Genomic DNA, 57,671 nt, shown 5'->3' with positions numbered 1-57,671 from the left:
ACCGGGAGAAAGCCTATTTATTTGGGATCGCCAGATATTTATGGATCAAACGGTACCAGGAAAACGATAAGCAGGTTGCTCTTGATTCCCTGGGCCTTGTTTTTAATGAAGAAATCGATTGGGCAGATACCGGATATGAGGAAGTTTCTTCCGGGAAACTATTGCGTTTACTGGAGCAGGCCGGACAGAAATGCATGCAATTGCTCAGTGCTTTTTATTATGAAAAACTCGATATGGAAACACTGGCCGGGCGTTTTGGCTTTTCGGGTGCACGCTCTGCAACCGCCCAGAAATTTAAATGCCTCGAAAAAGTTAAAAATACCGTTAAAGCTAAATCCTTAACATATGAAGACATTGTTGAATGAGCTCCGTTTAATTGAGCATTACCTGCTGTCGGATGCGAAGGATGGCGAAAGTTTCCTGTTCGAAGCCAAAATGATCTTACAGCCTGAACTCAAAGAGCAGGTGTACTGGCAGCAAAAAACCTACCAGGCAGTGCGCGATTATGGCCGGAAACAGCTGAAAAATGAAATCAATAACATCCACGAAACACTGTTCAATACCGAAGCGCATCAAAGTTTCAGGCAAAAGGTAATGCGTTTGTTCCGCAAATAAACAATCAATTTAATTTATAAACCAGGCCTCATTATTGGGGCGGGGCATCGCCATGTCTAAAATTTAAAATCAATACGATGAATATTAACCATGAATTCCGCCTTTATGCGGTAAAACACCAGCGCTTAAACAGCCTCTATGTAGATCAGTATATGAACAGAACTGCTGCTTATACCTTGCCGGTTGCCATGACGCCTTATATTACAGAAGAACGCCAGCTGAATGTGGCACAAATGGATGTTTTCTCCCGCCTGATGATGGACAGGATTATTTTTTTAGGCGAAGCCGTTGAAGAGCGGAATGCCAATGTAATACAGGCACAATTGCTTTTTTTGCAGTCGGTTGATGCCAAAAGCGACATCCAGTTGTACATCAATTCGCCAGGCGGATCGGTATATGCAGGTTTAGGTATTTACGATACCATGCAGTTTATCGAGCCTGATGTAGCGACCATTTGTACGGGCATTGCGCTTTCTATGGGTTCGGTATTGTTATGTGCTGGGGCTGCTGGTAAACGTTCGGCATTGCAGCATTCGAGGGTCATGATCCATCAAACCTCAAGCGGGGCAGAAGGGACGGCCATTGATATGGATATCAGGATCAAAGAGGTGCTCAAAGTACAATCAGACCTTTACCATATTCTGGCAAAGCATAGCAAACAAAGTTATGAACGGATCAACGAATTAGCCAGTCGCGATTACTGGATGAGCGCCACCGAAGCAAAAGAATTTGGAATGATAGATGAAGTGTTAATGCGCGAGGGTTAAGGGAATTGATTTAAATATATTATCACGTCAGCTCACTCTTTTTTGCCACTTCACCATAATTTTAGTACATTAGGTTGACCAAAAAAGAGTGATAACCCAAATCACCCATCTGATTAAAAATCCACCCCAAAAAACTATTCAAAAGTCCACCTTCATGCCACCTTTACCCCACGTTTAGGCCACCTTCCGGCCAGGCCTGCTAGGTACTTGCCTGCACACTGCTTTGCACTTGCTTTGGTTGGGGTAGGGCATCGTTCTAGATCAGGTAAGTTAAAGATTTGCGCCGCTTCAGCTTGGCAGGTTAACAATGGCTAAATAAAAGGTAAAGGGAAAGTTATCTTGAGGTTTTGTTGGTCTCTGGCTTTGTCGGAGAAGCTTAGGTGAAGTACTAAGACTTGCGCCAGAAGGAACTAGTAATTGGATTTGTGTTATTCTAAATCCTCCAGCTTATAATCACATTCTGTTTGCATACCTAAATCATAAAGTCTCTTAAGAATCACTTTGTCTTTACCGCCATATCTAATACCAGAAATACAAGAGACTTCCATTGCACTAATTGCTCTATCTAATTCGTCCGCAGTTGCGGGTTGTTTCTTAAAATAGCAGTGCCCATATTCGATTTTAGAATGATCTATTAGGTCTGGTGCTTCTGCTTCAGGTGCCCCACAAGCAATACAAACCTGGTTCTCTACATAAAAATCTCCAATAGAATTTTCAGGATACCTTTCTGGTAGCTGTATATCTTTATCTTTTGCCTTGGTTGAAAATATCTTTTTTAGGAATTCCATTAATATTATGATTTTGATTTTGTTACTTGATGTGTCTTGTTAAAATTACGACCAATTTAATGCGCTGGCGCATGCTTGCCACGTGTAAATAAATAATTAAGACGCACCAGTACCAAATGTACACGCGGCACGCGTGGGCCAGCGAAGGGTTTTGAGTTTGAAATAGCAACGGTTATTCCTTAATGATATAAGCTTGTGATTTAAACTTTAATACAAATTCTTTAGCTTCTTCCATAGTTGTTGGGTATTGAACATACAGGTAGTTTTCTAAGATATGTTGATAACGGAACCCGTTGGTAATTAAAAATTCTGTTAAATCCCATTTTTTAGAATCCTCTCGCTTTGGCGGTCTAAATCTGTGTGAAACGAGTACCATTTTAGATTTACATTCCGGACAAGTTAGATTAATCTCTTTCGATTCGTTAGTGTATATGCTAAATGCCTTTTTACAGTTTAGGCAGACTTTTTTGTGTCCCATTTTATTTGAGGCGGAATAATAGTTTATTATGATTTAACTAACGTGTTTAAACAAGATAAATAATTTTAATATAAGCGTCAACTTCAGCTGATCAATTTTATATTCCCGCTATTCTTTCCCATTTTAGCGTGAGTCTTAGTGCCAATTGCCTTAAGCATTGGCCTGACCTGTGAGAATTAGCAGTTGCAAAGCAACGGGATTTCGATCTGTTTTTCACTTATTATACAATCATTTAAGCTTCCTATGGATCAGTTTGAGTCTTGATGTTGGAGTATGTATCAACTTGTAAATAGCTTTTAATTTATAAGATTCCGTATTTCGACCCCATGAAGTTTCCTCCAACTCTATTTGATTTTCCTTGGTGATTGTTAATTCTCGCGATATATTACCGTTAGGATTACCACTATTTAAGCTGCCATCTGAAAACAGCCACTCTATTATTTTGCCATTCTTATCCAAGACTAATAGAATTCCTTTTGGGGTCTGATCATCTTTAAGAGTAATCTGAAGATGTACCAAGGTACTGTTGGTCGCATTAAAAGCTCCTATAAGCCGTAAACTTTCAACTTCAAAATCACTTGAATCTATTTCAGAATTATCAAGATCGCCAAATGCTGTTCCTCCTTTAGGATTAACTAATATATGTTTCGCTTTCCTTAAACCACTTAAAACAAGCTTGACATCAGTAAACGATAGCAATTTACTTTTCAAAATGTAATTACGATTGCTAGCTTGAACGGTCGAATAAGGTGTTTTTGTGATTAACCTTTGCCTAATGAGTTCATTTAGATTGGATTGTCCAAATGAAGATATTGATATGAATAGAAGTATTATAATCGTTTGTATTTTCATTGGAACTAATATACTCCTTCTCTGGTATATTTAACAAAAGTATACTCACCAATACGTGAACTGAGAAAATGAGTCAGAATTGGTGGTCAAAGCAGCAAGATCTGACCTATGTTTTAACACGAATGCAATGCAGCATTTTCGATTACGCAGGTGAGCTGAAAAGTTGGGCCTGACTAGCTTTATCCAAGATGAAGCGCAGCGCTCAATCTCCATCATTCTTCCCAACCTATTTCCTAATCCATTCCCTTTTCTTAGTTTTGAGGATAAAATAATCGAAACAAATACGAAGCAGCATGAATCATTGGTTAGTCAAGTCAGAGCCTTTTAAATACAGTTGGGAAAAATTTAATGCAGATGGCCGTACCTTTTGGGATGGTGTGCGTAATTACCAGGCCCGTAACAACCTGAAAGCCATGAAAGAAGGCGATCTGGTGCTTTTTTATCATAGTAACGAAGGTAAAAACGTGGTGGGTATTGCCAAAGTAGTTAAAGAGTTTTACCAGGATCCTACCACTGATGATGCGAATTGGGTGGTGGTTGATTTGGCTCCGGTAGAAACGTTAAAGAACCCGGTTTCGTTAGAGCAGATCAAGGCCGAGCCAAGCTTGGCCGATATTTCGCTGGTGCGCCAGGGGCGTTTATCGGTAATGCCATTAAAAGCGGCAGAATTTGATAAGATATTGGAAATGGGGGCGTAGGGTTAGTCCGGAGTCCCAAGTCTTTAGTCCGGAGTCCAAAGTCTCAAGTCATTAGTCGGAAGTCTTGAGTCTATTTAAGGGGGTAATAAAGTTGGGAGTTTGGAGCAGGGAGTTTGGAGTCTTCCCGCTAAGCGCCTAGTGCTACGCATTAAAGCTTTTCAGTTGGGAGTTTTCAGTTGACAGTTTCCAGGCTGAACGCCTAATGCTTTGCGCTAAGATATGGCGTTGGCTATCCGTTAACCGGTTTAAACAATTGACCAAGATAGCTCCGCAATCTATCGTCATTTCTAAGGGAGTGCAAAGCAATCGGGAACCACGATATAAATCTGTCTGGGTAGATCTCTCCATTTCACTGCGCTACAGTCGAGATGACGATCATTCTATTGAATCTATACGATTAACGCAATGAACCAATGAACCAATGACCGAGTCTATTGAACGAGAGGATGGCTTGTAATGAAGTTTGGAGTTGGCAGTTTTCAGTTGACAGTTTCCAGGCTAAACGCCTAACGCTTTGTGCTAAAATATGGCGTTGGCTATCCGTCACCGGTTTAAATAATTGACCAAGATAGCTCCTCAATCTATCGTCATTTCTAAGGGAGTGCAAAGCAATCGTGAACCACGACATAAATCTGCCTGGGTAGATCTCTCCATTTCACTGCGCTACAGTCGAGATGACGATCATTCTAATTGAATCTACGATTAACGCAATGAACCAATGACCAATGAACTAATGACCAATAAACCATTGAACTAATGCCTAATGAACCATTGAACTAATGAACCAATGCCTAACGAACTGCTGTATTTCTCTTACTCAAGGTGATACCCAGCGTCATTACAATACTCGATCCCAGAACAACCAGGAATAAAAATGGTGTACCCACCTCGGGCATTTTTAAGGAAGCCGGCAGATTGAAATAAAGCAAAATGCTGATCAGTCCGCGGGGGGCAATGTATAAAATCGGGCTCAGGTTTTCTTTTTTGAATATTTTAAGAAACAGCACCCTGATGATATAAATGGATATCAGGATAAAAAAGCCGTTAGCCAGTATAATTTTATCATTCAGGCTGTTGATATTCATCGTAAAGCCAAAAATAACGAAGAAAAAAGTACGTAAAATAAAAGCGCTTTCTGCCGACAATTGATAGAGCTGGGATAAATCGGCTGTTAAATTTTTATATAAAAAGATCCCCCTGAACCAGGCATTTTCGATGGCATCGGCATTGTTCAGGAAGAGTCCGGTGCTTAAAATTAAAACCAGCGAAGAGAGGTGGTATGACTGGCCAATGGCATAAACCAGGATCAGTATGGCGATAATCAGGAAGAATTTAATGTGGTGCACCAACCTGCCCATTACATACAGTAACACTACGCAGGCAATGGCCGATAGTAAAAGGATCAGGAAGGTACTCAGCGCTAAACCAATAAAAGCGGATGTATTGATCGAATGGTTGGTAATGGCAAAATTGAAAATAATGATCCCTAAAATATCGGAGAAAGAAGATTCGTAGATGACGAATTCCTTATCGTTAGTGTTTAACGCCGCTGCTGAAGGGATGGCAATAGCCGAGCTGATGACGCTAAAAGGAATGGCATTTGCGATACAGGTATATAAATCGTGGTGGGTGATCTGGTAAATAATACTGGTGATGATGACAATGGTACCCACTAAAATACTCAGGGCAGAGAAAAAAGCACTGCGTATCACCTTGTTTTTATGCCGGTCGTATTTAAGCTCGAGCGAACCTTCAAAAACAATTAAAATTAAACCCACAGTACCCAATGTGGGTAGGATAGACAGGAAATTAAAGGTTTGTATCTTGAGGTTGTCGACCAGTAAACGTAAACCAATACCTAAAAGGAGTAGCAGTAAAACCGATGGTACTTTCGTTTTACTGGCCACTAAATCAAACAGATAAGAGAAAATCACTAATCCGCTTAAAATAATAAGAATGGTATAAGTTGTCATATTTTTCAGCGTAGGGTAAACGCTAAAATAAAACAATCATGCTAAGCTGAAAGCAATTTAATGTAAAAATTATGCTTTAGAGAAAAGTGCCTTAAGTTCGCTGGCTTCATCAGGGTTCATTTTTCCGCCTAAAACCAACCGCAATTGCCTGCGGCGCAGGGCACCATCAAACAGGTCGATTTCTTCAGGTGTTTCCGGAACAAGTTCGGGTACGGGTATGGTACGCGCACTTTGGTCAACCGCAACAAAGGTATAATAAGCCTCATTACTTTTTTGGCGTGCACCGCTGGGAATATTTTCGGACCATACATCCAAACGAACTTCAACCGAGGTATTAAAAGCCCTGGTCACTTTGGCTTCGATGGTAATCACATCACCTAACTTAATGGGCTGTTTAAACGAAACATTATCAACCGAAGCGGTAACCACAATGCGGTTGCAGTGTTTTTGAGCCGAAATTGCCGCTGCAATATCCATCCAATGAAGCAGGCGTCCGCCCATTAGGTTGTTTAAGGTATTGGTATCATTTGGTAATACCAATTCGTTCATGATGGTAAAACTTTCTCTGGCAAATTTCTTTTTTAAACTCATTTGAGTGCAAAAGTAAATAAAATGTGTTAAAAAGGTATCACAAATGGATGCTAACGAATTGAAAGGATGTTTTATGCGGTGGTCGGCGACATCAGCTGGGAAGCATGTTACGGTTGTTCCTTCGTCAATTCGTCATGCTGAATTCATTTCAGCATCTTAATAGCAGGAAAGACCCTGAAATAAATTCAAGGTGACGACCGCTCAAACTACTTCATAGATCACACAGATTTTCGCAGATTGATTATTGTTTTTGCGGTGATTTGCGAAATCAGCGGGAGAAAGCATGCTAAGGTTGTTCCTTCGTCAATTCGTCATGCTGAATTCATTTCAGCATCTTAATAGCAGGAAAGACCCTGAAATAAATTCAGGGTGACGACCGCTCAAACTACTTCATAGATCACACAGATTTTCGCAGATTGATGATTTGCTTTTCTGCGTTGATCAGCGACATTAGCGGGGGGAAAGGATGTTACGGTTGTTCCCGCAGATCGCACAGATTTTCGCAGATTGAAATAGTGTTTTCCTTCCTAATATGTGCAATTATTCTACCTTTTTGATTCGTATTTTGGACATTAGTTTTGGGCACTATGCTAGGCTTGCCTTGAAAAACCACAGTCTGGAGCGAAGAACGCCGTCAATCCCAAGTGGTGGGGAAGTCAAAAAACAGGTGCACAAAAGAGAATACAGCACTGCCAAGCCTTAAACGCAGTGGTTTTGTGTTCATAAGCGACAATTAAAATTATTCTGGAAATTTGAACACAAAACGAAGCGCCGCTGTTTTTTGATGTGAGTGGGGCCCTGTGAGCCGCATTGCTGGATTGACAAAGCGCTTTGGGTACTTTGGCGCGACAAAATGCGCAGCATTCTTGAGCACAGCTAAAAACAACACGAACTGCGAAAAACTACCATGCTACCGCGGCATAGAGCGGGGAAATATATTTTGGATTCGACGTATTTTTAATAGCAGAGAAGATGCTGAAATAAATTCAGCATGACGATCGCTCGCAGATTGATTATTGTTTCTGCGGCGATTTGCGAAATCAGAGGGGAAAAGCATGCTAAGGTTGTTCCTTCGTCAATTCGTCATGCTGAATTCATTTTACAAGTAGAAATAGTGTTTTCAATTGCCTTGTAGCTACTACGTGGTCAGCATCTTAATAGCAGGAAAGACCCTGAAATAAATTCAGGGTGACGACGGCTCAAACTACTTCATAGATCACACAGATTTTCGCAGATTGATGATTTGCTTTTCTGCGGTGATCAGCAGGAAATAGATTTGGGAGCGTGTTATTTAAAAACAATTCATCTTTTATCATGTTATCCTAACAAAAATCCGATTAATGCAGAACCAGACCCTGATCCAATTTTTCCATTGGTATTATAACGAAGAACAAAATTTGTGGACCAAAGTAGCTGCCGAAGCCAGTCATTTAAAAGAAATTGGGATAACCGCTGTTTGGTTGCCGCCAGCCTATAAATCTAACAACGCGGCCTATGATGTGGGCTATGCCGTTTACGACCTTTTTGATCTGGGCGAATTTGACCAGAAAGGGAGCGTAAATACGAAACATGGCTCTAAAGAGGAGTACATCAGGGCCATTGAAGCCTTACATGAGAATGGAATCGGCGCATTGGCTGATGCCGTTTTTAACCACAAGGCAGGTGGCGATGAACTGGAAAAAATAGCCGTAAGAACCGTAAATCCTGATGACAGAACTGAATTTACCAGCGATGTTTTCGAAATACAGGCCTGGACCAAGTTTACCTTTCCGGGGCGGAAGGGCAAATATTCTGAATTTATATGGAACCATGAGTGCTTTAGCGGGGTAGACTGGGCCGAAGACCTGAAGAAAACAGCCATTTATTCGATCCAGAACTACCTGGGTGAAGGTTTTGAAGAGGTTCCATCAACCGAATTTGGCAATTATGACTACCTGATGTTCAACGATATCGATTACCGCAACAGGGCTGTAATTGAAGAGTTAAAATACTGGGGCGAATGGATAGTGGAGACCACCAAAGTAGACGGTTTTCGGTTAGATGCCGTTAAACACATTAATCCGGATTTTATTGTCGAGTGGATTGATCACCTGAACCAGAAATTTAACCGCGAATTTTTTATAGTAGCTGAAGATTGGGATGTGGTAGATAGGGAAGGCCAATTGCACTATATTGAAATTACCGGCGGCAGGACACAAATATTCGATTCGCTTTTGCACCATAATTTTTTCCTGGCGAGTAAAAACGAGGATTTTGACATGCGGACGATCTTCGACGGAACATTGGTACAGGTAAAGCCCGATCTGGCGGTAACATTTGTGGATAATCATGATTCGCAACCTTTGCAGGCGCTGGAATCATACGTCGATTTTTGGTTCAGGCCTTTGGCGTATGCCATGATCCTGCTGCGTATACAGGGGATTCCCTGTTTATTCTTTCCTGACCTGTATGGCGGGATTTATGACGATAAAGACAAAGAAGGGGATGAGGTGCATGTTGAGCTGGTGGCTATTCCGGCAGTAGAAACGATGAGTAAAATCCGTACAGCCTTAGCCTACGGTGAGCAGCGTGATTATTTTGACCATGGCATTTGTGTCGGATGGACACGCGCTGGTGATGAGGAACATGAAAATAGTGGCTTAGCGGTATTGTTGAGTACAGGAGAAGAAGGTTATAAAGAAATGGAAGTCGGTAAACACTTTGCCGGAAAAACCTTTATTGATGCCTTAGGCTATCGCCAGCAGGAAGTAATTATTGATGAAAATGGCTGGGCGGAGTTTCACTGCAATGCCGGAAGTGTATCGGTGTGGGTGTTGAAGGTGGGGTAGGTGAAGAGATGATGCATATGGTCTGTGGGGACACAGACCACGGCGGGGGATTCCCAATCGAGTTGGGAATGACGCTTACATTTCATCCATACGTCATTCCCGTGCAGACGGGGATCTTAATGCGGCTTGTAAACCCAGCTTAGTGCTTTAAGATCCCCAATCAAGTTGGGGATGACGCTCGCATGTAATCCACGCGTCATTCCCGTACAGACGGGAATCTTAATGCAGTTTACCAGTCCCGCTTAAAGCTTTAAGATTCCCAATCGAGTTGGGAATGACGCTTGCATCTCATCCATACGTCATTCCCGTGCAGACGGGGATCTTAATGCGGCTTGTAAACCCCGCTTAATGCTTTAAAGATCCCCCAATCAAGTTGGGGATGACGCTCGCATGTAATCCACGCGTCATTCCCGTGCAGACGGGAATCTTAATGCAGTTTGAGAACTCTGCAAGCGCTTTAAGATCCCGAAGAAATTCGGGATGATGATCACATGAGACGATGGCAAGCAGAAAATTCGCAATACTTTCCTTATGTAGAACATAAATCTTATGAGAAATAGCGTAATTTTAAGACATGGAACGTGGTGGTTGTGTTTACATTATGACCAATGCCTTTAACACGGTATATTACATCGGCGTTACTTCTGACTTGCACTCAAGAGTAATTGATCATAAATGCAAAAGATATCCAACTTCCTTTACAGCTAAATATAATTGTATAAAGCTCGTATATTTTATGTTCTATCCTGGCATTGAAGAGGCAATTGCTCAGGAGAAGAAATTGAAGAAATGGAATAGGGATTGGAAAATTAAGTTGATTAGCGATAACAATCCTCAATGGCTAGATTTGTTTAATGAGGATTTGTGATTTTAAAGATGGGAATCTTAATGCGGCTTGCAAACCCGGCTTAATGCTTTAAGATCCCCAATCAAGTTGGGGATGACGATCGCATCTCATCCAGACGTCGTTCCCGTGCAGACGGGAATCTTAATTCGGCTTGCAAACCCGGCTTAATGCTTTAAGATCCCCAATCAAGTTGGGGATGACGCTCGCATGTAATCCACGCGTCATTCCCGTGCAGACGGGAATCTTAATTCGGCTTGCAAACCCGGCTCGATACTTTAGGATCCCCAATCAAGTTGGGGATGACGATCGCAACTCATCCAGGCGTCATTCCCGTGCAGATGGGAATCTTAATGCGGCTTGCAAACCCCGCTTAATGCTTTAAGATCCCCAATCAAGTTGGGGATGACGATCGCATCTAAACCATGCATCATTCCCGTGCAGACGGGAATCTTAATACGGCTTGTAAACCCAGCTTAATGCTTTAAGATCCCCAATCGAGTTGGGGATGACGACCCATCTAGTATATATCTACAAAAAATTATCCTCTGCCCGATAAGCCGCAATTACAGCCAGTTCGCCTTCTTTGCCACCTTTCGAATTGCCGTGCTCCATACCCATAACACCTTTATAGCCTTTAGTATACAAGTGTTTAAACAGGGTTTTATAATTGATTTCGCCGGTTGTAGGTTCTTTGCGGCCCGGGTTATCACCTATCTGGATGTAGGCAATTTCATCCCAGCAGCGGTCGATGGTTTTAATCAGGTCGCCTTCTGTACGTTGCATGTGATAAATATCATAAAGAATTTTACACGAAGGACTTTTAACCGCTTTACAAACCGCGTAGGTTTGATTGGTTTTTTGGAGAAAAAGTTCGGGTGTATCGCTCAGGGTTTCCAAAACCATAATCAGGCCATGGGGTTCAAAAATCTCGGCACCTGCACGCATGGCATCAATTACGTTGGCAAACTGGTTGCCGTAAGGCAGGTTGCGCTCATAAAATCCGGGCACTACGGTAAGCCATTTGGCGTTACAGCGCTTTGCAGCTTCGACTGATTTTTTGCAGGTTTCGATAAATTTGTCTTTAAACTCTTTTTTACCGGTGGTTAAAGATGTTTTCCAGTTGTCGCCTCCATCTACCACAAAAACGCCCATGCGCATACCCAATTTGGCCAACAGGTTTCCGATTTTTTCCTGTTCTTCAACCGGGCGGCCCAGGTAGCCGTTATCTTCTATAGAACGGAAACCTTTATCGTACATAAACTGGATCTGATCTAAAAAACTTTTGCCTGCATGATTTTGAAACATGCCCTGGTGCGGGGCATAATCGAGGTTAAAAGTTTTGTCGCTTAATGCGGTATCGGTTTTTTCGGCAGCAAGAATATGGGTAATACCGCCACCGGTGGTAACTGCACCAGCCGTAAGGAGACTATTTCTTATAAATTCACTTCTTTTCATCGGTGAGGTTTTTAGGTTATTGGTGTGTAATTAATTTTTTAAATCCGGTGGTTAAGGTGTCGGCTACTTTGCCATCTTTTTGGTGGTACACAAAATAAGCTTCGAGGTTTTTTCTGTTTTCTACAAAGGCAATAGCGTCTTTAAGGTGCATGGCCATTAAGGCATTATCGTAACCATCGGCGGTAATGGCATCGTTCGCATAAACCGTAACACTGATCATCTCATTATCTAAAGGATAACCTGTTCTAGGATCAATCAGGTGGGAGATTTTTTTCTTCCCGCTCTGGTGAAACTTCCGGTAGTTGCCTGAGGTGGTAATGGCGCCCGAATTTATGGCAGCGATATGCCTGATTACCGGGATCCCATCTTTATCGGGCCCTTCAATGCCGATTTTCATGGCTTCCCCATTGGGTTTTGGTCCGGCGATCCGGATTTCGCCTCCCAGTTCGGCCACGTATTGTTTAATTCCTTTTTGTTCGAGATAGGCGGCAATTAAATCAACACTGTAGCCCTGGGCTATTCCATTTAAATCGATCTGTACACAGGGCTTTAGTTTACTTAATAAACCATTTTTGAGTTTTAGATTTTTCATGCCTACACAGGCCAATATCGATTTAATGGCTGCCGGATCGGGTTCTTTTTTAGCCTCTTTCGGTCCAAAACCCCAGGCTTGTACCAAAGGGGCAACAGTGATATCGAAAATGCCTTTGGTATCCTGATTAATCTCGAAGCTCCTTTTAAGCACGTCGTTTATGAAACGGTCGGTTTTAATTTCTTTTTCGGCAGCGTTAAATTGATTTATCAATGATCCCTTCTTGTAAAGTGACATCGATAAATCAATTTCGTTTAATAGACTGTCTATGCCTGCCTTAGTTGCCAAACTATCGGTAGCATAGTACATAATAGCATAATCAGTTCCCTGTGCAAAACCATTGATTTTATATTGCTTCAGTTCTTTTTTTAAGGAAAAAGCAAAAATAAGGGGCAAAATGAAAAGCAAAAACCTATTACGCATCCATTTACTTTCTAGATCACCTTGGTTTGCCCTGGTCTGGCCACAGGGTATAATCCATTTTCATCAGGCATCAACTTTGGATTGGCATCCCATGCAAAACGCTCTGGCATTAAGCTGATATCTGAAGCCAGGGCTTCATCCCATTTAATGGTTTGACCAGAATAAGTAGCAAAACGGCCTATAATTGACGAAAATGTACTTGTTGCAGCATAATCTACATTACTAAATTTATATTCCCCCTTAGAAACAGCATCGAAGAGTTCGTCATGCTCGGTTTGGTACGGATTTGCATTTCCTTTGGTATTGTGGTTATATAATTCTTTACCGCTGTAATCTTTCATGATGGCCTGATTGCCGGCTGAAAGATAGATTTTGCCTTTTGTGCCTTGAAAAGATTCATCCACACGGTTACTGATGCCTTCAAAATGCCTGCACTGGCTATGGATTACCGCACCATCGGCATAAGTTAGTTCGATAGAGTGGTTATCATAAATCTCGCCATAATCTTTTCCGGTTCTCCAGGCGCGGCTACCCGTTCCCTGTACCGAAACCGGATGTCCGTTTTTGATCCAGTTGGCAATATCGATATTGTGTACATGCTGCTCTACAATATGATCGCCGCATAACCAGTTGAAATAATACCAGTTTCTCATTTGGTACTCCATTTCGGTCTGGTTTGGTTTACGCGGACGTACCCAAACGCCACCGCTGTTCCAGTATACCTGGCCCGCCATGATATCGCCAATGGCACCATCGTTAATGCGTTTCATTGCTTCGCGATAGTTGGACTGGTAGCGGCGCTGTAAACCAACTACGACGTTTAATTTTTTCTTTTTAGCTTCTTCGGCTGCGGCCAATACCTTTCTAATGCCTGGTGCATCTACCGCAACAGGTTTTTCCATGAAAATTTGTTTATTCTGTTTAACTGCTTCTTCAAAATGGATAGGACGGAAGCCCGGAGGCGTGGTTAACAGCACGACATCGGCTAACGGAATGGCTTTTAAATACGCATCGAAACCCACAAACTGGCGTTCTTTGGGAACATCCATTTTTGCGGCAAATTTAGCGCTTAACGATTGGTAACTGCCATCTAAACGGTCTTGAAAGGCATCGGCCATGGCTACCAGCTTAATGTTGAATTTAGTGCTGAGTGCCTGGAAAGCTGCTCCTGTACCACGATCGCCACAGCCTATTAAGGCAATTTTAATGGTGTCTGATCCCGATGCATAGGCTCCTGCCAGTGGAATGCTGCTTAACATGGCCCCGCCGGCCAGCATGGCTGTTGCTTTTAAAAAATCGCGACGATCTTGTTGGTTAATTGGTTTTCTCATGTGTTTAATTTTATTTTGGTTAGGGTTGTGTTTTTTAAAAGTCTTTTATAGGCTGCTTATCATAATACGCATCTATTTCTGCTTTTGAAGGTGTTTTTACAGGACGCACCAGGCGCATACCTACAAAAGGAGCTTCAGGAAACCACCAGTTGCTTTTCGGAATCTGTGGATCCAATTGTTTCCATGATGGATCAGACGCTAATCTGGCTGTTGAAGTTAAATTATCCGCGGTTTCATCATAAGAACCCCCACGAACGGCATTTGGATAAAGCTTTTCGGGTTTGGCAACAGGATTTTCGGTGATCTTATCCTTTCCCTGATCGTAAAAATCGGCAATATACTGGTCGTAAGTCCATTCGCTAACATTTCCATGCATATCAAACAAACCCCAGGCATTTGGTTTTTTTAATCCTACCTGGTGGGTTTTGTTATCGCTGTTATCTTTATACCAGGCATAATCGCCTAATTTAGCGGCATCATCACCGAAAGAATATTTGCTTTCGGTACCTGCTTTACAGGCGTATTCCCATTCTGCCTCTGTTGGTAAGCGGTAAAAAACACCTGTACGCATGTAAAGCCATTTACAAAACTGGATGGCGTTATATTGGGTCATGGCTATGGCAGGCTGGTGCTCTTTACCCATGCCAAAAGTCATATCGAGATAAGGCTTGGTGGGCCTGGTAACCGCATCTACTTCAGCCGGAATGGCACCTGTACTGGCTTGTTTTTCATAATCACGATAGAGGAAGGGTTCAAAAATATCCCAGGTTACCTCGTGTTTTCCCATCCAGAAAGCATCGAGTTTAACCTCATGAACGGGTTGCTCATCCGGTTTTCCGGTTTTACTTCCCATTTTAAATTTGCCTGCCGGTATAGCCTGCATATCGAATTTTAATTTGGTTCCGTTAATGGATTGTGTGTATGAATCACTGGGTTTTTGTGCTAAAATCTGCGCACCTGGATAGGCTATTAATGCTGCGGCAATTAACTTTTTAAACATAATTTTTGGTTAGATACACTTAATTCTCTAGTGTGTTTATTTGGTTGCTTTCTGAAATGCTAAAGTAAATAACCACAATTAAAACAAAGAAAATTTATGTAACAATAAAGGTAAGTATTGTAATATTAAAAGTCGAATTGACAATTAATATTGTGCTTCGGTTCAGCGGGTTACCTTCTGTCTGAAACTTTATTGCTTAAATTGGTGTAACCAATGAGGGTATCCCAGCGAGCGCCCGGACGCCGGTAATAAACGAAAACCTGGTAACTGTTTTCGGTCTGGAAGAACGCACCTTCGAAAGGTTTGGTTTCCATTAGTTTGGTATCTTTGTTAAACCAGGCAAACTCATAGTCGTAGAGGCCTTGTTTAAGGATCACATTGCCGTAAAATTGTTTCCTGCTGGCGTCGTAAATCAGCTTGTTTTCATTGCCCATGGTGTAATTGTTAAACCGGCCTACTACATAAGCATCGCCATTCGGGCCGGGTGTAGGGGCATTTAAGGTAAATAAAACACTCATGTACTCTGCTTCTGTTTTATCGTCGCGCCCGTCGGTATTGCGGATAAAAAAGTTTCCGTTTTCATCGAACTGGTTGGCAAAGGCACCTGCCGTTCTGGGTACATCCTGAAAAAGGATTACGTTTACCGATTCGTTATCGCGGTATATGCCTTTAACGTTATCGGCTTTGTACCTTAAACTACGGGTATCAAACTTTCTAAACTCATTGTCTCCCCAAAAATCATTCGTATTCAGGTCGTTATAAACCAGTTGGTTGGGTCTTACAAACGCCGGTTTGGTATTCACCTGGATCGTATTGGCATTAAAATTTTGCATCACCACCGCTTTTATATCCTGGTAGGGGTTCTGGATCGGAAAGCTATGGTTAATGGTGAAGTTGATTTTTTGTTTGTAATTCCTGTTTTCTACCTGCATGGAATTGGTTATTTCTGCAGCAATGGCCACCTGGTTGTCGAGTACGTAAAAACGCTGTGAAATAACCGGTTTGTTTTTATCACCATCCAGATACACTTTTAGTACATAATTGCCTCCTATTTTAGGTTGGATCTGTGTATTGGGCAACGTGATTTCGTAATGCGTATATTTCCGGGTGGTATTGGATGAATAACGGTAGTTGAGGATGCGGTCGTCGTTAAAACTGCCTAAATAATCAATGCTCGAAATCTGCGAAGGCTGCCATTCGGTATTGCAATGCTCAATGGTATACCAGTAATTTTGGGTTCCGGAAAGCAGGTCGTCAAAAGAAAAGGTAATGGTTTCAGGCGAATTGAGCATGATTACCGGTATACTTTGCTCTTTATTGCTGTTATAGCACAATACTGTTTTAATATTTGGCAGATAGGTTTTGTTCTCGTTTGTGAAGGTTTGACCATTTTGGGCAAAAGCCAGGCTGGAGATCAATAATAAGACCGCAATTAATATTTTCTGCATGGTTAAAAGTAAAGTTTTATTGGGAAGGGACAAAATTGGATCAGTAGATTGACAGATACTTTTTGCTTGCAGCAGCGCTGAATATGCTGTCATGCTGAGGCACGAAGCATCTGCAACTTAGAAGATAGATGCTTCGTGCCTCAGCATGACATTATTTGTGGTCTCAGATATTTTTATTTGACACGGAGCTCATTTCAATTTGCATGTAATTTCTATTTTTTTGGAATTGCTAAGAATTTACTTAGTATTAGATGGGAACAGCTGACTACAGATTAAAACAACAAAAAAGCCGTCCCGATTTTTCATCGAAACGGCTATATATCTGTACTTGCTGATGTTTAAAACTAAGCTTCCAATTCCATAATCTCGGCAGCCAGACTTTCCCATTTTTCCTGGCTTTTGTCTAAATCGGCTTTGGTTGTTACGTAGCGTTTGTTGGCTTCGGTAAGTTTTTCTGTATTGCTGTAAACATTTTCTTCGGCAAGTTCTGCTTCAATGTTTTTAACTTTTTGCTCCAGCTCTGTGATTAATTTTTCTGTTTTCTGCAGTTCATCGTTCAGTTTTTTTAACTGACTGGCTGTATTTGGGGTATTGGGTTTAGGATCTGCTTTTGGTTTCTCGGGCATTTTAACCGGAATCGGTTTTGAAACCGGAATTACCCTTTTGCTGTTCCATTCTTCGTATTCGGCGTACGTACCTGGATATTGTTTAATTTTCTCGCCTTCAATAAACCAGATCTTATTGGCCACATTATCAAGAAAATACCGGTCGTGTGATACCGCAATAAAAGTACCTTCAAACTGTTGTAAGGCCTGGATTAGGATGTTAACCGATTGAATATCAAGGTGGTTGGTGGGCTCATCCAGGATCAGGAAATTCGAATCTGTTGTTAATGATTTTGCCAGTGCCACACGCGATTTTTCACCTCCGGATAATACCCTGATTTTTTTGAACACATCATCGCCGGTAAACAGGAAACATCCTAAAATACTGCGTAATTCAGTATCGGTATGTTTTGGCGCGAATGCCTGTAGCTCTTCTAAAATAGCATTATCAAGGTGCAGTGATTCCAGCTGGTGCTGTGCGAAGAAAGTTGTGGTTACGTTATGGCCGGTTTCGCAGAGACCTTCGAATTTTTCGGTGCCCGCAATCATCCTCAATAAGGTCGATTTTCCCTTACCGTTTGCACCGATGAGGGCAATTTTATCTCCTTTTTCGATCACCGCTTCTGCATCTTCCAGGATATGTACATTTGGATAATGTTTAGTGGCGTGTTCGATGCGGACAACATGACGGCCAGATGGTTTGGTAAATTTAAAGCTGAAGTTTACCGTTGGATTTTCGTCGTCAACATCTTCAACACGTTCCATTTTATCCAACGCTTTCATCCGCGACTGGGCCATTTTGGCTTTGGAAGCCTTGGCTTTAAAACGCTCGATTAAACGTTCTTCCTGTTTAATTTTGGCCTGCTGGTTTTTAAATTCACCTTTCTGGATTTCTGCCCGCAATGCTTTTTCTTCTAAATAGTAACTGTAATTACCGGCGTAAACGGTTAATTTTCCCTTACGCGACTCAACTGTACGGTTTACAATCTTATCCAGAAAATACCTGTCGTGCGATACAATTACGATAGCGCCCTCAAAGCCCGTCAGGTAATTTTCCAGCCACTTAATAGAGGGTAAATCCATGTGGTTGGTAGGCTCATCCAGTAAGAGGATATCAGGGTCCTGCAAAAGGATTTTGGCCAGCATGACACGCATACGCCAGCCTCCGGAGAAGGTATTGAGCGGGCGCAACTGATCTGCCGTGCTGAAACCTAATCCAGCCAGTATTTCGTTTGCCCTGTATTCAATGTTATAACCGTCTAAAGCTTCAAATTCCTGCTGCTTATCGCTCAGTTTAAATAAAACCTCTTCACTATAATCTGTTTCGATTTTTTTAAGCAGTTCTTCAATTTCATCGTGCAGCTGGTTTTGGCGCTCAAAAGCTTCCATGGCCACGTGCAAAATGCTATGGTGCGAATCGTAAGAGAGTAAATCCTGGTTCAGATAACCGATTTTAAGGTCTTTCGACATCGAAACGGTACCCGAAGTTGGCGCGTACTCACCTACAATTATTTTTAAAAGTGTTGATTTTCCTGTTCCGTTGGCACCGATCAAACCTGCCCTGTCGCCTGGTTTAATGTGCCAGTTGGCGTCGTCATAAAGGGCCCTCGAGCCGATCAGGAATGTTAAATTATTTATTGAAATCATTTCGGCTGCAAAAATACGAAATTTAAAGGCTTTTTTCAGATCGAAACTTAAATAGGAGAGACCGTTCCTTTTTTCTGCCATTCTGAATATAATGAAGAATCTTTGATGAGGTAATTGCAAAATAAATTTTGATTTTAATAAAACCTTCTTACCTTTGTACTGTAATAAAAATAATTACAGAATGAGCAATAGTAGGTTTCCTGTTTCCTTACACATCTTAACCTTGTTAAACGCGGCGAAAGGTGCTGTTGTGAGTTCTGAATACCTGGCGGGAAGTATCAATATCAATCCTGTTTTAGTGCGCAAGGAGATTATGAATTTGCGTAAACATGGTTTTGTTGAAAGTAAAGAAGGCAAGGGGGGAGGTTCGTTCCTGGCCAAAAGCGCCGAAGACATTAATCTGGGCGAAGTATATAAATCAGTAAGAAGCAGTAATGTGTTAGGGCAGAGTAAAAACGAACCGAATCCTAAATGTCCGATTGGCAGGCAGATCAATCAACATTTGGATGCCTTATACCATAATGCAGAGAATGCCCTGATCGAAAATTTATCGAAACAGACATTAGCAGATTTTGCCTCAGGCTTTGAATAAATTTTTTTTGGATTTAACTGTAATAAAAAACATTACAATATTAAAAATAGATTAATAAATTAAAAATTAATAACATGAAAGTAGCATTAATTGGAGCATCGGGCTTTGTAGGTAAAGCCCTTCTGACTGAACTGGTAAGCCGTGGAAATGAAGTAATTGCCATTGCGCGCGATACCAATAAAATTGATAGCAGCAGCGATAAAGTAAGCAAACTGGCTGTCGACGTTTTGGATACAGAAAAATTAGCTGAAGCTTTAAAAGGAGCTGATGTCGTAGTAAGCGCATTTAATGCTGGTTGGACCAACCCCAATTTATACCATGATACCGTGCAGGGTGCAGAAGCCATCCAAAAAGCGGTAAAAGCAGCTGGCGTTAAACGTTATATTTTTATTGGCGGTGCAGGTACTTTACAGATCGATGGGCATCAGCTTGTTGACGGGCCTCATTTTCCTGCCGAATATAAAGCTGGCGCAACTGCAGTAAGGGATTATTTTAACATCTTAAAACAGGAAAAAGAATTGGATTGGTTGTTTTTTAGTCCGGCAATTGAAATGCATCAGGGTATTACCACCGGCCGTACAGGTAAATACCGTTTAGGAAAAACAAGCCCGGTTTTTAACGAAGAAGGACGTTCTATTTTATCGGTTGAGGATTTAGCGATTGTAATTGCCGATGAGCTGGAAAATAATGCACACCACAGGGAGCAGTTTACAGCAGCGTACTAAAAATTGGTTCATTAGTCATTAGTTCATTGGTCATTGGTTTATTGGTCATTTGTGGATGTACAGGTTGCCTAAGGTTGATGGCTGGTTGGTTCATGGTTTGATAGTTCATGGACAAGTGTTCTTGCTTTTATGGTTTGTAGTTTATAGCATGCCAGGTTATACCACATCGCTATCAGACCATCAGCTATGAACTATCGCCTTGACTAATGAACGAATGACCAGTGAACTAATGAACCTGTCAAACCATGAGCTATGAACTATCGCCCAGACTAATGAACCAATGACCCGTGAACTAATTGAACCAGTAACGATTGAACTAATTAACCTTTTTTCGATAATTACCTATAAGTTCTTATCTTCGTGGCATGTATCGCCTGATTAAACCAATATTCTTCAAATTTGACCCTGAAAACGTACATTATTTTGTCGTAAAGCGGTTAAAGTGGTTTAATGACAAGTTTCCTTTGGGTAAAACCATTATCCGTAGCAGCTTTGATGTTCATATTAAAGGTTTGGAGCGCGAGGTTTTTGGAATAAAATTCAGAAACCCTGTTGGGTTAGCAGCCGGATTTGATAAAAACGGCGAGTATGTAGAGCCTTTAAGCAATCTGGGTTTCGGATTTATCGAAGTGGGTACGGTAACGCCAATGCCCCAGCCTGGAAACGACAAACCCCGTATGTTCCGTTTGCCCAATGATGAAGCCCTGATCAACAGAATGGGTTTTAACAACAAAGGGGTAGATGTAATGGCAGAGCGTTTACGTTTGCTGAAAGATAAACATCCCGATATTGTTGTAGGCGGGAACATCGGTAAAAACAAAGCTACACCAAATGAACAGGCAGCAAGCGATTATATTAAATGTTTCGATAGGCTGTTTGATGTGGTAGATTATTTTGTGGTGAATGTAAGTTCGCCCAATACCCCGGGTTTACGCGAGCTGCAGGAAAAAGAACCGCTTAAAAAGATCCTCAATACCTTACAGCAACGCAATGGTAAAAACGGTATTTCGCGTCCGATTTTATTAAAAATTGCACCTGATTTAACTGATGCACAACTGGATGATATTATCGAAATTGTAGCAGAGACGAATATTGCAGGTATTATTGCCACCAATACCACCATCAGCCGGGAAAACCTGGCGACAGCGCAGGACTTAAAAGCTGAAACCGGTGGGTTGAGCGGAAAACCTGTTAAAGAACGTTCGACCGAGGTAATCCGTTATCTTTCAGAGAAATCGAACAAAGCCTTTCCGATTATCGGGGTAGGAGGTATTCACTCGGCTAAAGATGCACAGGAGAAACTGGATGCAGGTGCCAGCCTGGTACAATTGTATACCGGTTTTATTTACGAAGGCCCTGGGTTGATCAAAAGTATCTGCAAAGCACTGGTAAACGTTAAAGAATTAAGCTAAGGCTTTTGTAAGTCTTTATTTTTGCCTGCTCACCATTGCATTAATCCATATCGGTGCAAATGGAGAAGTACATCCTTTCGAAACCGGATAATCACGGTAAATCCCCAGTTTTTCGCCTATGGCTAAAGCGCGTTCGCGGTAAGCAGGGTGGTTTATGCCAATCTGGGCTAAGGCAGTGTTCATTGTCCACTGTGTTTCTGGTGCTTCCCCAGGCATTTCACTTTCAATACGGTTTAGCAGGGCAGGGATGTCCAAACCTTCCGGCTGTCTGGTAATTCGCCCGCTGGTTAAACTCCAGCCTGCACGGGCAAGCATCTTATCGCCTGAGTTCATCCATTTTTCGCGGAATTGCTCCTTTTCAGGGTATTCCTTAACTACATAGTTGTAAAACCAGTCGGCTGCCCAGGCAAATTCTTCTGATGCAACCATTTTTTCTATTTCGACAGCTGAAAGTTCCTTAGGGTTAAGGATTAAAATAGCCAGCATTCTGGCATCGATGTTCCCGGTTTCCCATAACTGTAAAGCTAACTGATGGTCTGTTCTGAGCTTTTTTGCCAGGATTCTGATATCGCCCATTTTCACTCCGAACAGATTTTCGCGGGCTCCGTTTTTAAGGTGTTGCTTACGGACTTTATCATCTGCAAGCGATTGAAGGGTTGAAAGGGTTTCGGTAAGGTTCATAAGCTCTCCGTAAAAATCTGATAGGTTAAAGTTAAGGTTTTAGGTTGTTAGCATACGTCGTCACCTTGAATTTATTTTACAAGTAGAAATTATATTTTCATTTGCCATGTAGCTACTTCGTGGTCATGGTCTATCTTGCAGGAAAGATGCTGAAACAATTTCAGCATGACGATTGAATTAGAAAGGAGGTTTAGCACTACAATAATTACTATGAGTATCAAAAATACTAATACACAAAAAAGCATGCTTTGATCAGAATAAGATAAAGTTAAGGTTTTAGGTTGTTAGCATACGTCGTCACCCTGAATTTATTTCAGGGTCTATCTTGCAGGAAAGATGCTGAAACAAGTTCAGCATGACGATTGAATTAGAAAAGAGGCTTAGCACTACAATAATTGCTATGAGTAGCAAAAATACTAATGCATAAAAAAAGCATCCTTTGATCAGAAGGATGCTTTAAATTTTTTCGTTTCTAAAAACTATTTTGCCAAAGCAGCTAAAACAGCATTGTTTTTAGCTAATTGATCGTTTTTAGGCTGTGCAGAACGGCTTCCTAACTCAATGTTAGTTGCTCTCTTTAAAAATGCTACCTCTTGGTGAGCTGTATTTTTATTTCTTCTGTCTTTTCTTTTTAATCTGGTAACTGCCATGGTATTAACCTTTTATTATTTTATTTGTACAAATGGAGGTCGAGAGCGGATTCGAACCGCTGTAGAAGGTTTTGCAGACCTCTGCCTAGCCACTCGGCCACTCGACCCTTAAATTCAAGGCTGCAAAAATAGCAATTATTAGTTAGCCCGCAAATAATATCTCAATTTAATTTCGAACCCTCACTAATTCAGCGCAAAAGATTGCAGCACTCACGGCAACATTTAAGGATTCGGCCTCGCCGATTCTCGGAATGGTTACCGGTTTATTAATTTTTTTGATCACTTCGGGCGAAATTCCCTTTCCTTCATTGCCTAAAATTACCAGTCCCTCATTGCCCCATTGTGTTTCATAAATCGATTCGCCATCCAATAAAGCACCGAATACCGGGATTTTATTGCTGGCTAAAAATGCGGGTAAGTCTGTTTCGAAAATAGTTACCCTTGCCAGCGATCCCATGGTGGCCTGTACGGTTTTGGGATTGAATACTTCCACACTATCGGGCGAGCAGATAATCTTTTTAAAACCGAACCAATCTGCCGTACGGATAATGGTACCCATATTGCCGGGATCCTGCACACCATCCAAAACCAGGGTGAACTGATTTTTCAGCTCTTTTTCATTCAACGGTTTGTTTTTGGGGATATGAACCAAGGCTAAAAAGCCCTGTGGCGTTTGCAGTGTACTAATCTTGTCTAATTCAGCGTTCTTTACTTCAAATAAGTTTATATTTGCAGGCAATTTGGGTAACAAATTGTATTGTTCGCTGTTATAAAATATGGTATGGATGTGGTAATTTGACCGGATAAACTCTTTTATTGATTTTATGCCTTCAACAATAAATAAACCATGCTCTTTACGGTATTTTTTTTGATGTAACGACTTTATAAAACTAATCTGTGATTTTGAAAGCATACCAATACTTGATAAATATTAAACTGAAAAGCACTGCAATATTACTATTTATTATTGTTTTAATTCAGGCCTGTTCATCAACAAAATACATTGCCGATTACCAATCAATCGTTAAAAAGGTAACGATTGATAGTGTTGACAAGAAATTTGAGGAGCAGGCTTATAATTACGTGCAGAAAGATCTCCGGCCTGCTTCCAAGTTCAGTATCCAGGTGCCTTTATATAACCTGTTCAATACCAAAAATGGCCGGTACAAAACGAACGATATCAAGCCCTTCGGTACGCCGCCCGCTATTTTGGATAGTACGCTGGTAGAAATTTCGAGAACCCAGATACAGAAGTTCCTGAAAAGTAAAGGCTACCGGCAGGCAGAGGTAACATCTGCCATCAAGGTGGCGAACAAGAAAGCTGAGGTAACTTTTAGTGCAAAACCAGGACCGGCTTATTTTATTGATAAACTGACTGATTCGATCCCGAATGTGAATATCAGAAACCTTTACCTGGCGAATAAAGCCGGGGTGAGCCATTTGCACAAAGGCATGCAGTACGATGAAGATTCGCTAACCTACGAGCGGGAGCAGATTTACCGTATAATGAAAGAAAACGGTTATTTCTATTTTTTAAGGCCCTATGTAAATTTCGATGTTTATGGTGCTGAGCCAACCTCAAAAACCAATAAAATTGATTTAAATTTAAATGTAACTGAGCCTGCCGAAGGGCACAAACAGTTTAATATTGGGTATACGCATATGATTATTGCGCCAAATCCGGATGGTTTTCCAGATTCTGTACGCTATAAATTGAGCAAGGATACAGTAAACGGGATCATATTTACCGATTTTTCCAAACGGTACAGGCGTAACCCGATTGTGAGGTACGACTTTTTAAAGCAAGGTGAACTTTACGATATCCGGAATGAGAACCTGACGTATGACCGCTTGTACGAACTGAATATTTTCAAAAACGTTAAAATCGATTATTTTAGGAGAGACAGCACTTCGAACAAGATCAATGCAGTAATACAACTCATTCCGCAAAAGGTAATGAGCAACCGTATTGAAGGTGAGGTGCCGTTTAATGGCGGTACGGTTGGTTTTAACTTAAGTAATACCTATACCAATAACAATATTTTCAGAGGGGCCGAACGGTTCGAGCTTCAGGTAAAAGGCGGTTTGCAATCCAGGATAGGCAATGGCGCCAAACCTTTTAGTGACATCTATCAACGCGATTTTTCGATCAGTAGCAGTATTACGGTACCAAGGTTGATTATTCCTTTCTACAATCCGGTTTTAGGAGGCAATGGAATGCCACATACTACTTTCTCTAGCAGTTATATTTTTGCCCTGCAAAAAGATGTATCGGTAAGAAGGATCTTCATTAATTCGATTACTTATGACTGGGTAGAAACGAAATCGAAACTGCATTCTTTTACGCCCTTAAACTTTGAATACCGTTTTGGCTACCTGGACCCTAATGTAGATGCACAGACAGTACTAAATAACCTCTATTACTCTACCTTATTGGGCCGGAAAGACCTGACCCTGGGAATGAAGTATACTTATACCTTAAATGCCAATAAACTGAATGAATACCGTTCTTTTGTTTATTTAAGGGCCGGAATGGATATTGCAGGTAATATGTTGCAGGGTATATCTAAATTGGGCGGTAAAAAAAGCGACCCTGCAAACAACGATCCTGCAAAAATATTGGGTTTGCCTTTTAACCAGTATATGCGCCCGGAAGTAGACCTGAGGTGGTACAAACACTTAGGCGGGGAGCGGCAGTTTGTTGCACGTTTAAATGCAGGTGTAGCCTATGCTTATGGAAATTCGGTGTTAACAGGCATACCTTTCGAGAAACAGTTTTTTGCAGGCGGATCAAGTGGCGTTAGGGCCTGGCAGGCAAGAACCATTGGGCCCGGCAATTACGATAGGGGCCTTTTAAGGAGCGATACCCTGAGGAAAGCATTTTTTGGACTTGACCAGCTTGGAACCATGCGTATCGAAACCAACCTCGAATACCGTTTTACAGTAGCCAAAAAGTTTTTTGGGGCAACATTGAAAGGAGCTGCCTTTGTTGATGCGGGTAACGTATGGAATCTCCGTAAAGGCGAATCAATTTTGCTCGCTACCCCTACACTTGATGAGCAAACCGTGTTTAAATTAAACAGATTTGTTCAACAGCTGGCTATTGGTACAGGGGTAGGGCTCAGGTATGATGTACAATACTTTGTATTTAGGTTTGATGTTGGGCTGAAGCTCAAAGATCCGCAGTTTACGGGCTCAGATCAATGGGTAATTGGTAAATTTTTATCAGGGGCAAGAGAATTTAAAAACAATTATAACGCCACACACGGCCCTGATACTTACCGTTTCTTACAGTATAATTTTGGTATTGGTATGCCGTTCTAATTAACCGAAAAGATTTAGTGCTTTGGCCTTGGTACCGGGGTTTTTAAATGTAAACTCCTTAAAGGGTTGCCACCTTTTATTCTGGTGTTTGTAAACAGAAAAAGAGGAGACCGGAAATTCACGCTTAAATTTACGATCTTTAAACGCAGCGGTAATCTGTTTAAAAACCGGTTTTATATCCCTGAATGCCAGGGTAAGGTGCGGATTGAATTTCTCCTTTTTGTCGATTAGCTTTAATGGCTGTAATGCCTTTGACAGCTGTTTTTCCAGGTTCATGATATCCTCATTCCGCTCTACATCAATGAAAAAAGTATGTTCAGGGAATGAACCGAAATTTTTTAATATCTGTGTAAACGGGGTATTGAAAGAGGCCTCTTCCAATGCGTTGAAAAACCTGTTTTCTGCCGCTAACGACGATAATTTAACCGGTGGGTATAAGGTAATATGTGCCGGCCTTTTTAAGGATTCGTGCACGTTAAACTGCTCTGAAATGTAGTTTCTGATTTCATCGATATCTTCAGCTATTGAAACGGGCGGAACCAGACAGACCAAAAAAAGATTTTCCATAAAGCAAATTTACTAATTTTTTTAGCAAATTAGCGATGATTTAATAAATTATTAATCCACAGCTATTGGCAACCACATTTTCTTTTATAGGAAGGCAGTTGCAGAAGCTAATGGTTTTTTGCAGTCCCGCTCCCGCTTCTGCCGGTTGAAAAAATCGGCATCCCGCTTCGATCGGGCTTAAGGGGCTATAGCAGTGCTGCTATCTGAGATGAAATAAACCCATTGCCCCCGAGTTGGTGTGCCCAGGAGCCTATTTTCATTTGAGCTTAGACGGACCTGCGTTAACTAAACCCGACCGGCAGCGTTACCCCGGTTTAAGTGTAATTTAACTTATTGAACATTTATCGGGGTTAAGCAAAGGGGGGGACGGGTAGAACCGAAGCACCACAGGAATTGCTTTTCTAAAAAGAAAAAATATTGCATGAGATTGCTTCGGCTCGCGCTTTTCCAGCCCCAAAATTGACGATTCGTGATGAAAAATTAATTCAAAAACGTCAGATGAGGTTCTTCAAACCATCAAAAATACTTTCGAAAAAAGTAGAGAGATTTAGACCGTTGCTATGGTTAAAGTAAACAAATACCAAAAATACGATCACTACAAATATGATGAGCTTGCGGAAAGCAAATGCGATAATAATCAGCACGATCGGGATAATAAAAAGCCACAGGCTATTTATTGCATATGGGCTTAAATCGGTATCTTTTTTATAAACATACACCAGTTTACTATGGGTACCTGAGTCGTTTTGGTGTTTAATATAAACGAATGTAGATTTATCGATGGGTAAAGGCAGCACAGCAATGCCATCGTTAAACTTTAAAATCTGCGTAAAACCACTTACACTAAAAGTATAGGTTCCGTTTATATTTTCGTTAGGGTTGTTCAGCGAATCGGCTGCTATGATCGCCAGCTTATTGTTTTTAAGCAAATTTTCCTTTACCAGAAAATTATTAATGTTTGCGGTTTGGGCCAAGCCTGAAAAACCTATTAAACATAACGATAACAAGATTAAGATTCGTTTCATTCGATAGAACGTTTATTGTAAATTAAATAACCGATATGCAATAATACACCATTTCTTTTAACTGCATCATTATATAAATTATAACTTAAACTTACGGGGCCGAGCGGTGAATGATAAACCAGACCTGCAGTACCTGCATAACGTAATTTTGTAATGGCTTTGGCATAATCCACATCCTGGAAATTATTCAGCTCAAACTCTTTATGTGGTAAAAATAAATAACCTTCCAGTCTAAAATCAAGATTTTTTTTAACATTATAAATGTTTTTCACCCCACCGGCGGCATAAGTGGTTGCCCTAAACTTATCAAGAAACAGCGAGCGGCTATCTTGCAACGGATAGAAGGCCGGAGCGGTTAAAAGTGTTGAATAGTAGTTGCTGAACAAAGGCTGATTCGAGATTACACCTTCAACAATATAACCCAAAGTATATTTTTTCAGGTGTAGGAAATAGTTTTCCTGGGTGAGCTTAATGCTGCCCCATTGGTGTAGCCGGCTACTGCCGGGAATCTTCACAAAACCAGGGGTGTTCCTGAAAATGTTACCGGGATTATAATTTTCGCGGCCGGTAGTATAATTAAAGCTTAACGAAAAGCTTTGACCATTTGTGGCATATTGTTTTCTGTTGAGCGAGTTTTTTTCGAGGTTTAAAGATGCCCTATAGCCATTAAAAATAGTTTGATCGAGCAGATCGCCTACTGTGAATGTATTGTTGGGACTGTAACGGTCGTTATTGTTGATAAATGTTGAATGCAGAACTATTTTGGTGTTGTAATTTAAAGGCATTCCCATCATGAGATCAATCTTCCTGTCTGATTGTTCGATGTAAATGGGGCGGGGATTTTCGATAAATATCTGGCTGGTATTATAGAAATTCCAGTGATTATACGTTAACTCGGCAGACAGAAACAAAGGCAGCCTGGTTGGGTAATCTACCCGGCCATTTACCTGTACCGATTCGTAAAAACGGCCTGAATAAAAGCTTGTTCCGAAAGTGTACGATTTCCTGTTGAGGTAATTGTATTGGGCAGCCAAAAAAACATTGCTGATGGGCCTCGTAGAGATATTGCCCCCCAAATCGAGTTTGAAACTTTTTTTCGGCTGGGCCACCACTTCAAAGGTATAGCTATCTGTTGCTGCCTGATAAGAAATTTTAGGATATACGGTTTCAAAAGTCTGGTCGGCAACCAGTTTGTAATATCCGCGTTTAATATCTTCCAGGTTGAAAGTAACTTTATCGCTCTTGAAAAGACGCTCCACATATTTTTTCTGCTGGCTGTTTACGCCGGTTACAATGATACTGCTGAATTTTAGGTCGGGTTTTTTAGTGTTAAATTTTTCTCTTCTTTTAGCCAGTTCATCATCGCTCACCCTTTTGCCGATCAGGGCTTTGATTCTGGGCATATCGGCCATAGTCGCATCATACCCTTTTTTGATCAGTTCTGCTACAGGTGCGAAATTGGTAACACTGTAGCCAGCCAGATCGGGCTGTATGTATACACCGTTTTTACCGATCATGGTAGAATCTGATTTGGATAAAAACATGTATACCAAAAAACGGTTCATTAAGCGATCGTCGATATTTTTAGGGTATTCGTTATAAGTTTTTGAAGATACATTGGCGCCGATCACCACATCCGGTTTAAATTCCCTCTCCATAATATCGGCAGGGAAATTGTTGTATAGTCCCCCATCAAAAACATATTTCCCGTCCAGTTTAATTGGCCGGTAGATAATCGGAACCGTCATGGTTGCCCTTACTGCTTCAGCTAAACTTCCCTTGTTTACTGCGATACTTTTTTGTGAAAGAACATCCGCAACCATACAACGATAGGGGACGAAAAGATTGTCAAAATTATCTTTAGAAACGGCTGATGCCTGAGCAAAAAGTTCTAAAAAAGCAAAATTTAACGGGATATCGTTAATGAGATTGGAGCGGAAACTAAAATGGAAGCCCGTATCAATGGCCACTTTGGCTGTAAGCATAGAGGCATTTGGTGCATTTTTTTGAAAATAATAGGTGTAATCGCTGGTATACCGACCATTTACCCAATTTTGAAAATCGTTACTGAGTGCTATTTCTTCAATTTGCTTCGGACTATAACCGGCAGCGTACATGGCCCCAACAATGCCGCCCATAGATGTACCTGTAATGTAATCAATCGGGATATGGTTTTCTTCTAAAGCCTTTAAGGTGCCGATATGGGCCAGGCCTTTGGCGCCCCCGCCACTAAAAACAAGGCCAACTTTTTGCGCTTGCAACTGGTTACAGCACAGAACGAGGAGGATCAGCAAAAATCTTTTAAAAGTTACCACCCCTAAAAATAAGGGTTTTTCTTCTAAAATCAGTTCAATATGAAAATGTTGTAATTCAAAAATATTGCAAAACTTACCCACATGATGTATGGAATAAACAGGAGGCCTGCCCATTTATTGATTTTATAAAATGTAAATGCATTAATGGCGATCACTACCAGCAATAAAATAATTTCGGCCAGGGCGAAGCCAATCTCATTCAGATAAAAGAAAATGAATGACCAGGCGAGATTTAAAATTAACTGGATCAGGTAAATGGCAACGGTGCGCGGAAAATGGACAATTTTATCGCGCCTGATCCAAACCAGATAAGCAGCAATGCCAATCAATATATAAAGAGTAGTCCAAACAGGTGCAAAAAGCCAATTTGGTGGATTAAAGGATGGTTTATTTAATGTTGGATACCAGGTTTTAACAGATTGAGCGGTTGCCCATCCGCCCAGGGCACCGATACCCAGCGTAATGGCTATATTAATGATAAAAGCAAGTGGTTTAAATTTCATGTTTTAAATTTGAGTTTAAACATCGAGAAACCTAAAATGTTTTTACCTGCCTATGCCGGGAACAACGGGTAAACTTTCATTGTCTTCATTTCCTACACTTTGTACGGCAAACAAATAATTGTCTTTACTGTAAGGTAACCTGAGTTCGGTGGCAGAGGTGAAAAATTTCTTTTCCCAAACCGGGCTGCTGGTTTCACGCATCAGCACATAATAGCCTTTTACTGTACCATTTACCGGGGCTTTCCAATATAAATAAGTAGAATTGCTCAGGTTTTTAACATCTATTTTTACTTCGGTAGGAGCAGATGGGGCTTTTGCAAGATTGGCCAGAACCGCAATGTTTAAACCTGTGTTTTTGCGAAGGTACTCGAAATCCATAAATTCCTGCAGATCGCCATATTTAACGCCTTTTTCGGTTCTGAGGTCCTGGTGCTGGTGATCGAAGTTCTCGTTCATTTCGGTAATGCGCACCGCTGTAAAACCGTTTTCTACAAATGGCGTGTGGTCGCCGCCACGAAGAAACCTGTCGTTTCTGTAAATCAGTTTAACTTCTAACTGATCTACATAGCGTTCCCCTGTTTCTTTAACATAGCGAGCCAACTGACGGCTTTTACCATCGTTCTCTAAACCAAACTGACGGATGCTTTTTGCGCTTTTATCCAGGTCGAAGGACGGTAACCCCTCGCTGAATACGCGTATCCTGGTATTGTCGATAATTTGTGTTTCACTACTGTTATTGCTGCCGATCATGTCATTGTTTAACATGGCATCTACATTCCAGTTTTCTTTTTTTGCTTTTGCGGCCATAAAACTAGAGCCCAGTAAAGACTGTTCTTCACCGCTCACGGCTACGAAAATTATAGTTGCAGGAAATTTATATTGACTCATAATCCTTGCAGCCTCAATAACACCTGCAACACCACTGCCATCGTCGTTAGCACCTGGTGCGTCGCTTGTTCTGTTCATTACATCGGTAACACGGCTATCAAGGTGCCCGCTCACTACATAAACACGCTTGTCGTTTACATCGGTGCCTTTTAATATGCCTACAGCATTGCCCAGAAGTGTTGGTTGGTCTACTCTTTTGCCATCGGGTTTAAAGGTAACGGTATCCAGGTAGGCACTAAGCCTGCCACCGCTTTGCCTAGCAAACTGATTAAATTTACCCAGCACCCAATTTCTGGCAGCTCCGATTCCTTTTGTTTTACTTTTGATATCGCTAAGCGTATTTCTTGTGCCAAAGGAAACCATTTTACTGATGTATGATTTTAGCGAATCCTGATTTACGGCTTTAACCATTTTATCAATATCCTGATTTCGGTTCACAACAACCTGTGCCTGCAGCACTAAACTTAAAAGAACAAAAAGGAGGATGGTGTAGATTTTTTTCATTTGTCGGTTTTTTCGGAAAATGATGATTTTATTAAAACGAATATATTGAATGATTCCTGGAATATGGATAGCTAAAACCTGATCGCTTGTAACATTTTGGGCATAAAAAAAGCCCTTTGAAATTAATCAAAGGGCTATACTGTTTGGTTTACTATTATTTTGCAGCAATTGAAGCAATTTCTTGTGTTTTGCTCCAGTTTCCAAAAGCTTTTTTCACTGAAGCTTTAGCGTTATTTAATTCCACATCACCAGCAACGGTTAAAAAAGTTTTTTCAGGAGAAATCTGGTTATAAAAATCTTGAACGTCAGCCAAGGTTAATGCATTAATTGAATTTTCATTTACCGTTTGGTCAAAATCGTAATCCTGCAATTTTATGCTGGCAATTAATTTGGCTTTGGCAATGTTGAAAGTTTTCTGATCGATAGTAGCGTTCTGGATTAAAGAAGCCATTTTAATTAAATCTTTTTCAAGATCGGCATTAGCGGTAGCCAATTTGCCACTGTTATCCTGAAAACTGATGTTTGCGTTCTTGCCTACATTTTCATTTAATACGGCATTTAACAATTCCACTATGCCATCTTTTTTATCGTTGAATGCTTTGGCATCCAGGGTAAAGCTTGAGTAAGCCTTTGGCGATTTATCATTTTCGGAGATGATAATGTTCATGCCATTTTTAAGTTTGTAGCCCACTGGCTCCTTAAAATTTTGAGCTTTTGCACTATAAACGGATAGGATACTTAATGCAGCAAATGCAATTGTTTTAATTTTGTTCATTTTGTTTTTTTATTCTTTTTCTGATTAATGATTTCTGTTTAAACCTCAAAATCTACTTCTGGATGTCTAAATTCGATGATATTTAGTCTTTGGGAAGGTGAAAAAACCTAGACGAATGGGATACTTATGCGCTGAAAATGAAGTATATTTTTTTGCAAATATAGATATTATTCATTTTGTTCATTATTTATTTTGAAAATATTTTCAAGTTATTCCTGGTTGGGGTAGAAAGGTAATCGGATAGTAATGAATCGTTTATAACTAAAGGAGGCTGTATCATAAATAGAATTGTCATCCTGAGCCTGTCGAAGGACCTGCATAAATACCTCTAAGAGCATTTCGACAAGCTCAATGTGACAAAATCTAAGGAGAAATTGTCTTTATGATACAGCCTCATTATATTTACGAGTCAATTTCACAGGTGGATTTGGGCATTTAAAGATATTGCTGAAAAGCTGATGTTCTGCAGCAATCCAGCCGTTTTAAATACACTTATTGTAGCTTGATACTGAGATGCTACGGTATCGCAGTAATTGATAAAAATTTAGGTAAAATACTATAATGCTGATTGCATACAGTAAGTCCTTGAGAGATTAAATCAATTAATTAAGGAAGTGAAAAGTAAAATGCAGCACAGGCATTTTAAAAACGACCTGTGCTTTTGGTTAAAGACTTAATTAATAGAAGAAAATTTTCTGGAAGCGTAAAGCTGTTCATTTGCTGATTTTAAACTGATATCCTCAATAAAATCTTTTATTTCCCTTATGGTTTCTTCTGGTGCACTGATGTGCGGAAAGTGGCCGGTGGCTTCCATTACGACCAAAAAATTTTTTGGCGTATTTTTATGAATGAATTCGCAGGCTGATAAGGGAGCCATGATGTCGTTTGAACTTTGCAGGGTTAAACTTGGTACATCAAGGTCTTTTAATTTGTCTCTATAATCGGCTTTAAAAGTAGCCATGGCAAAAGCCAGCGCCACACTGGGGTCAGTTGCTTCGAAACATTCCTGTAAAAAATCTGTCAGTTCGGGTTTTAATGGGTTATCCATCACCACGGGAGCCAATTGTTTGCTCCAGCCTATATAATCTTCAGCTATGTGCTCAAATATGGTTTCAATATCTCCTGCATTGAATCCGCCGATATAATCGCGGTCATTTAAATATCTTGGTGAAGGACCAATAAAAATTAATTTTTTAAATGCTTCCGGTATTTGTAAGGCGGCAATCATGCCGATCATACTGCTTACCGAGTGGCCGATAAATATAACATCGGAAAGTTCGAGCGTTTCTATGATGTCGATCACATCGCATGCATAACCTTCTAATGTAGCATACTTATGTTTATCGTACAGACTCAGGTCTGAATCTCCCGACCCAACATAGTCGAACAGTATTACTTTATAGTTTTCAAGAAAAGCATCAATTATAAATTTCCAAGAATTTTGCGCACAACCGAAACCGTGTGCAAATAAAATCACCTGGCTACCTTCGCCAAGGATTTTAACATTATTTCTGATGAGTATGGGATGCAAAATGTTAGTATTAATTCATAATTAAGATAAGTAATATTATTTGTTTTTTAAAGAAAATAATTAAAAAAATGCATCGCCGATTTGCTGGTTTATGAGCTGCAATACATATTATCTTGTATTAAAGCCCTAATAAAACGGTTTAATTCTAAAAGTTTAACAGCATCAAATCTTTCATTATAGTTTCGCTATGTTTAGAATAAAGAGGAATAACTAAACGGTGTCAGCTTTAAATTTCCTAATGGCGAGATAAAAAAAGGTAAGGGAATATAGCCCTGCGAGCAGTCCTGCGCACACGGCAGATGGGGTAATCCCAAAATCGTGGTTTTTAGGGAAAGAGAAGTGTAAGGCGAGCATCAGGGCAAATACAATCATAATACTATACAAGCCATTTAGGCCCGCTTTTTTCAGAATAAAAGGATAACCCGTAATTTTTAGTTCTTCATTGTAATTGATGGCGCCGGTATGTTGAAGTTCTTTTATTTTCTTTAAAATATCGAGTGTGATCATAAAGGGAAGCAGTAATGACATGGGCAGTAAAAACCTGGCTAGATTTTGCTCACCGCTGAACAGGTGTACCGAATTTTGTGCCTTAAAAGCAAAATAGGGTACCACCGTATTCAATATGGTATTTGGAACGAGGTGTATGAGCAGATTTTTACGCACAAACTTTCGCCAGTTCAACGCTTTTGTCTCCTCATTATATTCCGTTTGATCAGACATTGGCTAATTCGTTTAAATTTTCCTTAATCTGTTCCATCACGCTGTCTTTGATCTGCCAGGCTTCAAACTCCCTCAAAAACGACTCGTTCGACATGAAAGAGAAGTCCAGTTGTCCGTTAAAAGTGCTGCACACTAAAGTATTGGCATTTTTCCATGGAAAGGCTACAGTAGGGCTATATATGGTTTCTATAGAAAAATCCTGGTAATCTTTCGGTACATTTAAAAGGCCCATGTTACTTAGTGTAACATCGTGGGTACCTTTTGTAGTTTTTAAAAAGCCGATCATTTTATTTACCGATGAATGGAAATATTCGCTCATGCTTAGTAGGTCGTAAACCTTCATTTCGCTGATTTTTGCCTCCAGGTCATTTTTTAATGCCCGCGCCTTTGTCCAAAAGCTATTTTCAGCCTGATCGAGCTTAAGCTCCACTATAGGGGCAAATGCAAACATGGTATCTTGTTTAATGGCCTCTACGAAGCGCCTGATATCAACCGGACAGATGACCTTGCCATGGGCTTTGGTGCCTTGTATGTGTTTAAAAGCCTCCATAAAGGCTATGCAGATTACAGAATGTACAGTTGTGTTTTCTTCCTTACATTTTAGCAGTAGTTTTTTGGTGTCGTCCTGGCTCATTTTCCAGTGAACGGCATAATTACTCCGGTCTACATGCTTGTTGGAAGTAGATTTAAAAAAGAAAAACAAGCGACCCAGGGCCGCAAAAATCTTTCCTTTAAAATGACCGGTTTTGGTGACGGAAAAATTTTCGGGCAGCAGATCATTTACGGATAAAAATGACGGATACGGGGTGAGTTCCTGCCTGGGATTATCAATCAATGTGATCAGCTCGCGCATCAAGTTTAAAATGGTGGTACCGTCGCAGATGCAATGCGGAAGTACGAGTAAAAGATCAGATGCAACTTCGCCTTTTAGCCAGACCAGCCTTGCCAAAGGTTCATGCTGAGCATCAAATAGCTTGTACCACTCGGCTTTTGATTGTATTAACCAATCCTGATCTGTAGAACGATCGGTAATCCTAACCGGGATTTTACCGATGTTTTCGTTCAGTACAAAGTAGGGTATTTTGCCGCTAGCATCGATATTCATCTGCAATAGCGGATGTTTCTGCTGGATTTTCAATAATGCCTGATGCAGGTTTTCTTCCCTGATAGTACCTGATATTTTGGCGCCAAATACACAGTTTAATGGTGTTTTAGCATCCACATGCATAATGCGTTCTCCTAAAATTAATCTTCTTTTCATGCGGTTACGCTTAAAATTTCAACAGGCTGCCCTACCTGGGTTTTAAGGATTGCGATAAGCTTTTCTTTAATGGCTTCGGCTTCTATATAAGGTACATAACCCTCGCTGGCTACAAAAGTAAAGTCCATCTGGTTGCGGTACGTAGACACGATCATGGTAGTGGTGTTGCCCAATGGCCCCATTACAGAAGGGCTAAATATACTTTCGACCTCAAAATGCTGGTATTGATGCGGAATATCAATTTTACCCAGGTTAGAAAACATACAGTCGTTACTTGATTTGCCGTATTTTAAGAAATTGGTAAAGTTTTGAAGTGCCGGATGACAAGCCTCCATCATCATCATCAAACTATATGGATTAAGTTTGGCTGATTTATCGTTTACCTCTTTTTGTAAGGCTTTCACATTTTCTATGAAATCTTTTTGTGGCAATAACGAAAGTACAATCATTAAACCAAAGGCAAAAATGTGGTCTTTTTTAATAATCGGATTAAAGTTCCTGATATCAACAGGAAGCGATATTTTGTTAAAGGCTTTTTCTTTTCTTATCTCCTTAAATGCGGTCAGGACAGCGGCACTTAGCAAAGTATTTACGGTGAACTGATTGTTTTTGCAAAAGCTGATAATTTCTTTTGTTAATTCCTGGTCGAATCGCCAGTGGAGCATAAAGTCTTTTTTACGCTCAACGGCTACTTTTTTGATCGGGATCATCCAAAGGGCTAACGTAGCAATTTTCCCTATTAAACCGTTTTTGGTACGGTTTCGGTAACTGTTCAGTACCTTTGCAGGGATTACATCTTTTATACCCATAATCGGAATTTCCCTGCCAATATCGGTATCGGGATCATCTAAAAGTTGAAGCAGTTCGGTTAAAATTGAAAGCGCGGCAGTGCCATCACAAAGACAGTGATGATAAACCATCAGGATTTCGGAAACATTTTCTCCTTTTAGCCAGGTAATGCGGCAAAGCGGTGCAGTTGTGGCATCAAAAACCGTTTTCCATTCAAGAGTAGATTCCTGCTCCCAGTGTTCGTCGTTTAAACGATCCACTATACGGATGGGGATTATGAACGTTTCGGTAAGATTGGCTACAAACCATGGCTTTTTGTCTTCATCAAAGCGTATGGCTGCTGTTAACCAGGGGTGTTTTTTCTGGATTTTAAATAAAGCAAACCTTAAATCCTCTTCTTTTATTTCTCCCCTGATTTTGAAGGGTATAACAATATTAAATGGACTTTTGCCATCTCCAAATAACATCCGCTCACCAAATAGCAGTTTTCTTTTCATTTTTAGTATTATAATGGATTCCGTCATCTCAAGCGGAGTGCAACGCAGTTGAGATGATGGTTGCTGGAATGGCTATTACCTCCCAGAATTGTCAATTTTTAATCGTCTCGTCATCCTTTATTTCAGGATCTTAATAACAGGAAAGATGCTGAAACGAGTTCAGCATGACGACCGCTCTTAGCAATCTAGGCAAACGGGCCATCAAGGTTGACAACTTTGTGAACCTCAGCAAAATCTTCGAGCAATTGTACCGCTTTATCATTGCCACCAGCTTCGATAAAAGTTTCTCTTATTCTTTGTGCGGCCTGGCGGTATTTCGGATTTTCTAAAAGCTCAAAAACGGTTTCTCTTAATTCGCTGGTGCGTAAACGCTTGTACCGGATGCTGATGCCGCAGCCAGCCTGTTCAATTAGTTTAGCTGTATGAAAATGATCATAAGCAATTGGTGTAATCAACATGGGTAAACCATTGGTAAAGGTGTCGTTTACGGTATTAAAACCCCCATGGCAAATTACGGCATCCATATGTGGCATTAATTCTGATTGAGGCACAAAACCATTCACAATAAAATTATCAGGCCAATGCTCGAAAATATCAGGATTGGTTGCCGCCACAATAGTTACAGGCTGGTTTTCGAAAGCAGTTATCAATTTTTGGAAAAATGCTGCACGGATATCAACCAGTAAAGTACCTAATGAAACAAATATTTTAGGAGTGGTAACCTTACTCAAACGTTCCCAATCAAATGGTGCTAAATTTGGTCGGCCTTTTACCGGACCAACAAAATGCATGTGCGGTGGCTTTTCTTCAAAACCGGCAAAGGTCTGAGAAGTGAAAACCATGTTCAGCTCATGAGAGTGGATGTGTATATCGTCGCTGTAAATGCCTACTTCTCTTTGTAAACCTTTGATCAGGTTTTGTTGCCATTCGAATATTTTGGGTGCACTGTTAGCGGTATCGCCCATTACATCTGGCGGAACGGGTGTAGTGGTAACCGACGGAATACCCTTTATATGTGCACTTAATGCGCCGGCAAAAGTAATGCAATCGTTAATTATGACGTCGGGTTTCCATGCATCAACAAAGTTGTTTAGTCCTTTCATCATCATTTTGGCAAAAGGCACATAAGTTTCTTCGAGGGCCAGTTTCATTACTTCCGGACCGGAACATGCGGGGCCATCATCCTGACGTTTTAAAATGCGATCTATTTCATCAGCATACTCGGCCAGATCTTCTTCGGGGTAAATAAATTCGCCACCTTGGGGTAAATGTACCTGGGCGAGCGAAGTAATACCGAGCCATTTAACTTCATGGCCACGGGCCAATAAACTTGCACCAATACTTAATGTTGGGCTGATGTGGCCGAAAAAAGGGGGGACAACGAAAAGGAATTTTGACATAAGATTATTGGTTAACTGATGAATACGTTTGAGGTTCTGTTGCTTAAGGTTTCCAGTAAATCGGCTGCACTTTCTGTTCCGCCTGCCTGGATAAATGACTGTTTAATCTGTTCTGCAGCTATTTTATAATTGTCGTTCTGCAGCACTTTGTTTACCGCTTCTTTAAGGTGACTGGCTTTAAAACGGTTAAAGTTTAAGCGTTCTCCGGCACCAACCCTGAAAACACGTCCGGCAACATGGCTTTGGTCGTAAGCAATCGGGATTACTACCATTGGCAGTCCGTTCATTAATGTTTCACAAACGGTATTATGTCCGCCATGGCAAACTACGGCATCAAGGTGTGGTAATAGTTCTAATTGCGGTACCTGTCGCTGCACGGTAAAGTTAGCCGGCCACTCTTCAAATAAAGCGGGATCTGAAACCACCACCACCTGCAGGTCTTCATTTTCAAAAGCTTCAATTACCTTGGCAAAAAAGGCCTTTTTATGTTCATGATCGAAAGTGGTGCCAATACTGACCAATATTTTAGGTTTGCTGGTATGAAATGCTTCCCACCGAAAAGGAATGGAGTTTTTACGGCGGTTAAAAACAGGGCCTACAAATTTAAAATGCTCCGGTAAGTCCATTTCCCCGAAAAAATCGCGCGAGGTAAATACCAATGTGGCCAGCTCAGAGCAGGCAATAGAACCCGCGGCGGTTATACCGAATTCTTTTTGTAGCTCAACAATCTGATTTACTTCCCATTCGTGCACTTTTGGCAGTTCATCCATTACTTTTATGGCTGCAGGAGCAGTAACTGAAGTAACATAAGGATAGTTTTTGTTGCAGGCGGCAATGGCACCTGCAAACATCTGATGATCGGTAATTACCAGGTCGGGCTTAAACTGATCAAGCAGATCGGCAATACCTTCGTAACTGTGTCTGTTAAGGGGGATTAATACTTCTTCGTACAGAAATTTAATGCTATCAATACCGTAAACAATTTTTTTGGTGATGATATCGAGGTATTTTTCTGAATCTTTTTTCTGCTGATCGTTCTGGTCATAACTGATCACGAGCAACTCGCCGCCAACAGGAAGCTTATCACCCAGCGATTGATCTAAAGTAATCCATGCTACACGGTGGCCTCTTTCCAATAAAGCGGTACCCATACTCAAAGTTGGGTTGATGTGGCCGGTTAGGGGAGGAACTACAAATACGAATTTTGCCATCTGTGTTTAATTTTATTTTTCCTGGAAGAAGTTTAATAATGCTTCAGCAATAACTAATGGTTGCTGGATCGGGATATTATGATCACCCGGGACAGCGGATAATGACGCATTTTCGATCAGCCCTTCCAAGTGTTTTCCTGCGTTTAAACAATTGGAATCGGTGCCATACAACAATAACGCAGGCTTTTTTATGCTTTCGATTGCAGGGCTGCCAAAAAAGTTTTTTTCGAATTCCATATCGGTTTTAATCGAGGTCTGATAAAACAGGTATTCGTACATGCGGTGGTTGCGCTCCATCTGTCTTTTGCCCATTTTTACTTTTGTGGTATCTGTGAAATTTTCAACGTAATGCTCTAAAAACTCACGGCTGTACTCATCAATAATCCCTCTTGTTTTATCGTCATTCGGATCTGGTGCTTCAATTACGGCCAGTTTGTTGATGCATTCGGGAAAGCGTATGGCCATTTTTAAAGCAATCAATCCACCGAAACTATATCCACCCAAATGTACCTGTTGCAGGTTTAGTGCCTCTAAAAGCGCAAGCAGATCGTTGGTCATGCTGGTGAGGTCGTAGCCTGTTAGTACCTTTTCACTCATGCCATGGCTTTTCAGGTCGTAAAGTACCACATGATATTTTGTAGCCAATAAAGGCGCGATGTTAAAATAATAGACAGACAGGTTACTGAACATCCCATGTACGAGGACGATGGTTTCAGCAGCTTCTTTGTTAAGCTCCTGAATATGGACCGATCTGCCGTTTATGGTTAAGACTGGCATTCTTCGATGTAAGAGATGATCATGCCCAGGTTTAAGTTGATCAGCTGATCTAAGTCCATTGAAGATAACCAGCCCGTAAAATCGATCTGATCGCCAAAATGCGCTTTAATTTTTTCAGAGAATGATACAATTTCGATGCTGTCCATTTCCAGGTCTTTAGTAAAAGAACTTTCAGGGGTGATATCCATTTCTTCAACAAATTCTTCGCCGATCACTTCAGTGATAAATTGTTTCATAAGGTTGAAGATTTCTTCGCTGCTTAATTTTGTAGTGATAGTGTCCATCCGATGATATAGTTTTTATGTTTGATTGTTTTGATTACGGTGTTATTAATATGTAACTCTTCGCCGTTGATTGCTTCAACAGTATAGGCTTTGGGGTTGCCCTGTAAGCCTTTGCCCAGGTATTTTCCATAGGCTTCTTTGGCTACCCAAAACCGGGTTGCCCATTCAATTTTGTCGCGGTTTTCGAGCAGGGCCATTTCATGATCGTTGAACACAAGGTCAAAAAAACCTGCACTTCGTTCTTCAATCTGTTCGATATCTATGCCTACCTGTTCATTAAAACGGGCTATGCCGACGGCGTCGGTACCCTTGTGGGCGATCGAAATATTGATGTTATCTGTTAAGCCGCCCTTAACATAAGGTTTGCGGTATTCATCAGAATAAATCTCGAAGGTAATGGGGTAACAGGCCTGATTTTTCTGTGTATTCAGCAAATTCCGAACGGCATCTTTCGCTGCCACCCGACTGATCATCCAGGTTCTTCTTTTGTTTGGCAATAGGTTCTGATGGTGCTTTTTCTCTGTTTGGTTGAAATACCTTTTCAGGATAAAATCCCAGGATACCACACGCGAATAAGCATTGCCGAAAAAGAAAACACCAGGGGCAACTTCTTCGGATAAACGGTTGTGGAGTGGCGACATTGATACATTCCAAAGTGGCTCATCTATCTCCAGCCTTCGGTTTTGCCAGCCTGAAATAATCAACCAGGTAATGCCATCCCTTTTCATTATGATATCGGCCGTGGCAAATTCATCGTTAATTTCGGTAAGCACGCAGGTACATTCGAAGGTGCCTTTTTGGTCGGCCATATCTCCGAAAAATTCAATTTCCTGGATCTTAACGGGGAAAGCAATCCGGTCTTTTTCTAAAGTAAGTTGAAGCCATAAACCAAACAGCTGGCCCGCATTATCGAGCAGTGAGCCTTTTCCACCTGCAGCTTCAATGATGCCGGTAATTCCTTTTTCGCCAACAGCGATTAATTTTTTGATGCCCTGATAATCAGGTCCGTGGAACATGTGCGCATCGTAAATCTGCTCGGTGGTTCGGTCTATATCGAGTAATTTTCCGATATCGAAATTCCGGTTTGGAGCAGCATTTAACTGTGCTGCAAGCTGCACTTCTGCATTGGCAAAACGCTCGAGGTTCAGGTAAACCCTTTGTTCGTCTTTCCATTCGCCGGTTACTGTTTCCTGGAAAGGTTTAACCACGTTCATCCATTGAAAAACGCGCATGTTCATAATTTTATGCACTTTTTCTTCTGGCGATTGTGCGTTGGCAATCTCAGCAAACACTTCAAAAATCATGGTCATCGGGATCACCGGATCCATATCTTCTACTGTTGGCCAGCCTTTTGGTTGCCTTAGCAGGGAGTGATCAATAAGGTAAGGACAGTTTTCCAGGCTTACATCAAGTTTTTGGCTGAAAGGCTGCCTGATCGGCTTTATTGGTTTGGCAGGTGCCCAATTGCCCGGCTGGTTGGTCTGTAAAGTGGTATTTTCGAATAGTTCGATCATTTCGCTCTGCATATTGATCATTTCCAGCACATTCTCATTAAATGCCTGTAAAACCGGATGTTTTGCCTCCTCAAAAGTTTTGGGTTTTATTGGTTGAGCTTGTTTAATGGTTAAGCCTTTAAGTGTTTGCAGGTTATGGATAATAGGCGAACCGAGCTCGAGTTTAATCCCTTTGTTTTTTTGAGGTGGTGCTGATTTGATGTTGCCAAGATAATTAAGCCCGATTTCTTTTCCTTCGACAAAAAGTGCTGCCAAAACCCTTTGCAATTGCGTAATACCCGAACGGATGGGTACGTTGGCACTGATGGTACTAAAATCTTTACCCCTTAATGTATCGTCGATAAAGCCTACCAAGCCTCCTGAACCTACCTGGATAAATACACGTGCGCCTTCTGCATACAGTTTTTCGGTAAGTTCGCGGAATCGAACCGGTTTGATCAGGTGTTCGGCGCTTAACTGGCGTATGGCTTCGAAACCCTCTGGATAAGTTTCCAAAGTAGTAGCCGACCAAAGCGGTGTAGTTGTTTTCCTGAACTGCATATCCTGCATGCCTTCGAGGATCAGGCCCAGCTTATCGGCCACAAAAGGGGAGTGGAAACCCGATTGGAATGGGAGGATCTGATGGAAAATCTGTTTTGCTTTTAAAATCGGAACGAGTTCATCAAGCGCATTTTTGCTGCCGCAAAGGATTACCTGTTGAGGACAGTTATCGTTCGAGAGGTATAAATCCGGGATGCTTTCTATAATGGGCTGCAGGCTATCTAAACCGGAACCGACGGCAATAAAACGCGAATCCTTCAGTTCGAAAGTTTCGGGGTTGAGTACATTCAGTAAATTCATTACCGAACTTTCTTCTGCCAGCTCTGAAGATCTTGCTGCAAGCCACTCGCCAAGGCTGTGCCCTGCATTCATATCTGATTTAACACCCAGTTGCTTTAACGCCTGATCTAAAACACTGCTTTTGTTCAGGATATTAAGTGCCTCGCTTAACAGGCCATCCTGCTTGTTGTTTTCATCGATATCGATATTAAAATACTCGGCAACAGATTTTACTTCCCCGCCAGCGAGCCCGTCCAGGCCCGGAAAAACAAGGGCAACTTTGCCATTATCTGCCAATAAGGGCTTATTGGTGTACCAGATATCTTGTTTATTTCTCCAGGGAGAATTTTTTGCCACAATTTTTAAGGCTTTTTTAATCCTTTCAGCGCCAGGGTTAAACAATACTAACCTGAAATTACCCTGCCCAACGCTGTAATCGCCATTTTCGAGCGATTGGATCAGGCTTTCGTGAGTCGGTCTTGCAATGACCAAAACCTCATCTTTTTTGGCAGTTTCGTAAGCACTTAAAACCACGTGGGCATTAATTCCTCCAAAACCGAATGCATTTACCGCCGCCAGTTTAGGCAGGCCCGATTGATTCCAGTCAATTGCTTTTTGCACTGCCGAAAAACGGGTTTCAGCGAGCTGAGCCATAGGCTCATCGCAGTGTAAAGTAGGGGGGATGATGCCATGATACAATGCCAAGCTCGATTTGATTAAACCCGCAATACCTGCTGCAGGCATGGCATGGCCAATATTCGACTTAACAGAACCGATTCCCGCCTTTGGCTGGCCGGCATCCTGACCAAAAAATTGTTTTAAGGTTTCTACCTCGGTTTTGTCGCCCAATGGTGTGCCGGTACCGTGGGCTTCTAAATAGCCAATGTTTTTACTTTCCAGTTCTGCATTTTTCCAGGCTTCGGTAATGGCTTTCAACTGGCCCTTAACCGATGGACTCATGACGCTGGTGCCGCTGCCATCGCTGCTGACGCCTACGCCTTTAATCACCGAATAAATTTTGTCCTGATCCCTGATGGCGTCTTCGAGGCGTTTAAGCACCACAAAACCACAGCCTTCGCCAATAATCAAACCATCGGCATTTTGATCAAAAGGTTTAATTTTTTCCTGTTTGGATAAAGCACCAAGTTGGGAAAATATGCTCCAAAAAGCGGCATTCTGTCCTAAATGTACGCCACCGGCAATAATCATGTCGCAACGGCCGCTGTTTAGTTCCTGTACACCATGGTCTACTGCAAGGAGTGAGCTGGCACATGCAGCATCTAAAGTAAAAGCCAATCCACCCAGATTAAGCCGGTTTGCTACTAATGAAGCTACTAAATTGGGGATCAGTCCCATGGCAGTATCAGCGCTGAAACGGCCTTTACGCAATTGAAATTCGTGTTTTACCTTTTCGATTTCAGCCTCGGTGAGTTGCGGCATCAAATCTTTTAATACACTCGAAATCTGCTCGCCTGTGCGCACAATTTCGATGGCACGGGTTGCCCCAGGCCCCACATAGTTGCCTTTGCCGATAATAATGCCTGTTTTATCGAGAGAATATTTTTTTTCAAATACGGCCGCATCTTCCAGTGCCTGGTGAACCAGGTCTAAAGTTAACAGATGATCGGGTTCGGTACCTTCAACAGCCAGGGGTAAAATGCCGAACCGCTGTGGGTCAAACTGATGATCGGGTATGAAACCTCCACGGTTACAATAAAAACGATCGACCCCACTTACCGATTTGTCGAAGTGTACGGGATCAATCCGGTCGGCCGGAACCTGTTGCGTAGCATCTACCCGGTTAATAATATTCTCCCAAAAGGCCTGCATATCCTTTGCACCGGGAAAAATGCATGACATTCCAATAATTGCTACATCGCTTTTCTTCATCTTGTTCGCTTAGGGGACGTTTCTAATCTTGGTTCCATTAATTTAACTGTACTGACTATTTTTATTTAACTAAGGCGATCGTCATGAGGCTGTATCATATTTGTGATGCAATCAAATTTGTCACGTTGAGCTCAGGATGAGAGTTCTATATTTATAATACAGCGTCATGACGGCTATCAGTTAAAAATATTAGCAATAGGTCTTCTATGTCCAGGTGTTTCCGGCCATGATCAGTACCTGGCTTTCTTTACCATATTTTAGTTCGTTCAAGAAAGTTTCCATGCCATCCTGTAAAGGAATCAGGGCAATTCCCCTTCTTTGATATTCTTTCTCTAAGGTTGGTGAAACCATGCCTGCACCTTTCCATGGCCCCCAGTTAATGGCCATTACCTTGCCCTGTATTTTCTGTTTTAAGGCCCAGGCATATTTGTCCATCACACTGTTTGCTGCAGCATAGTCCGTTTGTCCGCGATTTCCATAAACAGAAGCAATACTCGAGAAAAGAATTACAAACTGGGTTTCAGGACGTAACTGCTCGGCCAATACCCTTAATGGGGTTACTTTGGTGTCGAAAACACGCCCAAAAGATTCAGAAGTTTTACTGCTGAACAATTTATCTTCCAGTAAGCCTGCGCCATGTACCACACCATCTATACGGCCATATTCCTGGTAAACCTGGTTGATTAAGCGGGTTAAGGCCTCTTCGTCTTTTAAGTCTAAGGATTCGTAAATTACTGTTGAACCACCTTCTTCCAAAGTTTTAATGCTACGTAAAATCTGGTTGTTTTTGTAAATCCGGTTGGTTTCCTGCTCAATTTCGGCAGGTTTTTTAATCTCGCCCTGTTTAATCAGGTATTGTCTGATCTCATCTTTGGTTTTTAATGAAGAACTCGCTTCATTAGCAGATGCGATCGGGTTTGCTGAACGGCCAACCAGGATGTATTTACAAGGATAATCTTTTGCGAAATGGATCATCAGTTCGGCAGTTATGCCTTGTGCACCGCCTAAAACCATTACCACTGCATCTTTATCCAAATGGATATGTGCATCGGTCTCTGTAATTAAAGGCTGCGGTACCAGCTCCATAATATGCCTTTTGTGGTCGTTGTAAATGATTTCTGAAGGCTTGTCCGGATTCAGGATTTCGTTTAAGGTGATATTGGTGATTTCATCAGGCGTCATTTTCGTTTCCAGACTGATGAAACGGCATTTGGTATGCTCGTATTCACGGTCTAAACTTTTAAAGAAACCCGAATAACCCTGGTAATTTCTTAAGAAAGAAATGTCTGATTGATCATTAAAATATTGTTTGGTATCTGCTATCAGGTATACCCATTTTACGGTATCAAAATTTAATTTTTTAATGGTAGCAAAATGATCCAGAATACCCACTTTTCGTTGCGCTTCGAACATATTCAGGATGATAAGGCCCTGGTAACCATCCAACGAATCTTCAAAGTTGACCAGGTCGGCAATGGCACCATGTTTCTCCAGCACTTTTTTGATTTTGATTGCTTGTCCGCCACCATCATCGGTCAGGGCAAAACGCTGTCCTTTTAAAATGGCTGCTTCAGTAATGGTCAATGCGGCAGGAGTTAACTCGAATCTTAAACGGGATAACTTTTCTTTAACCGTTTGATCATCGATGCTCTCCTCAATAAGCTTTTTTGCTTCTGTAAGCACCTCCGAGCTTTCCGTTTCAACCTCTGCAATCCAGTTAACCAGTGCATTTAAGGTTTTGATAGCGGCCAATTTTTCCATTAAATCATCAGCTTGGTCGCTTTGCGAACCGAAACCGATCTTTTCTTTAAGCGAGGCAATAATTTCCATTCTTTTAATCGAATCGATACTTAAATCTGCTTCAAGATCTAAATCCATGCCCAGCATTTCTTTAGGATAGCCTGTTTTTTCGCTCACTACTTCAAGAATGGCCGATTTTAACTGATCAAGTGAAAATTTTACCTGCTCAGGTTCGCTGGCTGCTGTTGCAACGGGAGCAGCTGCAGCAACAGCTTTTGGCTGTGCCGTATTTTCGGTAATCCAGTTTACCAAGCTGCTTAAGGTTTTAAGTCCGGCAAGCTGCTCCATAATTTTATCCTCGGGAAGGTTCAATTGAGAAAAACCACCCAGTTCGTTACGGAGGGCACCGATAATTTCGACACGTTTGATCGAATCGATACTTAAATCGGCCTCAAGATCCATTTCCATGCCCAGCATTTCCTGTGGGTAGCCTGTTTTGTCGCTAACGATCTGTAAAAGCACCTGTTTGATATCCTTTTGTACCGCTGCAGGGGCGATTGTTTCAATGGTTTGTGCTTGCGGTATTTCCTGTTTTACCGTAATCTGGTTTTCTACAGGTACAGGCTGAGGGTTATGATATGATGTTAAAGGTTGATTAATGAACTGCGAAGGCATAGCGGCAGGAGCCTGACCTAAAAAGGAAAGCATTACATCGCGTTGTGCCTGAATAAGCATTTTCATGCTGTACAGGTATTCCTGCATCATCAAGTCTTTGGCTGAGCTATTAACCTGTTGATTTTCAGTTAGTGTAGAGGTGTTATTCATAAGGATAATCGGTTTAGTAATAGGTGATGCGCCATTTGCCGGAAGTTTACCGGTTGAGGGAACAGCATGCTGACCGTTCACATGCCAGATGGCCGGACTTTTCTTATAAGCAGAAGGTTCGTCCAGTTTAATGGTTTTAACAGAGCGGCCTTCGAATAATTTTTCGAGTTTGATTTCGCGGCCTGTGGCCATATAACCGGCCAGTGTACCCAATAAATTGCTGAGTTTGTTCTGGCCCTGATCTTCTGTATGTAAGATCACTTCGTCTTTGCCAATGCAGGATTTGGTTAATCCGCTTAGCACCTTGCCAGGGCCAACTTCTACGAAAACCCTGGCTCCGGCAGCATACATGTCCCTAAGCTCATCAACAAAAAGGACAGGTTTTATCAAATGGTCGGTCAAACGTTCTTTAACTGCATCAGCTTCAGTTGGATATTCTTTGGCTGTAGTGTTAGACCATACCGGAATTTTAAGATCACTGAAGTTTACGCCTGATAATACATTTTGGTAAAGCTGTTTAGATTTGGTTACCAAAGGACTATGGAAAGCACAAGCTACTTCAAGCGGACGGAAAGATACCTTAGCTTCCTTTAAAACAGCAGCTAATTTGCTGATGGCTTCGGTGCTGCCGGCAATTACACATTGGGTTGGCGCATTAAAGTTTACCGGATAAACCGCTTCAATGTTGCTGAGGTATTGTGTAAGATCTTCCTGTTTTGCACTTACGGCAAGCATTGTACCCGGATCACCATTTTCAACCGCGTTTAAGATTGATTTTGCCCTTTCTGCACTCAGGTAAACTAAGGCCTCTTCTTCAAAAGCACCAGCGAAACAAAGCGCAGGCAATTCGCCATAACTATGGCCGGCAACCATATCTGGAACAATGCCCAGTGATTTTAAGAAATTAGCGATTGCGAGATCTACAATACCCAATAACGGTTGCGCCATGCGGGTATCTTTAATACGCTCTTTTTGTGCTTTTGCTTCGGCATCGTTAAATACGGTATTCGGGAATAAGATTTTTTCGTATTCAGGATAAGCTTTTAGCAATTTTCTCATTTCCGGGAAAACCACGAAAAGATCTCTCGCCATATTAACCCTTTGGCTTCCTTGTCCGGGGAACATAAAGGCCACTTTACCATCTTGCTTTTGGGTAAGGTAGGTGTCTTTGCTTTCAACGCCAGAGAGAACAAGATCAATTTTCATCACCAGGTCTTCAGCATGATTGGCTACAATGCTCAATTGAACCGGTTTATTATCTGCCGTTGCCAGGCTATAGGCAATATCTTTCAGCTCGATCTGATCGTTCAGTTCTAAAAGATTTTTTACAGAGATTACCCGGGTTTTGGCTTCTTCATAAGTATCGCCCCTGAAAACAAAGAGTTCTGATGGCCAGGATTTTATGATTGAATTTTTATCTTCAGTGTTTTTTGCACTTTCCAGTACGGCATGGAAGTTTGTTCCGCCAAAACCGAAAGCGCTAACGCCTGCATATCTTTTCTCTTCCATCCATAAACCGGCTTCGGTGTGAAAAGCAAAAGGGCTGGTTTGCGGATTATAGAAGCTGTTAGGGGTTTTTAAATTAATGGTCGGCGGTTTAATGCCATGGTAAACCGATAATGAAGCTTTGATTAAGCCAGCAATACCAGCAGCACATTTGGTATGGCCAATCTGCGTTTTTACAGATCCTAAATGCGTTTGTCCGGCCGTTGCCCCCGATTGGTTAAGCATATCGGTTAAGGCGCTGATTTCGGTTTTATCGCCCACTACGGTACCTGTACCATGGGCTTCAACCAAACCGATAAGCGAAGGCGTAATCCCTGCCTGGCTGTAAGCCCTCTCTAATGCATTTACCTGTCCGTTTTTACGTGGTGCGGTTAAGCCAAGGCTTTTTCCGTCGCTCGATCCACCAACACCTTTAATAATAGAATAAACGGTGTCGCCATCGCGTAAAGCATCTTCGTATCTTTTTAATACGATCATGGCGATACCTTCGCCAAGGGCAATTCCATCTGCTTCGGCATCAAAAGTGGCACATCTCCCTTTTTTAGAAAGTGCGTGTGTGCTCGAAAACATCAGGTAATCGTTAATTCCATTGTGGAGATCTGCTCCGCCGGCCAAAACCATATCCGATTTTTCCAGGAACAATTCCTGGCAAGCGAGATCGATTGCAGCAAGTGATGAAGCACAGGCTGCATCAACAGTGTAATTCCTGCCGCCCAGGTTTAACCTGTTGGTAATCCTACCCGAAATAACATTCGCCAGAATGCCAGGGAAAGAATCTTCTGTGGTTTTAGGTAAGACTGCATCCAGTTCTGCAGGCATTTCGCCGAGAACCTGTTTATAGTAACCCCTAAAACTGTAGCTGTTGGCAAGGTCGTTTCCACCTTCGGCACCGATAATCACCGAAACATTTTCGTTATCTACGCCGCCATCTGCATAACCGGCATGTTGCATAGCCTGTTTGGCTACCATTAAGGTAAGCAGTTGGGTAGGCTCAATAGCAGCAAGCGATTGTGGAGGAATACCAAATTCCAATGGATCGAAATCTATCCTCGGAATAAAACCGCCCCATTTAGAGTGCGACATATCTCCATCTGTAGAGTCGGGGTTGTAATACAACTCTTTGTTCCATCTTTCATCGGGTACTTCCGTTACCGAATCTTTACCCAAAATGATATTGCGCCAGTATTCTTCGAGGTTTTTGGCACCAGGGAAGATACAGGCCATGCCCACAATAGCCACATCAAGCGATTTTGCCTTATTAACCGGAGGTGCAGGAAGCTGGGCATTTAAAATGTATGTATAATTTTCGTCGGCTACATCTTGGTGAAGATCGAGCAGCGACATTACTTCTTTGTGCATAGGTGCAACCTGACCGATCATGTACATGCCCAGATCTGTCTGTTCCGCCTCGTTTATCTCTACCAGTTCATCCCCGCGTCTTTCAATGCCTTTTGCAGCAATGCGTAAACGGCCAACATTAAGTGATTCTAGTTTAGCCCAGATTTCTTTTTTATCAAGGCCTTCTGCCTGAAGTTTTTGTTTTTCTTCGTTAAAGAAAGTAGCAAAAGCAGAATTTAGGCAGCGGGTTTCGTGTCCTGGTGCAGTTTCCAGTAATACGGTTTCATTGGCCTGCATGGCCTCTTTCTGGAATTTGGCTAAAATGGCACCTGTACTCACCGCTTCTTTAGTATACAGGTAAGCTGTGCCCATCAATACACCTATTTTCATTCCTTTAGCGGCCAAAGGCGCTGTCATTACTGAAATAAAAGCGGTTGAAAAAGCATCGTGGATTCCGCCTGCAAAGAAAACACTGATCTGATCGGCGTTTTCTTCCTTTAATAAACGTTCGATCTGTTTTTCCCATAATACCATACTGGACAGGGGGCCAACGTGGCCACCACATTCGCGGCCTTCAAATACAAAGCGTTTAGCGCCTTCTTTCAAAAACATGTCTAAAAGGGAGGCAGAAGGTACATGCAGAAAGGTTTTGATCCCTGCTTTTTCAAATGGTTTAGCTTGCGAAGGTCTTCCGCCTGCAATCAATAAAACAGGAGGTTTAGCTTCTAAAATATATTCCTGTTGCTCGTCCCTGAGTTCCTGTGGTGCAAAACCCAAAATACCTACACCCCAGGTTTTTTCGCCGGCCAGTTTTTTGGTTTCTTCGATCAGGTTTTTTGCTGATGCACCTTTTAATAAGGAAAGTGCAATAAATGATAAGGCACCGGCTTCAGAAACGGCATCGGCGAAAGGTGCTACGTCGCTTACCCTGGTCATCGGACCCTGCGCAATAGGGTAGGTGATGTTCAGGTCTTGCGCAAGCGGGTTTTTTGCTTTAATTATATTAATGGCTTTGGCTTGTTTTAAATGACCATAAATGGCCTCTTTAATGCCGAAAACCAGTTTATCTAGCTTTTTATATTTGTTTACCAGGTCAATGGATAAGGCAATATCCTGACCCATTGGGAGGTAGCTGGTTTCCAGCTCGTAACCATTAAAGTATTTTTGAAGTTGAGCATAATCTGCATCCTCTGCCAACACCGGAGAATTAGGTCGGGCCAATACGCGGCAATTATCAATCAGTTTGGTTTCGGTACCGCTTAATTTAGCACAAACATTTTTTAAATCTTCAGGAGCTGAACACTCCGGAAATAAAGCCAGTTGGCTATCCAATATAATCCCCGCCGCGCCTTGGGCCATTAAAGAGGCAGCAGTATGTATACCCACGCCACCCTGAACCCAAACCGGGATGTTAACCGCTTTAATAATCCGTTGAAACAGTACAAAAGAAGATTCGTAAGCTACACGGCCTGCGCCTTCGTTACCTTTTACAATAATTCCGGCAGCACCGTTTTTTTGTGCGGCTAAGGCAGCATCGAGATCGAACACCTGGTAGATGATTTTTGCAGTTGTTTTAGGTTTCAATGCAAAATCGTAAGGCATAATAATTAAGCTTACCTCGGCAGGCAGATCAATATCTAGTAATGCAGCCGAATTAATGCTCACACCAAAATCGTTGATTCCTGATGCTAAAACTGATTGAAGTGCGTTTTGGGCTTCAGTTAAATGGTGCCCAAGACTGAGAACAGGAAAGCAATCTACTTTTTGTAAATGTAAAACCAATTTACTGTCAGGGATTTCGAAGGGTGTGGTTCCAATAATAGCGTGTTTGTTCATGGCTTTAGATTTTTCTACTACTTCTGTTTGGTGGATAATTCTAAGCAAAACATAATGGTTCTTTATGCCTGCCGTAATACACAATAACACAGTTTTTTAGTGTTATAATTAGTGTGTATTATTAATTAGACTAATATACGAATTCGTTAAGTCGAATTGTTCTAAAAAATCAAAAATGAATGAACTGAATAAGTGTGTATAAAACTACAAATTCTATCATTTAAAAATGAACTTTATGAACAAAATCTTTATTAATAATATCATTTCTGTTTTTTTATATGCGATATTTTAAGTTCGTATACAAAAAAAGTCCCTATATATTGGGTTAATATTAATAATGGGTTAATTTACGAATTTATTATCGTAATTAATTGATTTATTATGATTTATATTTATTTTTTTTTGATTATGTGGCAAAAATTGTTAAGTTTTTGTTGATTTTATGTTATAAAATATTGTTTATGTTATAGTTGGTGGATGTTTTATCGTATCAATCTTTTTTTATTAAAAATAGCGTCAGTTTATTTAGTATTTTAAATACTATTAATTTGTAGTTTTAATTAGTATTAAAAAATAAATATTTGTTGTTTTTTGTTTTTGATAAGAATGCGGGTTAAATTAAAAACATCAAATTTTTAGATATTCTGCTCATTCCTGTCCTATTTGGCAATTGTTTTTATATCTTCGTTTTATAAATGTCTGTAAGACGTTTATTTAACCAAATTTATGAGTGCACCGTTCAGATAGATTTAATCGTCGGGCCGGCTGTGTAATAAACCCTAACAATATGAGCATCCAACAATTTATCAAGCCATTCATTTTTCTGGGCTTAGTGGTCAATATATTGCATGCACAAGAAAAAATCGATTACAAATTTGATTTTGGTACCGGGAAGCTTGTCAAGGGTTATACACCAATTTTATCAACCGATGTTTACACCAAAGAAAAGGGCTATGGTTTTGATTTTGATTCGAAGGTTGAAGCTGTAGACGGGAGAGCTAAGAATTTTTTAACCCCTCATCCGGTTAAAAGTGCCGGGCCATTTTATTTTTCTATTGCAGTTCCTGAAGGAAACTATAAAATAACGGTTAGGTTGGGTGATCCTAAAAATGCTGCATCATGTACAATAAAGGCAGAATCGAGAAGGCTAATGCTCGAAAATGTGAAAACTGCTGCCGGACAGTCGCTCATAAAAACTTTTATCGTAAATGTTAAAGATAAGCATATTGCCAATGGTGAGCTTGTTTCTTTAAAACCGCGCGAACTCAACAAACTTGACTGGGATGATAAGCTGACTCTGGAATTTGATGGCCAGGCGGCATTGCAGGCACTCGAAATTAGCAAAGTGGAAGACCAGGTTACTGTTTTTCTGGCTGGAAATTCAACAGTGGTAAACCAGGACGATGAACCCTGGGCATCGTGGGGGCAAATGATTCCCCGCTTTTTTAAACCAGGTGTTGCCATTGCCAATCATGCTGAGTCTGGCTTAACACTAGGCTCTTTTTTGGCCAGCAAGCGGTTAACAAAGATTTTAAGCATAATGAAACCTGGCGATTATTTGTTCATTGAATTTGGGCATAACGATCAAAAAGACCAGGGGCCAAATGATGGTGCCTTTAAATCTTATACAAAAAGGTTAAAAACATTCATTTCGGAAGTAAAGAAAAAAGGTGGGATACCGGTCTTGTTAACCTCAACCAGCCGGAGATCTTTCGGCCCTGATGGAAAAATTGTAAACTCCCTGGGCGATTTTCCGGCTGCTGCACGAAAGGTAGCTGATGAGGAAAAAGTAGCTTTGATTGACCTAAATGCCATGACCACTATATTATTTAATGCACTGGGCGAAGAAGCGTCGAAAAAAGCCTTTGTTCATTATCCGGCCAATAGTTACCCCGGTCAGGATAAAGCTTTGGCTGATAATACGCACTTTAACCCCTATGGTGCCTACGAAATTGCACAATGTGTTATTTTAGGTATTAAAGAGCAGAAATTGGGAATTGCCCGGTACCTGGTAAATGATCTGCCGGAATTTGATCCTTCGAAGCCAGATAAGCCGGCAAATTGGCATTGGCCTGAAAGTCCGAAAAGTACAATGGTTAAACCGGATGGAAACTAAATGATACCTGTTTATTAAGAAAATTTTAAAAATGAAAAAAATAATTGCCACCGTTTTAATAAGCACTTTGTGTGGAACTGTTTTCGGGCAAACTGCTTTACAGCCATTTAGCTTAACAGAAGTCCGTTTGCTCGAGGGCCCCTTTAAACAAGCCCAGGAAACCGATAAACAGTATATGCTTTCGTTAGATCCGGATAGGCTTTTAGCACCATATTTAAGAGAAGCAGGGCTAAAACCCAAGGCTGCATCTTATGGGAACTGGGAAAATACAGGGTTAGACGGGCATATCGGCGGACATTATTTATCGGCCCTGGCTTTAATGTATGCTGCTACCGGAGATATAAAAGTGAAAGAGCGCATCGAATACATGATCGCTGAACTGGATAAATGTCAGCTCCAAAATGGCGATGGCTATTTGGCGGGTATCCCTGGCGGTAAGGCCATCTGGAAAGAGATTAAAGCCGGAAATATCAAATCATCCAGTTTTTCGCTCAATGGAAAATGGGTGCCCTTGTACAATATCCATAAAATTTATGCGGGGCTTTATGATGCTTATGCTGTCGCCGGCAATGCAAAAGCAAAGCAGATGCTCCTTAAACTGACGGATTGGTGTATCGATATGGTCTCCAATTTATCTGATCAGCAAATACAGGAATTGTTAAAGAGCGAACATGGTGGATTGAATGAAACTTTTGCTCATGTTTACGCGATAACGGGTAACCAAAAGTACCTTCAATTGGCAAAACGGTTTTCAGATCAGTCCATTCTCAATCCTTTATTAAAAAATACGGATGCGCTGAACGGTTTGCATGCAAATACGCAGATTCCGAAAGTAATTGGTTTCGAGCAGATTGCTTTGCTGGATAAGGATGCTGCCTGGGCAGATGCAGCCGCTTTCTTTTGGAAAACAGTAGTAGAACACAGAACGGTAGCCATTGGTGGAAATAGTGTAAGAGAACATTTTCATCCTGCCAATAATTTTTCTTCGATGACAGAATCGCGCGAGGGACCCGAAACCTGCAATTCTTACAACATGCTGAAGCTGACTAAACAGTTGTTTTTAGCTGCTCCTTCAAATACCTACCTTGATTATTACGAACGTACACTGTATAACCATATCCTTTCTTCGCAGCGGCCCGAAGGCGGTTTTGTCTATTTTACGCCAATGCGGCCAGGTCACTACCGTACCTATTCAAGTCCGCAGGAAAGCTTCTGGTGCTGTGTAGGCTCGGGATTGGAAAATCATGGAAAATACGGAGAACTGATTTATGCGCACCGTGCGAATGATGTATATGTGAATCTTTTTATCCCTTCAACCTTAAACTGGAAAGAAAAAGGCATTCAGCTTACGCAGCAAACCCTTTTCCCGGATGCTGAGTATACAACGGTCAAACTTCAGTTAAAAAGCAAGCAGCGTTTTGCCTTGCATTTCCGTCAGCCTGCATGGGCAGAGCAGGGGAAAATGGCTGTGCTGATCAACGGAAAAAAGGTAACTGCCAAAAGCGGGGCAAATGGGTATGCCAGTATCGATCGTATTTGGAGTACCGGCGATGTGGTTAAGATTTCCTTGCCGATGCATACCACTACAGAATTTATGCCCGATGGCTCTGATTGGGTAGCTTTCCTTCACGGTCCGATTGTACTCGCTGCTGAACTGGATACTTTAAACCAGCCGAATTTAACAGCTGATGGAAGCAGGATGGGGCATATTGCTTCAGGAGCTTTATTACCGATTGCTGATGCACCATTGGTTACCGGTGCAAAAAATACGCTCGCAAATGAAATTACGCTGACGGATAAAAATAACTTAACTTTTAACGCTCAAAATGCGATCTTTCAGCCCAAATACAAATCGTTAAAATTAGTTCCTTTTTACACCCTTGCCGAAAAGCGGTATGTGGTATATTTTCCTTACAGCAGTGCTGAAGCATTGCCTGCACGTGCAAAGGCGATTAAGCAGGCTGAAGAAGAAAAGATGAAAATGGAACAGAAAACGGTAGATCTGATTAATACAGGTGAACAGCAGCCAGAATCTGACCACAATTTTAAGGGAGAACAAACGGATAACGGAACTTACCAGGAAAGACATTTTAGAAATGGCAAAGCGTGGTTTAGCTATGTACTTAAAAACAAAGATCTATCAGCCAATAAGCTTGTATTAACCTATTTTGGGCAGGAAAAGAACAAAAACTTCTCTATACTGATCAATGGCGTTACAATTGAAAATGTAAAGCTGGATGGGAGCAAGGGGAATGTTTTTTATACGCAGGAATACCAGATCCCAAAAGAACTGTTAAAAGCAGATTTAGAAGTGAAATTCCTTGCCGATCAGGGATCAGCTATAGCCAATATATATGAAGTGAGGTTGGTGAAGTAGATTTAAAGCGAATCGTCATCCTGAACTTGTTTCAGGATCTTTATCAAGTCGTTTACATAATTAACGTGAGTTTTTGGTCTTAATTTCGTCATTGCGAACTGAAGAAGGGGGTTTGTGCAGGAGTGAAGCAATCTCTTATAGCAAGAATTACTGGCATGAAAGATTGTTTCGTCGTTCCTTCTCGCAATGACGAAATATGTTTTGCCCTCTCCAGGATCGTCCTTTAGATTTGTTTTGATATTTTATTTAAGGCAAAGAACGATTACTTTTCTTAAATTATAAATCAGATTACCTAAAACGGTAGCGGCACATTAATATATCGTCAAGGTTTTTATGCCTAA

41 protein-coding genes and 1 tRNA gene (1 of these 42 running past the window's edge) are annotated in these 57,671 nt (G+C 41.2%); 12 read left to right on the top strand and 30 right to left on the bottom strand.

Annotated features, from left to right (window positions below; translation table 11 throughout):
- The 3 genes from ACFSR6_RS14665 to ACFSR6_RS14655 all read left to right on the top strand — a co-directional run.
- On the top strand, positions 1–365 hold the 3' portion of the coding sequence (locus ACFSR6_RS14665; RefSeq protein ID WP_379080126.1) for an RNA polymerase sigma factor. It extends 196 nt beyond the left edge of the window; the window shows 365 of its 561 coding nt (coding positions 197–561); its start codon lies off the left edge, out of view; the stop codon is at positions 363–365.
- On the top strand, positions 346–615 hold the full coding sequence (locus ACFSR6_RS14660) for a hypothetical protein (protein WP_379080124.1): 270 nt from the start codon (positions 346–348) through the stop codon (positions 613–615). The genes ACFSR6_RS14665 and ACFSR6_RS14660 overlap by 20 nt, the downstream gene beginning before the upstream one ends.
- Before the next feature lie 77 nt (positions 616–692).
- Complete coding sequence (locus ACFSR6_RS14655) at positions 693–1,382, top strand: ATP-dependent Clp protease proteolytic subunit (protein WP_379080122.1); 690 nt, start codon at positions 693–695, stop codon at positions 1,380–1,382.
- Positions 1,383–1,810: 428 nt separating this feature from the next.
- Here the strand turns inward: ACFSR6_RS14655 and ACFSR6_RS14650 are convergent, their stop codons facing one another.
- Positions 1,811–2,170 carry a ferredoxin gene (locus ACFSR6_RS14650; protein WP_379080120.1) on the bottom strand — a complete coding sequence of 120 codons (360 nt, stop codon included), beginning with the start codon at positions 2,168–2,170 and terminating at the stop codon, positions 1,811–1,813.
- 706 nt (positions 2,171–2,876) lie between these two features.
- Positions 2,877–3,500 (bottom strand): hypothetical protein, encoded by a 624-nt coding sequence (locus ACFSR6_RS14645; protein ID WP_379080118.1) that lies wholly within the window; start codon positions 3,498–3,500, stop codon positions 2,877–2,879.
- Positions 3,501–3,793: 293 nt separating this feature from the next.
- On the opposite strand from ACFSR6_RS14645, the gene ACFSR6_RS14640 reads away from it, so the two are divergent.
- Positions 3,794–4,198: an EVE domain-containing protein gene (locus ACFSR6_RS14640; RefSeq protein ID WP_343522359.1), complete on the top strand. Its 405-nt coding sequence runs from the start codon at positions 3,794–3,796 to the stop codon at positions 4,196–4,198.
- A 791-nt stretch (positions 4,199–4,989) separates the two neighbouring features.
- Here ACFSR6_RS14640 and ACFSR6_RS14635 read toward each other — a convergent pair.
- Positions 4,990–6,171: a cation:proton antiporter domain-containing protein gene (locus tag ACFSR6_RS14635; RefSeq protein ID WP_379080116.1), complete on the bottom strand. Its 1,182-nt coding sequence runs from the start codon at positions 6,169–6,171 to the stop codon at positions 4,990–4,992.
- Between the two features lie 69 nt (positions 6,172–6,240).
- Complete coding sequence (locus tag ACFSR6_RS14630) at positions 6,241–6,762, bottom strand: acyl-CoA thioesterase (protein ID WP_183759465.1); 522 nt, start codon at positions 6,760–6,762, stop codon at positions 6,241–6,243.
- Between the two features lie 1,340 nt (positions 6,763–8,102).
- On the opposite strand from ACFSR6_RS14630, the gene ACFSR6_RS14625 reads away from it, so the two are divergent.
- Both ACFSR6_RS14625 and ACFSR6_RS14620 read left to right on the top strand, forming a co-directional pair.
- Positions 8,103–9,590 (top strand): alpha-amylase, encoded by a 1,488-nt coding sequence (locus tag ACFSR6_RS14625; RefSeq protein WP_379080114.1) that lies wholly within the window; start codon positions 8,103–8,105, stop codon positions 9,588–9,590.
- Between the two features lie 574 nt (positions 9,591–10,164).
- The gene (locus ACFSR6_RS14620) at positions 10,165–10,458 is read left to right on the top strand and encodes a GIY-YIG nuclease family protein (RefSeq protein WP_379080112.1); all 294 of its coding nucleotides are present in this window, start codon (positions 10,165–10,167) and stop codon (positions 10,456–10,458) included.
- 507 nt (positions 10,459–10,965) lie between these two features.
- Here ACFSR6_RS14620 and ACFSR6_RS14615 read toward each other — a convergent pair.
- The 6 genes from ACFSR6_RS14615 to ACFSR6_RS14590 all read right to left on the bottom strand — a co-directional run bounded on the left by ACFSR6_RS14615 (position 10,966) and on the right by ACFSR6_RS14590 (position 18,938).
- Entirely contained in the window at positions 10,966–11,892 is a 927-nt protein-coding gene (locus ACFSR6_RS14615) for a hydroxypyruvate isomerase family protein (RefSeq protein ID WP_379080110.1), read from the bottom strand.
- Between the two features lie 16 nt (positions 11,893–11,908).
- Positions 11,909–12,907: an FAD:protein FMN transferase gene (locus tag ACFSR6_RS14610; RefSeq protein WP_379080108.1), complete on the bottom strand. Its 999-nt coding sequence runs from the start codon at positions 12,905–12,907 to the stop codon at positions 11,909–11,911.
- An 11-nt stretch (positions 12,908–12,918) separates the two neighbouring features.
- The gene (locus tag ACFSR6_RS14605) at positions 12,919–14,238 is read right to left on the bottom strand and encodes a Gfo/Idh/MocA family oxidoreductase (protein ID WP_379080106.1); all 1,320 of its coding nucleotides are present in this window, start codon (positions 14,236–14,238) and stop codon (positions 12,919–12,921) included.
- A 34-nt stretch (positions 14,239–14,272) separates the two neighbouring features.
- Positions 14,273–15,238, bottom strand: a complete 966-nt coding sequence (locus tag ACFSR6_RS14600; protein WP_379080104.1) for a formylglycine-generating enzyme family protein — start codon at positions 15,236–15,238, stop codon at positions 14,273–14,275.
- Positions 15,239–15,408: 170 nt separating this feature from the next.
- Positions 15,409–16,686 carry a type IX secretion system plug protein gene (locus ACFSR6_RS14595; RefSeq protein WP_379080102.1) on the bottom strand — a complete coding sequence of 426 codons (1,278 nt, stop codon included), beginning with the start codon at positions 16,684–16,686 and terminating at the stop codon, positions 15,409–15,411.
- Between the two features lie 344 nt (positions 16,687–17,030).
- Complete coding sequence (locus ACFSR6_RS14590; protein WP_379080315.1) at positions 17,031–18,938, bottom strand: ABC-F family ATP-binding cassette domain-containing protein; 1,908 nt, start codon at positions 18,936–18,938, stop codon at positions 17,031–17,033.
- A gap of 181 nt (positions 18,939–19,119) precedes the next feature.
- Here ACFSR6_RS14590 and ACFSR6_RS14585 point away from each other — a divergent pair, with 181 nt between their 5' ends.
- The 3 genes from ACFSR6_RS14585 (at position 19,120) to ACFSR6_RS14575 (ending at position 21,667) form a co-directional block, all read left to right on the top strand.
- A complete protein-coding gene (locus ACFSR6_RS14585) occupies positions 19,120–19,530 on the top strand; it encodes an Rrf2 family transcriptional regulator (protein ID WP_379080100.1) in 411 nt (136 codons plus the stop codon).
- A gap of 74 nt (positions 19,531–19,604) precedes the next feature.
- Positions 19,605–20,255: an NAD(P)-dependent oxidoreductase gene (locus ACFSR6_RS14580; RefSeq protein WP_379080099.1), complete on the top strand. Its 651-nt coding sequence runs from the start codon at positions 19,605–19,607 to the stop codon at positions 20,253–20,255.
- Between the two features lie 365 nt (positions 20,256–20,620).
- Complete coding sequence (locus ACFSR6_RS14575) at positions 20,621–21,667, top strand: quinone-dependent dihydroorotate dehydrogenase (protein WP_379080097.1); 1,047 nt, start codon at positions 20,621–20,623, stop codon at positions 21,665–21,667.
- A 15-nt stretch (positions 21,668–21,682) separates the two neighbouring features.
- Here the strand turns inward: ACFSR6_RS14575 and ACFSR6_RS14570 are convergent, their stop codons facing one another.
- The 4 genes from ACFSR6_RS14570 to ACFSR6_RS14555 all read right to left on the bottom strand — a co-directional run bounded on the left by ACFSR6_RS14570 (position 21,683) and on the right by ACFSR6_RS14555 (position 23,911).
- Positions 21,683–22,348, bottom strand: a complete 666-nt coding sequence (locus ACFSR6_RS14570; protein WP_379080095.1) for a DNA alkylation repair protein — start codon at positions 22,346–22,348, stop codon at positions 21,683–21,685.
- A gap of 479 nt (positions 22,349–22,827) precedes the next feature.
- Positions 22,828–22,998 (bottom strand): hypothetical protein, encoded by a 171-nt coding sequence (locus ACFSR6_RS14565; protein WP_029275070.1) that lies wholly within the window; start codon positions 22,996–22,998, stop codon positions 22,828–22,830.
- A gap of 33 nt (positions 22,999–23,031) precedes the next feature.
- A tRNA-Cys gene (locus tag ACFSR6_RS14560) sits at positions 23,032–23,105 on the bottom strand.
- 59 nt (positions 23,106–23,164) lie between these two features.
- Positions 23,165–23,911, bottom strand: coding sequence for a TrmH family RNA methyltransferase (locus ACFSR6_RS14555; RefSeq protein ID WP_379080093.1), 747 nt, complete (start codon positions 23,909–23,911; stop codon positions 23,165–23,167).
- Here ACFSR6_RS14555 and tamL point away from each other — a divergent pair.
- A complete protein-coding gene (gene tamL, locus ACFSR6_RS14550) occupies positions 23,902–26,322 on the top strand; it encodes a translocation and assembly module lipoprotein TamL (protein WP_379080091.1) in 2,421 nt (806 codons plus the stop codon). The genes ACFSR6_RS14555 and tamL overlap by 10 nt on opposite strands.
- On the opposite strand, the gene ACFSR6_RS14545 is transcribed toward tamL, so the two are convergent.
- The 16 genes from ACFSR6_RS14545 to ACFSR6_RS14470 form a co-directional block, all read right to left on the bottom strand.
- Complete coding sequence (locus ACFSR6_RS14545) at positions 26,323–26,889, bottom strand: 2'-5' RNA ligase family protein (protein WP_379080089.1); 567 nt, start codon at positions 26,887–26,889, stop codon at positions 26,323–26,325.
- A gap of 494 nt (positions 26,890–27,383) precedes the next feature.
- Positions 27,384–27,914 (bottom strand): hypothetical protein, encoded by a 531-nt coding sequence (locus tag ACFSR6_RS14540; RefSeq protein WP_379080087.1) that lies wholly within the window; start codon positions 27,912–27,914, stop codon positions 27,384–27,386.
- A complete protein-coding gene (locus ACFSR6_RS14535; RefSeq protein ID WP_379080085.1) occupies positions 27,911–30,343 on the bottom strand; it encodes a patatin-like phospholipase family protein in 2,433 nt (810 codons plus the stop codon). Before ACFSR6_RS14535 ends, ACFSR6_RS14540 begins: the two co-directional genes overlap by 4 nt.
- Positions 30,259–30,732: a TspO/MBR family protein gene (locus tag ACFSR6_RS14530; RefSeq protein ID WP_379080083.1), complete on the bottom strand. Its 474-nt coding sequence runs from the start codon at positions 30,730–30,732 to the stop codon at positions 30,259–30,261. The genes ACFSR6_RS14535 and ACFSR6_RS14530 overlap by 85 nt, the downstream gene beginning before the upstream one ends.
- Positions 30,733–30,774: 42 nt before the next feature.
- Positions 30,775–32,124, bottom strand: a complete 1,350-nt coding sequence (locus tag ACFSR6_RS14525; protein ID WP_379080082.1) for a M28 family metallopeptidase — start codon at positions 32,122–32,124, stop codon at positions 30,775–30,777.
- Positions 32,125–32,278: 154 nt separating this feature from the next.
- On the bottom strand, positions 32,279–32,899 hold the full coding sequence (locus ACFSR6_RS14520; RefSeq protein WP_379080080.1) for a peptidase M16 family protein: 621 nt from the start codon (positions 32,897–32,899) through the stop codon (positions 32,279–32,281).
- 673 nt (positions 32,900–33,572) lie between these two features.
- Positions 33,573–34,430: an alpha/beta fold hydrolase gene (locus ACFSR6_RS14515; RefSeq protein ID WP_379080078.1), complete on the bottom strand. Its 858-nt coding sequence runs from the start codon at positions 34,428–34,430 to the stop codon at positions 33,573–33,575.
- A 210-nt stretch (positions 34,431–34,640) separates the two neighbouring features.
- A complete protein-coding gene (locus ACFSR6_RS14510) occupies positions 34,641–35,150 on the bottom strand; it encodes a hypothetical protein (protein WP_379080077.1) in 510 nt (169 codons plus the stop codon).
- The gene (locus tag ACFSR6_RS14505) at positions 35,143–36,411 is read right to left on the bottom strand and encodes a hypothetical protein (RefSeq protein WP_379080075.1); all 1,269 of its coding nucleotides are present in this window, start codon (positions 36,409–36,411) and stop codon (positions 35,143–35,145) included. Before ACFSR6_RS14505 ends, ACFSR6_RS14510 begins: the two co-directional genes overlap by 8 nt.
- A complete protein-coding gene (locus ACFSR6_RS14500; protein WP_379080073.1) occupies positions 36,408–37,697 on the bottom strand; it encodes a condensation domain-containing protein in 1,290 nt (429 codons plus the stop codon). Before ACFSR6_RS14500 ends, ACFSR6_RS14505 begins: the two co-directional genes overlap by 4 nt.
- Positions 37,698–37,882: 185 nt before the next feature.
- On the bottom strand, positions 37,883–39,097 hold the full coding sequence (locus tag ACFSR6_RS14495) for a glycosyltransferase (RefSeq protein ID WP_379080071.1): 1,215 nt from the start codon (positions 39,095–39,097) through the stop codon (positions 37,883–37,885).
- Between the two features lie 11 nt (positions 39,098–39,108).
- Positions 39,109–40,308, bottom strand: a complete 1,200-nt coding sequence (locus ACFSR6_RS14490; protein WP_379080069.1) for a glycosyltransferase — start codon at positions 40,306–40,308, stop codon at positions 39,109–39,111.
- A gap of 12 nt (positions 40,309–40,320) precedes the next feature.
- Entirely contained in the window at positions 40,321–41,085 is a 765-nt protein-coding gene (locus tag ACFSR6_RS14485; RefSeq protein WP_379080067.1) for an alpha/beta fold hydrolase, read from the bottom strand.
- Positions 41,073–41,321 carry a phosphopantetheine-binding protein gene (locus ACFSR6_RS14480; RefSeq protein ID WP_223833381.1) on the bottom strand — a complete coding sequence of 83 codons (249 nt, stop codon included), beginning with the start codon at positions 41,319–41,321 and terminating at the stop codon, positions 41,073–41,075. The genes ACFSR6_RS14485 and ACFSR6_RS14480 overlap by 13 nt, the downstream gene beginning before the upstream one ends.
- A gap of 23 nt (positions 41,322–41,344) precedes the next feature.
- A complete protein-coding gene (locus tag ACFSR6_RS14475; protein WP_379080065.1) occupies positions 41,345–45,592 on the bottom strand; it encodes a beta-ketoacyl synthase N-terminal-like domain-containing protein in 4,248 nt (1,415 codons plus the stop codon).
- Positions 45,593–45,796: 204 nt separating this feature from the next.
- The gene (locus tag ACFSR6_RS14470; RefSeq protein ID WP_379080313.1) at positions 45,797–52,837 is read right to left on the bottom strand and encodes an SDR family NAD(P)-dependent oxidoreductase; all 7,041 of its coding nucleotides are present in this window, start codon (positions 52,835–52,837) and stop codon (positions 45,797–45,799) included.
- 787 nt (positions 52,838–53,624) lie between these two features.
- On the opposite strand from ACFSR6_RS14470, the gene ACFSR6_RS14465 reads away from it, so the two are divergent.
- A complete protein-coding gene (locus ACFSR6_RS14465; protein ID WP_379080063.1) occupies positions 53,625–54,953 on the top strand; it encodes a rhamnogalacturonan acetylesterase in 1,329 nt (442 codons plus the stop codon).
- Positions 54,954–54,984: 31 nt separating this feature from the next.
- Entirely contained in the window at positions 54,985–57,330 is a 2,346-nt protein-coding gene (locus ACFSR6_RS14460; protein ID WP_379080061.1) for a beta-L-arabinofuranosidase domain-containing protein, read from the top strand.
- The last annotated feature ends 341 nt before the right edge of the window (positions 57,331–57,671 follow it).

This window comes from Pedobacter vanadiisoli (assembly GCF_042684385.1).
GTDB classification, from domain to species: Bacteria; Bacteroidota; Bacteroidia; order Sphingobacteriales; family Sphingobacteriaceae; genus Pedobacter; species Pedobacter vanadiisoli.
The sequence above is the reverse complement of the archived record's forward strand: the minus strand, read 5'-3'. Positions and strand labels throughout refer to the sequence as shown.

Bases quoted from the DNA above. Each gene is read 5' to 3' on its own strand.
- ACFSR6_RS14575 (WP_379080097.1), top strand. From the start codon at position 20,621: ATGTATCGCCTGATTAAACCAATATTCTTCAAATTTGACCCTGAAAAC.
- ACFSR6_RS14630 (WP_183759465.1), bottom strand. From the start codon at position 6,762: ATGAGTTTAAAAAAGAAATTTGCCAGAGAAAGTTTTACCATCATGAAC.
- ACFSR6_RS14625 (WP_379080114.1), top strand. From the start codon at position 8,103: ATGCAGAACCAGACCCTGATCCAATTTTTCCATTGGTATTATAACGAA.
- ACFSR6_RS14615 (WP_379080110.1), bottom strand. From the start codon at position 11,892: ATGAAAAGAAGTGAATTTATAAGAAATAGTCTCCTTACGGCTGGTGCA.
- ACFSR6_RS14645 (WP_379080118.1), bottom strand. From the start codon at position 3,500: ATGAAAATACAAACGATTATAATACTTCTATTCATATCAATATCTTCA.
- ACFSR6_RS14600 (WP_379080104.1), bottom strand. From the start codon at position 15,238: ATGTTTAAAAAGTTAATTGCCGCAGCATTAATAGCCTATCCAGGTGCG.
- ACFSR6_RS14660 (WP_379080124.1), top strand. From the start codon at position 346: ATGAAGACATTGTTGAATGAGCTCCGTTTAATTGAGCATTACCTGCTG.
- ACFSR6_RS14620 (WP_379080112.1), top strand. From the start codon at position 10,165: ATGGAACGTGGTGGTTGTGTTTACATTATGACCAATGCCTTTAACACG.
- ACFSR6_RS14480 (WP_223833381.1), bottom strand. From the start codon at position 41,321: ATGAAACAATTTATCACTGAAGTGATCGGCGAAGAATTTGTTGAAGAA.
- ACFSR6_RS14490 (WP_379080069.1), bottom strand. From the start codon at position 40,308: ATGGCAAAATTCGTATTTGTAGTTCCTCCCCTAACCGGCCACATCAAC.
- ACFSR6_RS14500 (WP_379080073.1), bottom strand. From the start codon at position 37,697: ATGAAAAGAAAACTGCTATTTGGTGAGCGGATGTTATTTGGAGATGGC.
- ACFSR6_RS14605 (WP_379080106.1), bottom strand. From the start codon at position 14,238: ATGAGAAAACCAATTAACCAACAAGATCGTCGCGATTTTTTAAAAGCA.
- ACFSR6_RS14650 (WP_379080120.1), bottom strand. From the start codon at position 2,170: ATGGAATTCCTAAAAAAGATATTTTCAACCAAGGCAAAAGATAAAGAT.
- ACFSR6_RS14510 (WP_379080077.1), bottom strand. From the start codon at position 35,150: ATGTCTGATCAAACGGAATATAATGAGGAGACAAAAGCGTTGAACTGG.
- ACFSR6_RS14570 (WP_379080095.1), bottom strand. From the start codon at position 22,348: ATGAACCTTACCGAAACCCTTTCAACCCTTCAATCGCTTGCAGATGAT.
- ACFSR6_RS14495 (WP_379080071.1), bottom strand. From the start codon at position 39,097: ATGTCAAAATTCCTTTTCGTTGTCCCCCCTTTTTTCGGCCACATCAGC.
- ACFSR6_RS14525 (WP_379080082.1), bottom strand. From the start codon at position 32,124: ATGAAAAAAATCTACACCATCCTCCTTTTTGTTCTTTTAAGTTTAGTG.
- ACFSR6_RS14580 (WP_379080099.1), top strand. From the start codon at position 19,605: ATGAAAGTAGCATTAATTGGAGCATCGGGCTTTGTAGGTAAAGCCCTT.
- ACFSR6_RS14530 (WP_379080083.1), bottom strand. From the start codon at position 30,732: ATGAAATTTAAACCACTTGCTTTTATCATTAATATAGCCATTACGCTG.
- ACFSR6_RS14545 (WP_379080089.1), bottom strand. From the start codon at position 26,889: ATGGAAAATCTTTTTTTGGTCTGTCTGGTTCCGCCCGTTTCAATAGCT.
- ACFSR6_RS14555 (WP_379080093.1), bottom strand. From the start codon at position 23,911: ATGCTTTCAAAATCACAGATTAGTTTTATAAAGTCGTTACATCAAAAA.
- ACFSR6_RS14640 (WP_343522359.1), top strand. From the start codon at position 3,794: ATGAATCATTGGTTAGTCAAGTCAGAGCCTTTTAAATACAGTTGGGAA.
- ACFSR6_RS14535 (WP_379080085.1), bottom strand. From the start codon at position 30,343: ATGGGCAGGCCTCCTGTTTATTCCATACATCATGTGGGTAAGTTTTGC.
- ACFSR6_RS14485 (WP_379080067.1), bottom strand. From the start codon at position 41,085: ATGCCAGTCTTAACCATAAACGGCAGATCGGTCCATATTCAGGAGCTT.
- ACFSR6_RS14585 (WP_379080100.1), top strand. From the start codon at position 19,120: ATGAGCAATAGTAGGTTTCCTGTTTCCTTACACATCTTAACCTTGTTA.
- ACFSR6_RS14540 (WP_379080087.1), bottom strand. From the start codon at position 27,914: ATGAAACGAATCTTAATCTTGTTATCGTTATGTTTAATAGGTTTTTCA.
- ACFSR6_RS14635 (WP_379080116.1), bottom strand. From the start codon at position 6,171: ATGACAACTTATACCATTCTTATTATTTTAAGCGGATTAGTGATTTTC.
- ACFSR6_RS14610 (WP_379080108.1), bottom strand. From the start codon at position 12,907: ATGCGTAATAGGTTTTTGCTTTTCATTTTGCCCCTTATTTTTGCTTTT.
- ACFSR6_RS14520 (WP_379080080.1), bottom strand. From the start codon at position 32,899: ATGAACAAAATTAAAACAATTGCATTTGCTGCATTAAGTATCCTATCC.
- ACFSR6_RS14475 (WP_379080065.1), bottom strand. From the start codon at position 45,592: ATGAAGAAAAGCGATGTAGCAATTATTGGAATGTCATGCATTTTTCCC.
- ACFSR6_RS14470 (WP_379080313.1), bottom strand. From the start codon at position 52,837: ATGAACAAACACGCTATTATTGGAACCACACCCTTCGAAATCCCTGAC.
- ACFSR6_RS14460 (WP_379080061.1), top strand. From the start codon at position 54,985: ATGAAAAAAATAATTGCCACCGTTTTAATAAGCACTTTGTGTGGAACT.
- ACFSR6_RS14505 (WP_379080075.1), bottom strand. From the start codon at position 36,411: ATGAAAAGAAGATTAATTTTAGGAGAACGCATTATGCATGTGGATGCT.
- ACFSR6_RS14590 (WP_379080315.1), bottom strand. From the start codon at position 18,938: ATGATTTCAATAAATAATTTAACATTCCTGATCGGCTCGAGGGCCCTT.
- ACFSR6_RS14565 (WP_029275070.1), bottom strand. From the start codon at position 22,998: ATGGCAGTTACCAGATTAAAAAGAAAAGACAGAAGAAATAAAAATACA.
- ACFSR6_RS14595 (WP_379080102.1), bottom strand. From the start codon at position 16,686: ATGCAGAAAATATTAATTGCGGTCTTATTATTGATCTCCAGCCTGGCT.
- ACFSR6_RS14655 (WP_379080122.1), top strand. From the start codon at position 693: ATGAATATTAACCATGAATTCCGCCTTTATGCGGTAAAACACCAGCGC.
- ACFSR6_RS14465 (WP_379080063.1), top strand. From the start codon at position 53,625: ATGAGCATCCAACAATTTATCAAGCCATTCATTTTTCTGGGCTTAGTG.